Source organism: Enterococcus sp. AZ163, from assembly GCF_050498925.1.
In the GTDB taxonomy this organism is placed as follows: domain Bacteria; phylum Bacillota; class Bacilli; order Lactobacillales; family Enterococcaceae; genus Enterococcus_A; species Enterococcus_A ferrettii.
The window spans coordinates 2,240,343-2,298,013 of record NZ_JBIPAO010000001.1 but is presented as its reverse complement, the minus strand read 5'-3'; the positions used below and the strand labels follow the sequence as shown (position 1 = coordinate 2,298,013).

The following is a 57,671-nucleotide window of genomic DNA, read 5'->3' as shown; positions in this document are numbered from 1 at the left end:
TTTCATTCCTTCTTCATCCGTACGCAAATAAATTACTCCATGCTCATTGGAAACATCTGCACCTAAACTCTCAAAACCTTTTATGTGCAAATCAATTGGACGAGGGCCTAAAAAACAGCCGCCGGGCAAACCAACGACAGCCTCACCAAATTTACCTAATAATGCACCCATAAAATAGTATGAGGCGCGCAAAGAATTGATCTTTCCGCTAGGCATTGGAATTGATACGATCTTGCTTGGATCAATTTCCATTCGATTGTCTTCAAATTTTACTGTTGCACCCATGATTTCCAAAATCTCAATCAGTGAATGCACGTCTTGAATGTCTGGTACACCTTCCAACACGACAGGAGAATCCGCCATGATTGCTGCTGGAATTAAAGCAACGGCACTATTTTTTGCCCCGCTGATTGTTACTTCGCCTTTTAATGGCTTTCCGCCATGAATTACAATTTTTTTCATCTATATTCACCTATTAAGTTATTTACATTTTACATGTAGACCATCTTTCATTTTAGCACATAATAGTTAAGTAAAAAAGATAGTACTCATAAATTAACGGATGAATTACTAAAGGATTTATAAATAGTAGTATTATTCTCCGAAACAAACAGGTATTTTCCTTCATACGAAAGAGAACTTTAACTCATTTCTGTTAAAGTATGTCACAAAAAGATATTTTAACAGATCTTATGCTTTTAGAGTAAAAGAAAAACCTCAGATAAAATATCCGAGGTTTAATACTTAAGCAAAATTAAGCTTTGTTTGCAGAACCGAACCAGTCAATGTGTTCTTCAGCATCTTTAACGATTGCTGCAACACCTGGTGCCAATAATTTACGAGGGTCGAATCCTTTTCCTTCTTTATCTTTGCCAGCTTCGATATATTCACGAGTTGCTTTAGCAAATGATAATTGGAATTCAGTGTTAACATTCACTTTAGAAACACCCATTGAGATAGCTTTTTGGATTTGTTCTTGAGGAATACCAGAACCACCATGTAATACTAATGGTACATCAGAACCTACAGCATCAGCAATTGCTTGTAAATGATCGAATGCTAGGCCTTTCCAGTTTTCAGGGTATACACCGTGAATATTACCGATACCACATGCTAGGTAGTCGATACCAGTTCCAACCATTTGTACACATTCGTCAATGTCAGCTAATTCACCAGCACCGATGATTCCGTCTTCTTCTCCACCAATTGAACCAACTTCACATTCAACTGAAACACCTTTAGCATGAGCTTTTGCTACAACGTCTTTAGCCAATTTCAAGTTTTCTTCGAATGGCAAATGAGAACCATCGAACATAACTGAAGTGTAACCAACTTCAATACATTCTAAAGCAGCTTCGTAAGAACCGTGGTCTAAGTGAATTGCAACTGGAACAGTGATATTCATAGACTCTACTAAATCGCAAACAATATCTTTTGCAATTTTATAACCGCCCATGTATTTAGCAGCGCCCATTGAAGTTTGGATAAGAACGGGTGCTTTTTTAGCTTCAGCCGCGCGCAAGATTGCTTGCGTCCATTCTAAATTGTTTGTGTTGAATCCACCGACTGCGTATCCGCCTTCACGTGCAGCTTTTAAAAATTCAGCTCCTGATACTACTGGCATAAAAAATTCCTCCTAAGTAATCTTTTTGGCTAAGACATCGTCTTAACTAACGATCTAATTCTAACAAAGATTGCCCCATATTGCTACTACAATCCTTTCTTAAAAGCCTTTACATTCGATAAAACTTACGTCTTGGCACTTTTTTTAGTAAAAAAGACTGAAACAGCCCTAGCTATTTCAGTCAGATACTTACTTTTCTTCTTTGTTTTTTAATGAAGCCCCAACAAAGGCTTTAATTAATGGTTGCGGACGATTAGGACGAGAAATTAATTCTGGATGGAATTGACATCCTACAAAGAATTTTTTCTCTGGTAATTCTACGATTTCTACCAAACGATTGTCCGGGGATACCCCAGAGAATACCATTCCTTGATCTTCAAACAATTCACGGTAGCCGTTGTTGAATTCATAACGATGACGATGACGTTCTTGGATTACCTCAGTATTGTTATAAGCTTCTGCTGTTTTTGTACCCTTTTTCAATTTACATGGGTACAAGCCTAAACGCAAGGTTCCGCCCAAATTCTCTACGTTTTCTTGATCCGCCATCAAGTCAATAATATTATTGGGTGTATCAGGAGCTGTCTCAGCTGAGTTAGCATCCTGTAAATCCACTACGTTACGTGCAAACTCTACACAAGCCATTTGCATACCTAAGCATATACCCAAAAATGGGATATCATTTTCACGAGCATAGCGAATCGCTTCAATTTTCCCTTCAATTCCACGATCACCAAAACCACCAGGAACTAAAATTCCGTCTGCATCGCTTAGCTCTTCTGCTACATTTTCTTTTGACAATTCTTGCGATTTTACCCATTTAATTTCAATGTCAGAATCAAAAGAAAAACCAGAATGTTTCAATGCTTCAACTACCGAGATGTAGGCATCTGGCAGCTCAACATATTTGCCAACTAAAGCAATCTTAGTTTTCTTCTTAAGGTTAAGCACTTTTTCTTCTAATGAACGCCATTCTGACATGTCAGCTTCAGGGGCTTCTAATTTCAAATGATCCAATACGAATTGATCCATTCCTTGTGCTTGCAATGCCAAAGGAATGGAGTATAGAGTTTCGACATCACGAGACTCGATAACTGCTTCAGGTGCAACATCACAGAACTGAGCTAGTTTGTTTTTAGTTCCTTGAGAAACCGGCAGTTCAGTCCGGACAACTAAAATATTTGGTTGAATACCCAGTCCACGCAATTCCTTTACACTATGCTGCGTTGGCTTAGTTTTCATTTCACCAGCAGCCTTCAAGTAAGGAATCAGCGTAGTGTGGATATACATAACATTATCAGAACCAACATCTGCCTTCATTTGACGCAAAGCCTCTAAGAATGGTAGTGACTCGATATCCCCAACTGTTCCACCAACCTCAGTAATGATAATATCTGAATCAGTCATTTTTGCGGCTCTCATAATTTTAGATTTAATTTCGTTAGTAATATGAGGAATTACTTGGACTGTCGCCCCCAAGTATTCTCCTTTTCTTTCTTTACGAATAACCTCTGAATAGATTTTTCCTGTTGTCACATTGGAGTATTGATTCAAATTGATATCAATGAATCGTTCATAGTGTCCTAAATCTAAATCAGTTTCCGCACCATCATCTGTTACGAATACCTCTCCATGTTGATACGGACTCATCGTACCTGGATCTACGTTGATATAAGGATCAAATTTTTGAATCGTTACCTTTAATCCACGATTTTTCAATAAGCGTCCCAGTGAAGCTGCCACGATCCCTTTTCCAATAGAAGACACAACGCCGCCAGTTACAAAAATATACTTTGTCATAAATGAAAAAACTCCTTCATTATAGTTTGCAGGAAAAGCCTAGAAAATAAAGAAAAGCTCCCTATCCATATGAATAGGGAGCGGAATTTCACTAAACTTCTGACCCTTTTAAAAGGGTGCCCAAGCAGTATAATACCCACTATAGCTCGAAAAGTCAACACCTTAAAATGCCTAATAAAGAATTTCTTATTTAAACAAGCGATTCCAAAAGCTTGATTTCTCTTTTGGTTTTTCCTCTTTGGCAGTCTCGTGCAATTTTGGGTATTTCTTTTCAACATCAATAACTGGTATATCGACTGCATAGTCTGCCACTACTAGCAGACCTATTTTTGAGTCATCATCTGCTATTGCATCACTTACAACTGTAAAATCAATTTTCTCTTTCACAGCAATAGTTATGTACCGTTGCTGAAGTACAGTAGATACTGCTCCATTAATCAATATCCGTGCTGAAGGTTCCTTTTTGATTTCCATCAACAAACCTGCTTCATTCCCTTTGTCCTGCATTTCCCCAATTGTCATGCTCAATAAGCAACGTTCTCTAAAGGTCCCTAAATATTCTTTTTGTTCATCAGGATTAATTTTTGGGGTTCCATATCGTCCAGTATCCAAATGCTTCTGCAAATTATCCTCTGCCATCTTTTCACTTCCTCAAAATATGCTATTTATACTAAGTATATCAAAAAATTCTCTTCAATAGAAAAATGCTAACTGTTAAAGTAATAGACAAATTCGGATTGCCTAATCCAAGAGTATGTTAACTGGACTTAATCCACTTGTAATAAGGATGGGGTCTTTTTTACTTCATAGAAAAATTTGGAGTAAAAAGCCTGCATGCTATTTTAACAATGTACTTTGTTACCGACTATGCCCGACAGAAAATATTATCTAAATATTTAACGAGTAGAAAAAGGTTTTATCGGTATCACTTCAAAATCGGTCGAATCCACTTTTTAGGTAAACAGCGATTTTATGGCTTCTAACAACAGTTTTTTAATAGTTATAGAGATCCTTCATCTTTGAATTTAGAAATAGGAGGGATAAACAGGGGCAATAAAAGTAGTTAATTGGCATTTTGCTAAACCATTTCTCTTAGGTATATTATATTTTCTTCAATTATTTTTCCTTACTTTGCTTTTTTTATCTTTTATTTTCTTACCAATTGCATTTCAGTCCACTGATTTTCTTCTCAGAACTTTACAAACTTATTTATCTTGCGCTTTTCTTGCTCATTTATATTTTCTTTATCTATTTGACGACAGATTAAAGATTTTTTGCAATGACCTTAACCAATAAATTCGATGGTCTTCGCTATGTCTTATATCCCAATAGTTCCCATTAATTGTGATCACTCTGCCTGTCTGTAGAATCTAAGTTATCTAATTTTAATCTTTTATAGTAAAAGACCGAAGTCTTATAAGCGACTTCGGTCTTGCTTTTATTATTCTCCTAAAAACATTTTCTTAGGCATTTGTAAGTTAGCAGAAGTGTATGCACACATAAAGGCTGTTCCATTAGGATATTCTTCCGGTACCATTGATTCAAAGATATTCTTTAATGGTGTGTATTGATCTTCCCAAGTTTTCACTTGAATATCTCCTGCTTTGTCAATTAATTCCTGCTTTGTCACAGGAAAACGTACATCAAGTTGATTGAAAGCTTTTACAAAATAATGCATTCCGATATTTGGAAATCCCATTTTTTTACCCCCTTATTTGTCTTCTAAATAGCTGTACATGGTTGAATCACTGCCTGTTCCGTAAGTATCTGGAGAAGCCGCTCCTCGATGATTTCTCAACCATAGCAAGTCACCCATTAACGCCTGCTTTTGAATAGCATCGCATAAGCCTGGATACAAATCGGCTTTAAAGATATATGGAATGCCGACTGGTGCTTGAGCAATAATATCTCCTTCAGGGTTTACCACCATGCTACGACCAAATAAGGAATAACACTCGTCCATCTCGGAAGTATTAGCTGCTACTACATATACCTTATTAAAGTAAGCTCCTGCCCGATTGGTAATTTCATACTGATTCTCAAAAGGTGTCATATAAGTGGTTAGGCGCAAAACAACGTTTGCTCCTTTTGACGCTGCCTCTCGCCAGTTATCTTGATAATCGCCATCTGAGCATATAATCGAAGCAATTCGTGAACCCTTTGGCCCTTCAAAGACGCGAATTTCATCTCCTGGGCTAGAAGGTTCAACGGGATTCCAAGGTGTTACTTTACGATAAATATCAACAATTTCCCCTTTATCATTGATAGTAATCGCACAGTTTTTATAAAAGTTGCCGTCTTGCTCATCAACGCAGGCACCTACTGCCAGCCAAATTTGATATTCTTTGCAGACAGCTTTTAATTTTGCTAATTCTGGACCATCCAAGGTAACACAGCATAACGAGGCGTGCGGGCCCACACCATTCAAGGATGCCTCAGGAGTTACGATCATGTCAATCCCAGGGAATCCAGTAATCGCCCGATCAATCCATTCAATGATCTTATCTACATTCTGCATAACTTCTTCACGAGTTTTAGGTACCACCGCAAGTTTCATTTGAAAAAGTGCTACGCTTAGACATTCTGTTTCAATTTTTCCGTTAATTGGGAAACAATTTCCTACATTCATTGATTGTCCTCCTTTTATACTACAAGTTCTTTTGATGTCACAATTGTTTGCAATAGGCGCTTTGGAGATAAGTGGGTAAAAAACTGAAATTCATGAATCAAATGTGCTTGATCATAGTAACCTAATTGGTGAGCTACCTTTGCTAAAGTCAACTCATTGTCCGCATATATCGACTTAATTGCATTCTGAAATCGAATAATTCGACTATATAATTTGGGCGTAATCCCAATTTCTTTTCTGAATAGTCGTTGCGTATATCGTTGAGAATATCCTGTTTCTCGACAAATCTTTTCCATCGAAAAGGCTGTTGTTTCTGTGCATAATAAAACAGATAAATACTCCGCCAGTACTGAACGTTGATTCTCATCTAAAAAAAGATCGCGATGGCGAGCCAACAACAGTTTTTTCCTCTCATGAACCGTCTGAGTATCGTAAAGTTTCGTAAATAAGCTTTCTGTATGTGCAAACTGTTCACTAATTGGATAGATTTGATCTATCAAATAGCTTTGATCATTACCAAAGCATCGCAAACCAACATTTGTATAAGGTTTTATTCCAAAGTAGCAAGTATCTGTTTCAAAGGTTAACTTGCAGGTCTGTGTCGCTATCCCCATAAAATATCCTTTTACCTCTTTGCGATCTACCGAGAATAATAAGTTTACACAGGCATCTGGCAAATAAACCGTTTCCATTCTTTCTTTTACTTGAAAAGTATAGAATAACGCTTCTGTCTTCAGATGTTCTCTTGACCAAACAACAATCTCTTCGTGATAATCTTGCAAACGTTCATCATGAGGGAACAGTTGAAAAGGTGTCGCTTCAATCATTTTATTCTTCGTTTCCAATACTCTCATACTGTTCACCTCATAGTTTCTAATCAGATGCAGTTGGACAAGAATCCTTCGTCAAATAAATTGCCGTTTTTAACGCCAAAGGAAAACTTAGGAAAAGAGTGATGTAGCCTAAAACCAACAATACAGGATAATTGGTAAACCAAATTTGAAGAAGCATAGGATGGGGACCTACACCTACATAGGTACTTAAAAAGCTAATTGGTGTCACCATACAAAAAGCTAAAACTATAGTAGAAACTAGATGCTGAGAAAAATTTCTATTTTTTAATCCGATTTTCGCGGCTAGAGCATCACCCCAAGCTTTTCCTGGAATCAAATCTCCAATTACATAACTGACAAAGAAGCTGCTGACAAATCCGTGAAAAATTAACTCTGGCGTAAAAGCCTTATTTACATATTGGATATACAATCCTAGCACCAAGCATACTGCGACACCTACAAATATGTTAATGATTGTCCCAAATCGTTCCATCCTGATCATAGTTAGCCCTCCTAACTATTGAATGACAGTAAATAATTTAGAAATAATCCACCATCTAGTGCCGTCATCAATCAAATGAAAATGATCTTCTAATTTTAAAGAGCCGCGGAAACCACTTTCTCGAATGGTTACGTCTGCTATGTTTCCAACAATTACTTTGGAAACAACTTCTGCCTCGTATGGGTCTCCATTGCTTTCCATCGATGCCTGCGAACCAATATCTTCAATAAACGGCTGCGGATCACCAATTAATAATTGATCTCCTAAATAGCCAGTCATTCGTGCCTTTTCATGGAAAACTGATTGGAGTAATTCCGTGTCACCTGTAAAGGTTCCTTTGATATATGCATTTACCACTTTATCAACAGTGTTCATTCCATATCCTCCTTTATTTTCGCTTCGAAAAGTACATGCGCATGTCTTTCTTGTAATTAAATCTAACACATATTTTTAGTAATGAATTGTAAAAAATGTACCAACTTTACTTATCCCTATCATACCTTATTTCAAAGAATATTCTTGTCATTTTTATTAAACTATTTAAAGAGACTTATTTGGTTAACCTTCACTCACTATACTTTTGAACAATCTAGTTATTTATAAAACACCTAGAAACCGCTTACCTATTTTTCGGTGAAAATTATTCTGTAATATAAGCTTCACAAAGCAGAAACCTTAGATGTTACATTTTTTAACACGCAGCATCTGACTTATTGACTTTATGCAGAGTCACTCGGCTCGTTTAACAAAGAGAATGCAAAAAGACCTGCATGTCCAAATATGAACAACATGCAGGTCTCCATTCAACCTAATACCAATAAAAATTATTTACCGATAAATGGGTTATTTTTTAAGTTGTAGAAAGATTTGATTCCTTGGTATTCAGCGATATCGCCTAATTGGTCTTCAATACGTAGTAATTGGTTGTATTTTGCAATACGGTCAGTACGTGAAAGAGAACCAGTTTTGATTTGACCAGCATTAGTTGCAACTGCAATGTCAGAAATTGTTGAGTCTTCTGTTTCACCAGAACGGTGAGAGACAACCGCAGTATAGCTAGCTTTTTTAGCCATTTCAATTGCATCGAAAGTTTCTGTCAAAGTACCGATTTGATTAACTTTGATTAGGATTGAGTTAGATACACCTTTTTCGATACCTTCAGCTAATTTTTCAGTGTTTGTAACGAATAAATCGTCACCAACTAATTGAACTTTATCGCCTAAAGCATCAGTTAATTTCTTAGTACCTTCCCAGTCGTTTTCATCTAAACCGTCTTCGATTGAGATGATTGGGTATTTAGCAACTAATTCTTCATAGAATGCAATCATTTCATCAGTAGTTTTTTCGCCTTCGCCTGAGTCAGCTAAAACATAAACACCTTTTTCTTTATCAAAGAATTCTGAAGAAGCAGCATCCATAGCAAGAACGATATCTTTACCAGGTACATAGCCAGCTTTTTCAATAGCTTCAATAATTACTTCAAAACCTTCTTCGTTAGAACCAAGGTTAGGAGCAAATCCACCTTCGTCACCAACTGAAGTTGCCAAGCCTTTAGCTTTCAAAATAGAAGCCAATGCGTGGAATACTTCTGCACCGTAACGTAGAGCTTCTTTAAATGTAGGAGCTCCAACAGGCATGATCATGAATTCTTGGAAATCAATAGAGTTATCAGCATGTGATCCGCCATTGATGATATTCATCATAGGAGTAGGCAAAACTTTTGTATTGAATCCGCCAAGGTAGTTGTACAATGGGATTTCTAGGTAGTCAGCGGCAGCACGTGCAGCTGCAATAGAAACACCAAGAATCGCGTTCGCACCCAATTTACCTTTGTTAGGAGTGCCGTCTAATTCGATCATTGCATGGTCGATAGCTGCTTGGTCGCGTACATCATAGCCAATGATTGCTTCAGCAATAATGTTATTCACATTATCAACAGCTTTAGTAACACCTTTACCTAAGTAGCGAGATTTGTCGCCATCACGTAATTCAACTGCTTCATATTCACCAGTTGAAGCACCTGAAGGAACCATTCCACGGCCAAAAGCACCGCTTTCTGTGTAAACTTCTACTTCGATTGTTGGGTTACCACGAGAGTCTAAGACTTCGCGTGCGTAAACATCTGAAATAATTGACATGTTTTGTCTCTCCTTTAAGTTTGTTTTATTAATAGGGTATAAAACCCTCATAACCAATATTAGTAAAAAACGATTGTAGTTGCAATTAAAAGTGCCTTAATTGACGAAATTATTTTGCACCTTCAAGTAAAGCTAAGAAAGAATCAGCTTGTAAGCTAGCTCCGCCAACTAAAGCTCCATCAACATTTTCTTTAGCCATGTATTCAGCAATATTTTCAGGTTTTACAGAACCGCCGTATTGGATACGTACAGCTTCTGAAACTTCCTTACCAAAAATGCCTGCAACAGTTGAGCGAACAACTCCGCAAATTTCATCAGCAATTTGTGCATCAGCAGATTTACCAGTACCGATTGCCCAGATTGGTTCGTAAGCAATAACCATGCTTGATACTTGTTCAGCTGTTAAACCGTCCAAGCCAGCTTTGATTTGTCCTTCAATCCATTCAGCTGTTTTGCTTGCTTCATAAGTTTCCAAAGATTCACCACAGCAAAGAATTGGTGTCATACCATTAGCAAAAATAGCTTTTGCTTTTTTGTTGATTTCTTCATCTGTTTCATGGAAGTATTCACGACGCTCCGAATGGCCGATAATCACATATTCCACACCAAGATCAGCTAATGCAGCAGGTGAAGTTTCACCAGTGAATGCACCAGCATTTTCCCAGTAGCAGTTTTGTGCTGAGATTTTCAATTCAGTCCCTTTAGCAGCTTCAACTAATTCTTGCAGGAACAAAGCAGGTGATCCGATTACTGAATCTACTTGATCGTTTGCAGGAATTTTGTTTTTTACTGCTTCAGCAAAATCTTTAGCTTCAGAGGCAGTTAGATTCATTTTCCAGTTTCCAGCGATGATTGGTTTACGCATGTATTGCACTCCCTTTTCATTTTTAAATACTAATGTTATGTAAAGAATCTAGGGCAAAGCCCCAGTTCATTACATAACTAATTATTTGTCGTTGATTGCAGCAAGCCCAGGTAATTCCTTACCTTCTAATAATTCAAGACTTGCACCGCCACCAGTTGAGATGTGCGTGAACTTGTCAGCAAAACCTAATTGTTCAGCTGCAGCTGCAGAGTCTCCACCACCGATGATAGTAGTTGCATCTTCTAAATTAGCAATCGCTTCGCAAACACCGATAGTTCCGCGTGCAAAGTTGCTCATTTCGAATACGCCCATAGGTCCGTTCCATACAACTGTTTTAGCACCTTTTAACGTTTCAGCGAATAAAGCAATTGATTCAGGTCCAATGTCAAGACCCATTTGTCCTACTGGAACATCACCAGCATGTTCTTCAGTTGGTACATCATTAGAGAATTCAGCGGCTGTAATTGAGTCTACTGGTAAAACTAATTTGTCACCAGCTGCTTCAATTAATTCTTTCGCCAATTCAACTTTATCTGCTTCAACTAAAGAGTTACCAATTTCCATACCTTTAGCTTTATAGAACGTATAAGTCATTCCGCCGCCGATCAAGATTTTGTCAGCTTTAGGAATTAGATTTTTGATTACGCCAATTTTATCAGAAACTTTTGCTCCACCTAAAATTGCGATCATTGGACGTTTTGGTTCTTCGACCGCTTCGCCGATGAATTTAATTTCTTTTTCCATTAAGAAGCCAGCAACTGTAGGAATGCCAGTTGAAGCAATCCCAACGTTTGAAGCGTGGGCACGGTGAGCAGTACCAAATGCATCATTTACAAATACGTCGCCTAGAGAAGCCCAATATTTACCAAGTTCAGCATCATTGCCGCTTTCTTTTTTACCATCAATGTCTTCAAAACGAGTATTTTCGAAAACAACAACGTCGCCGTCTTTCATGTTGTTGATCGCAGCTTCCAAATCAGCGCCACGAGTTTCAGGTACAAAAGTTACTTCTTTACCCAAAAGTTCGCCTAAGCGTTTAGCAACTGGTGCTAAAGATTTGCCAGCTTTGTCTTCTTCCGTTTTCACACGTCCTAGGTGAGAGAACAAAATTGCTTTTCCACCGTTATCAATAACGTAGTTAATAGTAGGCAGCGCTGCTTTGATACGAGTATCATCACCGATCACGCCGTCTTTTAAAGGAACATTAAAGTCTACACGTACCAAGACTTTTTTATCTTTTAAATCAATATCTTTAACAGTCATTTTTGCCATGAAAAAAGACCTCCTAAATTTTTTTGACACTTCGTCTATTATATACCTCTTCGGTTGAAAAAGGTAACGATAACCTATTAAAAAAACGGAGAAGCGCGTTGCTTCCCCGCCTTTTTCAGACAATGTTTAAATCTTATAAGTTAGCAAAGTATGCTAAAGTACGTACTAATTGTGCAGTGTATGACATTTCATTGTCGTACCAAGCAACAGTTTTAACTAATTGTTTGTCGCCAACAGTCATAACTTTAGTTTGTGTAGCATCAAATAATGAACCATAAGTCATACCAACGATATCAGAAGAAACGATTTCGTCTGTGTTGTAACCATAAGATTCGTTTGCTGCTGCTTCCATAGCTGCATTGATTTCATCAGCAGTAACTTCTTTTTCAAGAACAGTTACTAATTCAGTTAATGAACCAGTTGCAACAGGAACACGTTGAGCAGCACCATCTAATTTACCATTCAACTCAGGAATTACTAAGCCGATAGCTTTAGCAGCACCAGTTGAGTTAGGAACGATGTTTGCAGCAGCTGCGCGTGCACGACGGAAGTCACCTTTAGGATGAGGTCCATCAAGAGTCATTTGGTCACCTGTGTAAGCATGGATAGTTGTCATAATTCCTTCAACAATACCAAATTTATCGTTCAAAGTTTTAGCCATAGGAGCTAAACAGTTAGTTGTACATGAAGCACCAGAGATAACTGTTTCTTTACCAGTTAAAATGTCATGGTTTGTGTTGTAAACGATTGTTGGAACGTCGCTTCCACCAGGAGCAGTAATGATAACGCGTTTAGCGCCACCTTTCAAGTGCAATTCAGCTTTTTCTTTAGAAGTGAAGAATCCAGTACTTTCAAGAACGATATCTACACCTAGATCGCCCCAAGGAATTTCTTCAGGGTTACGGTGAGAAGTAACTTTAACTTCTTTTCCGTTAACGTCAAAAGATCCTTCGTGAACTTCAACTGTTCCATCGAAACGGCCTTGTGTTGTATCATATTTTAACAAGTGAGCTAACATTTTAGCATCTGTTAAATCATTGATAGCAACTACTTCTAGTCCTTCTACATTTTGGATACGACGGAAAGCCAAGCGTCCAATACGTCCAAATCCGTTAATTCCAACTTTTACTGTCATTTAAAAATTCCTCCTTATGGAATTAGAAAAATATTTATTTTAAAAGGTTGCCCCTTTTAAAATCTCGTTTGCTGCGGCTTCATCGGTGATGAACCACGTTTGTTTTGGAGCATTTTTCATATAAGCCATAATTGCTTTGGCTTTAGATTTCCCTCCAGCAACTGCTAAAACAATTGGAATCTTCTGGACATCTTCAAGTGTTAACCCAATCCGGGAAGCTCGATAAATGATCTGTCCACTTTCATCAAAAAAGTAACCAAATGATTCCGCTACTGCTTTATGTTGTCTTAAAGAGACAATCTCTTCTTCCAGCATTTTTCGTCGGGCTGCCATATGCAGGGCTCGTCCAATACTGTGAACGACACAATTTGCCTGCTTAATTGTTGCGAGAACATCCATAATAGATGGTTCTTTCAACAAAGTGTGATACGCTTCCTGACTTAGCTGTTCTGGTACATACAACACTCGATGATTGCCTTTTGCATTAGCCGCCATAACCGCACTGATTGAGTTGGCTTGAATGGAAACTGACTCTCCAATCCCACCTCGCGCAGGTACGAATAAATTCTTACGGTTATTTGTTTCAAGTGGCGTAATATGTCGAGCAATCTCAGCCATTGTTGTACCACCCATAACGGCAATAACATTTCTACCATCAGGTAATTGACGATGCAAGGCTTCGTTGACAAGTTCTCCGAAATCTCCATTGACTTTCGGTTGTTCATCACTGTCACCAGAAACGATGAGACATCGATCAATGTTGAACATCGAGGCTAGCTGCTTCTCTAACTGGTCCATCCCAGTAAATTGGTCCATTAACAGATCCAACTGCTGTAAGATGTCTTTCCCTCTTTCCGTTAAGGACATTCCGCTTTTGTTGGTTTCAATTAAACGCTGATCTCTTAAAAAATCAGTCTCCCCACGCAACACACGTTCTGTTAAGCTTAACGACTCAGCAAGGTTTCTTCGCCCAATTGGTTGCATCCAGAAAATATTCTGTAATACCCGATATCTTCTTTTCACCGTATTCAACACATCAGGGGCAATAGCTTCAAGAACTCTGATTTCAGATAACAAAGGATCCCCTCCATTGGACTCCTTAAGTCCCTCATAGACTTTTAGCGACCCATGAATAGTAAAAAAAAGTAAGTTCTATACTTGATTTTTTCAATCTCAAACCTTACATTGCAAATTTTACCAGTTTTATGCCTAACAAGCAAGGGAAAAGCCAAGATTTTTTTCTTGGCTTAGTCAAATCGTTTTCGTTTAGATGAACTTGCGATTCCTAGTGCTTCTCGGTATTTAGCAACTGTTCTTCGGGACACTTTCTGTCCATTCGTTTTTAACATATCAGCAATTTTTTGGTCGGACAAAGGTTTATTTTTGTTCTCATCATCAATAAATTGTTTGATTAACTGCTTTACCTCATCAGCCGAAGTATCTTCGTCACTGATTTTATTCACAAAAAAGCCTCTTAGTTCAAATACACCGAAATCAGTTTCAATGTACTTTCCATTTACAGCTCTGCTAATAGTTGACTCATGTACTTCCAGTTCTTTGGCTATATCCTTCAACATCAATGGTTTAAGTGCACCCTTCTTCTCTAAAAAGAAAGGTTTCTGATATTTCACAATTAGTCTGCCTACTTCTAAAATGGTATCCTTACGCTGGCCAATAGTGCGCTTCAACCATTCATATTGCTGCAGCTTTTCTTTTAAATAGTCTTTGGTTTCAGAATCAGCTTGTTTTTCTAAACGAGTAAAATAATTCTCGTTAAAATTTAGTCGCAGCTGCCCTCTTTTATTGGAAAGAACGTCCAATTTATCCTCTTTACGTATTAATGTAAGATCAGGAATAATAAAGTCTGGAACACTTTCCCCAAAACCAGCACCAGGAAATGGGTTCAAAGACCGGATGTAGTCGATAATTTCCTGCACCTGAACCATCGTTAAATTATATTCCTTGCCCAACTGCTCAAAACGGTGGTTTGCGATTTTTTCAAAAGCTTCTTCTAATAGTAGGTAAGCCAAGTCTGGAGCATAATCATCTCGTTCGGTCTGAAGCATCAAACATTCTCTTAGGTCTCTAGAACCTACGCCAGGCGGGTCCAACTGCTGAAGCAGTGTCAGAGCATCTAAGAACTGGATATCGGTCGCTCCCATTTCTTGCTTAATTTCTTCTTCATCAACCTTCAAGTAGCCGTTTATATCTACATACTCAACTAACACCAGTATAATTCTCCGTAAAAAAGTATCACGATAGTTAAGATGCACTTGATTAATTAAATATTCAAACAGTGATTCGTACTGATCAGGAATTTGCCCAATAAAATCAGATTTGTCATAACGATCACCCATCATAGTCAGATCACTGCGGATTTTTGGTGCTACTACCTCAATTAATGGATTTTCTAAAGAAATCGTCTCAACGTAGTCCCGCAGCTCTTCGGTATTGAATTGTAGCATTTGAATAGCTTGTTGAAGCTTTTGCGTCATAGCCAGCTTCTGTGTCTGTTGTTGCGCTTGCGAATAACCTTGTTGAAACTTCATTGTAATTTCCCCTTGTTTTTTTTAGATAATGTGCTAAACTAATAATCGTTGCTGCGCCCTTAGTGTAGTGGATATCACGTAAGATTCCGGTTCTTGAGACGGGGGTTCGATTCCCTCAGGGCGCGTCTTTTAAGCAGTTTTAAGTATACATGAATTTACAAGTTTTGACAAAATGCTTTTGTTTAACAAGCAGCATATAATTGAATACTAATTTGGAGAGAGCTGGATAGCTCTTTTTTTATTCCTAAAATTATAAATCCGACTAAAAAAGAGCAGGCTCTAAGCCTACTCTTCATCATCGTCGTCATCATCAAAATCATCATCGTCGTCATCAATAACGCTTAGATCATCTTCGATTCCGCCAGGAACAACTTCTTCGTCGTCGGTGTTTTCATCGGCACCAATTTCTTGTAGATCAGAATTGTATGCTGCGATTTCATCATCGTCATCGTCGTCATCATCATCAATATCTTCTTCATCGTCATCGATCAAATCAGTATCTTCAGGATCGTCGTCGTTGTAATCAATTGCATCTTCATCACCATTAATGAAGGCGTTGACTCTTTTACGTTTCTTACGACGTGGTGTTTCTTCGTCTTCTTCATCTAATCCGTGATTTACTTCTTCATCGATTGAATCGATAGCGTACCATGAACGCAATCCCCAACGATTATCTCCAAGAGAAATGAAGCTTCCATCAATATTCAAATCTGTATAAAATTGGGCTAATGCATCACGAATCTCGCTGTCTGACTTGCCAAGGTATGTTTGGATTTGATTTACTAAATCTGAAAAATCCATTACCTCGCCGCGTTCTTCCAGGATTGCGTGTGCCACTTCAATCATTGACAATTCATCTTTAATTAAACCATCAAAAACACTAAGTTCCAAGTATGACACGTCCTTTCAAAGTCTACTCCTTATCATACAAAATCACTGACTAAAAAGCAAACCTTTCTTCATTTTAAGTAGTAAATTCTAAAATCAAATTGTAATCACCAACTTTTTCATTATGCATTGAAAGAGAGTAATCAATCGTTACAATTCCAGAAAAAGGTCGATCTTTTAGACTGACGTGCAATTTGTGTGTATCAGTCGTAATTGCGATCATGCCGTAGGGTGTCTTATAACTAGTTTCTATTTTTTCACGATACCCAAATTTCATTCGCAAACGCATCTCGCCTGAACGTATTAATTGTATGCGGGAATCGGGTGTGATCTTCATTGTTACTGGCACCTCACTGCCATCAGACTGTACTTCTTTATAACGTATGTACAATGTGCTCCCCATCTGAACAACCTGACCGAACAAATCAAAGACAAATTCTTCGACCTCATTGTTCTGTGTTACTTTCGTTTGCAATTTTATCTTAGCTGGAAATCCGCCTTTAATATTCACAGAGTCTCGCCCCTTTCACTTCTATTTTTCACGGTTTTATTTTTTTTGTCAACTACTTGCTTTATTTTGGTAGCTTACACTACGCGAAACGAACTTTTTTGTTTATACTTGTATCAGATACTGTTTGAAAGGAAGATTTGATGAAAACTGCCCTGATGTTCGATCAACAGATGATTTCCCACGAGAATCATTTCAGCCCTTTTGCCTTAACCGATGTTCTGACTACCTATTCTGGTGAGAATAATCAGCCGATTATCCATTTTTGGCAGCTTTCACAAACCCTCATCTTAGGAATGAAAGATAGTCGAGTATCGCATCTCGACCAGGGGCTAAAGAGCATCCGAGAAGCTGGCTATTACCCTTTGTTACGAAATTCTGGGGGATTAGGTGTTGTGAGCGATTCAGGTGTCTTGAATGTTTCCTTAATTCTCCCAAAACAAACGATCAACTCTTTGTCAATTGATGACGGCTATCAAACAATGCTTGATTGGTTAAATCGTACCGTTTATGGAAAATCTGCCAAGATTATAGCTGGAGAAGTTTCCGATTCTTATTGTCCTGGAAAATTTGATCTCTCAATAGAAAACAAAAAGATTGCAGGTATTGCACAGCGCAGGGTAAAAGAGGGTGTTGCAATTATGATGTATCTAAGTATTTCCGGTGATCAAATACAGCGAGGAGAATTAGTTCGATCGTTCTACCAAGCTGGGCTAGATGAATTTGGCACCTTAGGTTACCCTGCCGTTAATCCTTACAGTATGACCACTCTTGCCGATGTATTTAATGAAGAGTTAACTATCAGCGAAGTTAAACAGCAGTTACTAAAGGGTATTGATTTCAACAATGAAACCAATCGTCTTACAGCATTTTATCAAACGGATGAATATCAACAGCGATTAAAAAATATGCACCAAAGAAACCTTAACATTCAGGAGGATTTTCATGACGAGTTATAAAAATCAATTATTACCTATGGAAAAAGTTTTCCGTGATCCTGTCCATAATTACATTCATGTTCAGCATCAAGTTATTTTAGACTTAATCAATTCTCGTGAAGTACAAAGACTGCGACGAATCAAGCAGCTGGGAACCTCTTCCTATACTTTTCACGGAGCTGAACATAGTCGCTTTTCACATTCGTTAGGTGTCTATGAGATTACTCGCAGAATTTGCGATATTTTCAAACGGAATTATCCAATTGAAAAATTAGGCAAGGATGGTTGGGATGACTCTCATCGCATAGTTGCTCTATGTGCAGCCTTACTCCATGATATTGGACACGGCCCTTATTCTCACACCTTTGAACACATTTTTCATACAGATCACGAAGCCTTGACTGTTGCTATTATTACTTCCCCAGAAACGGAAGTTTTCCAAATTTTGAATAATGTGGAAGAAGGTTTCCCAGAGAAAGTTGCAAGTGTCATTACCAAAACCTATAGTAATCCACAGGTAGTTCAAATGATTTCCAGCCAAATTGATGCTGATCGGATGGATTATTTACTGCGAGACGCTTATTATACAGGTACGGAGTATGGAACCTTCGATCTAACCCGTATTCTACGAGTGATTCGTCCTTATGAGGGGGGAATTGCTTTTTCAATGAATGGAATGCATGCGGTTGAAGATTATATTGTCAGTCGCTATCAAATGTATGTACAGGTCTATTTTCATAGCGTTTCGCGAGGTATGGAAGTCATTTTAGAGCATTTGCTGGATCGTGCCCATGAATTAAGTCAGAATACTCCTGAGATTTTCGCTTATCATTCGCAATTATTGCTTCCCTTTTTGAATCAATCTTTTACACTAGAGGATTATTTGAAACTTGATGATGGAGTTTTGAATACTTACTTTGCTCAGTGGAGTGATGAGAAGGATGTCATTTTGAGTGATTTAGCCCAGCGCTTTTTAAATAGAAAACCTTTGAAATCCGTAGCTATTGACACACCTGATAATCCACTGTTAAGTAAAATGCGCGAACTCGTTGAAAAAGTGGGTTTTAATGCAAGATACTACACAGCGATTAATTCCAGTTATGACTTACCTTACGATTTTTACCGACCTGAGCTTGACCACCATCGTACACAAATAGAAATCATGCAGTCTGATGGTACATTAGTAGAATTATCTCAGGCCAGCCATTTGGTGGCTGCCTTAGCAGGTCAAGGCCAGGGGGATGCGCGTTTTTATTATCCTAAGGAAATGACTCAGGTTAGTCCTAATAACGCTAATCTTTTTGATGATGATTATACCGAGTTCGCTAGTTACATTCATAATGGCAAATTATTAAATATGAAAAAACGCTAGTACAATTTTTGGTACTAGCGCTTTTCTATTTAGTCAGATGATCTAAAGCAATCTCATTTAAAAAATGCGTGACCTGTGAAGCGTAGGCCGCGTGAAAGAAAAAGTCATGAGTAGCTAGTTCTTCAACTGTCATTTTACCACGAACGATTACTGAAAAAAGATTAGCAAACGAACTGATATCTGCTTCTGAAGCCGCTTGTATACCTAAAATTTCATTAGTGTCTTCATGAACAAAAATGACAGTATAAATCTTCGCAGAGCCTTCATTGTGCAATGAGTAAACACCACTAGACTTGTTAATACTATACGTAATAAACCGTTCGTTACGTGTTTGAGCGCCACTACGAACAATCGTCAGACCAAAGGCTGTAAAAACATTTGTTTTTGTACTTTCGAATTTCAAGATGCTTTTTCCACTGATGTCATGAGCTGCAACCATAGCCGTTCGAACTGAGTTATTAATCAACGGCATATAAAATTTCTCACTTATTGGCATTAAAGGTAAGCGGAGAAGATCACCTAGTACATAAATTGAATTTCCAGCCTGAAAGCGTTCGTTTACTAAACTACTGCCATCAATGTCGAGAGCAATCGTTTCCTCAAGGATTTTATGATTAGGTTCAAGATTAGGTGCCTTGATGATCATGTCATACTCAAAAATCCCTTGGTTCGTACACATGCAAGCAGCCCCCGTGTTCCCTTGGATGGCTTCAACATCTATCCCTGTGTAGAACTTAATATTATTCTTACTCATCTTGTTAACAATAGCTTCTGTGATCACTTCATCAACTGCCAATTCTAATAAGTGATCAAATTCTTCTAAAATAGTAATTTGAAGCTCTGGTTTATACTGTCGAAGTGCGGAAGCCAATTCAATACCTATAATTCCGCCTCCTAGAATAGCAACTGAAAGAATATCTTCTTGCAGCTTCTCTAATGTATGTTGTGCGTCCTTAAGTGTTTTGGTTTGATAGACAAGATTTGCTCCTTGCTCAACTGCTAACGGACGTTGAATAGAGCCAATCGCAATAACTAAGTGATCATAAGCAATCGTCTTAGTATATTCATGTTGCTGAATAATAACTTGTTTTGATATAGGGTTGATCCGTAAACATTCACTTTCTAAATGGACATCTATTTGCTGCAACTTTAAGGTTTCTTCATCGTATAGAATGGCTTCCTTCAATGAATCTATTTGCCCTTTTAACAATTGGTTCAAACCATTTGGAACATAACCTAAATACTTTTCTTTTTCATAAATAGTAATCTCTTGCTGTTTATCCAATTTCCGGATCTCTAGAGCAGCCTGTACCCCAGCAAAGGAGCCTCCAATAATTACAATCATAGCGTATATTCCCCTGTCCCATTTGCTAATTCATTTAGAATTTCTTTTATAGCGTTGATATCGTACTCACTACCTATCTCAGAAATCGTGTAGTACCTTTCCACCTTACAATCTTGTTCCATTCTATGGTCACTGATGACCAGATGATAGTATTTTCCAGGAATGTAATCTTCAAATTCGACTGGATAATTACTAGTTAACGCTTCAACGAGGAGTAATTGATTTGCTCGATTGCTTATGCGATTGAAAGAAAAGGATAGACCCACATTGACTTCCCTAACGTTTCTACGGGAGATAAGCAATAATATGTCCATATAGACCCCAAATAAAACGTATTCAGGAATTAGTATTTTGCGATATTTTTTTGCGAATTTTTGAACTCGTCGAACCATTTCTTCAGCATGCGGTTGATAAAAATCCATTTCAGGAATTCCTTCTCCAGCACTAGCAGCATGTTCATAGTATTCCTCAAACCACCCAGAAAACTTAAATACATTAAAATGAATACGAAAAAGAAACATGGTAATCTCTAACCATAATCCCGGATTTTTCTTTTGATAAAAAAAATCATGTTCATTTAAATAGTCAAAAATAATGTCATTCATTTTAATAACTGGTGTCTGCTCTTGGAAATTCTTTTCATAGATATGGTAGCTGACATCATCAGTCGCAGAAAAAATATTGATGTTGCATAAAAAAAAGTAAAAACTTTTTAACTCGAATGTTTCTATCGTAATCGCATAACGTTCTGAATAAATTGACAAGGACGCTTTTACTAATTTTAAAACATCCGCTGAAATAGTTGCCTCTTCTGCTCTAGTAAGATGGAGTTGAAACTGCTCTTGCTTTTTGCGCCTTTTGCCAAAAATTTCCAGATATAAAGCAATTTTCTGTCGAATATCTTCTGAAAATTTCTTTTTAAAAGTAGACTCTAAGTGTTCAATAACTATTTCACGCATGGAAAGATCAATCTCAGAGATTACACGGGATTCTGTGTACCACAATAATTGGAAATAAAAATAGCGAATTTGAAGTTCATCTCCTTGTATTTCTCCATTTTCCAAAGTTAATTTAAACTCTTTTAATGCTTCATTTAACTCTTTGATTTTTCTAAAAAAGGAAGCCCGGCTGATTTGGAATTTCTGAGTAAAATAAGTAATTTCTTTCTTAAACCCATTTAAATGTTCTACTAGCAATTGATATTTAATCGAATCCCTCAATCGATCAATCATTAATTCATGAAGGGTGAATTCAGGAGCAAGCTTTATAAATAACTCTGGTCCATCAAAAATAATCCTTATTTTTCCGTCCTGCGCTTCAAGTGAGGCATTAATTTCATCTAAATATTTATGCAAGGTTGGTAAAGAAATTTTAAACTCTTGCATCAATTCTTCTTTTGTTCCAATTCCTCCATTACGATAAAGCTGACGAATAATTCGTATCTGCAAGTCAGATGATCGATCAAGTAGATGATGGATATTCATTTTCTTCACCTCCTAAAACAAGGATAAATGAGAAAAGAAGAAATTACAATTTTGAGATTTTTTAAAAACAGATGATAACTTATTACAACTTTAATCTCCCCAACAACAGTTATACATGCATATAAAAACTCGATGCATGTCTTGGGTAGCATCAAGTTTTATTTTATTGTGCAGGTTCACTTACCAAAGCCCATTCAATTTCAGTTTGATAGGGTTCCTCCGTTTTTACTTGGCCTTTAGGAATAGTTAAACTCACGTCTTCTGCTTTCCACTGCAAAGTAGAAATTTCTTTACCTGATTCGGTCATATTATATGCACCAAAAATTGTTTGTCCCTGGGTTTCACCGGAGAGAACAATTTCTTTGGCAAACATTGTTTTTTCAGCAATTTCAGGCGACATTTTACTATTTCTAGCAATACCTCTTGGAATAATTAATTCTGCTCCTTTAATTTCATGGCCGTTCGTCGAGCGAAATGGCTTGATTTGCTGAACCTTTAGTTGCCAACCACTTTCTTCAAGACGTGCATCCGAAACCTGTACCCACTGTTTATCTAATAGGTTTCCTGTAGTGGAAAGTGCGGGTAACGCCTGGTAGGTTTTGGTGTCAAATTGTAGCGGTACACTACCAAATCGAAAGTCATTAGGAATATAGTCTATCCGTAATTCCCCAGTTTTTGCAGTTCCTTCATTTTCTTGTCCATTCTCTGGTCGAGAGCCTGGTTGTGGATCATCAGGATTAACAACCTCCGGAGGTCGATTGGCGTCAATACGAATCTCAACCTCCTGTGACAATCCTGATTCAATCTGAGCGTGTTCAGGAGCAACCGTTAAGACTACTGTATAGATTCCTGGCCTATTTTCCAATTCTGAGAAGTCATACTTGATATGCTCTGTTAATAAGATCTGTTCAAAATCTTGCAGACGATAACTAATAGCTTGAATAGAGTCTTTCACTAATTGCTCGAAGTCATTGTGATTAAGTTCTTCAATCTCAAAATAAGAAAGCTTTACGTCATTCCCCATTAACAAATGACCAACATCATGAACGATCAACTGACTCTCAACCACTAGTTGATTCCCCGCATCGTCTCTTAACAAGACAGATATGTCATATTCTCCAAATTGGTGCATATATTGCTGTAGTTGAGCAATTAGTTCAACAAATTCGCTATGGATGGCCGTACCGGGATTCAAATCACTTCGATTTGCAGTAAAGTGTTCAACTCCTGGCAGTTCATCTCCCACCACAGCATGAACTTTTACTGCTTCACCTTCTGGAGCGGTAGTATCCAATACTGTTACCTGATTGGTGTCAGATTTTCCGTCCTTAAAAGCATACGCATGGATAATATTTCCAGCAGTAAAAGTGGGGGATTCTTCGGAAATAGTGAATTCAAAATTCCCAGTTTCATCTGCCTGAACCGTATATGGAAGAGTCATCTCATCCAACGTTTCTCCTGCTTCCACCTCCACTGGGCTCTCTACTAAATTCTTATCAGCAGGAAAGCTTATCTGGCCGTTTGAAACAATTGTTTCGCTCATCCGAACAAATGCATTTGGATTAGTTTGCCCTTTAATAACTTTTGAATTTTCATCACTAGGATTATCAACCGGCTGATTAGAAATTACTGCATCTACATCAGGAATAAATTCGAATAATAAACGTTGAAATCCTGTAGTCTGTCCCGTATCAAAATTTTCTAAAAATTCCTGACGAATTGCCGAGTTAACCGAACGACCTTGAAGGTTACTTCGATCCACATTATTCGTTCGATAAGGAATTTGCATATCAAACATTGGAAACCAATCATAACTCGGTTCTCCTTGTTTACCTCGTTCCCAGGCTTTAACCCGTTGCACGTCCACCTCGAATACACCATTATTGCCACCCATATTAATTAATGCTCGATTATTTGCTGGAATAGATAAGAATTCCAGATCTACACTTTTTGCATCACTAAATATAAATTCTGAGTTTGTACCAAAGTTTAATAAGTAATGTGCTCGACTACCAACACCGTCAGCTCTAAGATTGAATGTCCCTAAGCGCCCCACCTTAAATTTAGCATAATTTCCAGTACTAAAAATGTTAGTAGCAGCTGAACCACGATTTGTTGAGACAATGTCAACGACCCCACCTTCTAGACCACGGTTTGGGTCTTCTTCCTTAACCTCAAAAGTTACTGGATTTGATGAACTACCTCTGTCTAAGTCAACCATTGTTCCGGTTAAGCCATCAGCCTGAATGGTTAATTCTGCCGCCGCACCAATCAAAAACTGACTTTGATCACCAGCACTTATTGCTTTTGCTGCTGCATTACCCTGCAAATTCATATTTACCTTAGATTGCGGCTTCAAATCAAAAAGACTATAATTCCCTGTAGAAATTACGGAATTTGTTCCTTGGATATTTTTAATATCGAAATTAATTTCTGCTCGTTCTCCTAGGTTAAAGGTACTGGAATTTCCAATGCTGATAATATCTCTCAAACCAGAATGACTGTCTTTGTAAACGCTCATTTTACTTTCTTCGTCCATAATAAACTCATTATTACTTGACATGTTTAAAATACCGTATTGATCTCGTTCACTTCTATCTGAGTGGTAACGATAAGAATAATTAACAGTCGAATGTTTCTTCATATGAAAAGTCCCATTTAAATCAATACCGTAGCCACTTGCCTCACCTGCTACCGTACTAGATTCATGTTTTGCCTCTAAAATAACATCCGCATGTTCGCCAATAACAACATTCCCACCATTCGAAACTGCTATATTTCCTGAATTTTGAGTACTTCCCAAAAAAGTAGAACCATTTAACATTTCGAAATTTTTTATTTGTAAATTTGCTTGCCCACTGTAGTTCGTCGTGTGTTTTTCATTATCAACAGGTGAGACGTAAGAAGTTACTATATCGTTGACTACGTCTCCTGAAAATTTCACATCCGTACTAACTGCGTAAAGCATTTGACTACCGATGTTAGAATAGTTATGAAAAACTTGAGTTGATCCATTTCCAGCAGTTCGGGCAGTTAATGGACCATAATAATTTCTCGAGTAAGCAGTTAAATTCTGGACTGCCATATGCCAAGTTCCTCCACCAAGCCTAAATGATGTTCCTCGAAAATCAATGGTATGCCCATTCCCTTCAATCACAACTTCTCTATTTCCATTATTAGAATTTTGCAGAGGATTATGATTGTTACTAGTACTAAAATCGACCACAAAATCATTCATTATATTAAAGACAACGATATTAGGGTTGTCCCAGGCAGCTTGAAAGTCTTCTTTATTGTAAATTAGTTTAATTTGTTCACGGGAATAATTTCTTAGATCTTTTTCGCCAGTTTGGAAGTTTGACAACTCTGATTTACTAGAAGGGCTTGGGTATTGATACGTAGCAAAGTATTCGTCTAAAGCATTAACTTGATCTGTTTCTACTTCTTCATTAACAGCTTCAAATGGTACAGGTGCTTTTCGTTCTTTCAGCGGACTCATTTCGAGTTCATTCACTACTTTTTCATCTTCACTTATTACTGGTTCCTCATCAACTAAAGCATCTTGTGTCTGTTTTCTAATAGTTAATGGATGTGAAAATAACGGCAGCTCACCACTTTTTTCCATTTGTAAATCAAAAGTCGTTCCTTCATCTATTTTAGGATGCAAACGAAACTGCAACTCGCCTGAAATATTTTCTTTATTTAAACCAGTGAATACAATTTCCTGATCTTGCTGAACTACTTCTAGTTCTGATGAAGCTCCTTGATATATAATACCTTCAGGCACCACCATGCGATAACTGCTCTCTTTGGGCAATGCTTCGACTGCTTGATCAGTGACTACTAAAGAAAATTCATCAACTACCCAGGAATCTGCTTTTCCTGCTAACGTAATAGTTAATGTATCTATAGTCTCGCCTATTCCTTTTAAAGGCAAAAAAAGAAAAGCAGGTAAGAGCAGGATAAAAGTAAAAAAAAGTGCACTTTTATGTTTCAATTTTTTTCCTCCTCTTTTCTTTTTCCAGTAGTAATAGACTAAGTAAAAGTAATAGTCCTCCCCAATGCCAATGATTCCGAGCAAAATTTGTTTGTGGATAAAAAGAGGCAGTTTTATCACTTTTTTGATTTTGTGTTTGTGTTGTTCTGTTATACTCTGTTTTTTGTTCCTTTAAACTAGATTCACCTTGCGGTCCCACTGGTTGATTAGGCTGTGGTGGTTCAAGATCAGCCCAACCTTCCAATCGAATAGCTCCTTGCGTTTCTGCAGCATGTGTCTGAGAAACACTTACAGAAAAAAAGCAAGCAAAGAGACAAAATATTAAAATTTTTACTGTTTTCATTGCTTGACCTTCCTTTTAAAACGAACAATTTTCTAAGCAGTATGTTTTCGTTTACGAATTAATAGAACCAGTAAAATCAGAATTAGAATTGCTAAAGCAAGGATGACATATAACAACCAGTTGGTTGGCTGCTCAGGGTCATTGAGAGCTTCTTCATTTAATTTCTGAGCATCATTTGCAGTTATTGTAAAATCTTCGTTCCACTCCCACCTTTGACTGGTCCATTTAGGGTCATCACTTGTGGCAGTTAATCGCATCGTATAGTTACCTGGTTTTAACGGTTGCTCGTTGAGAAAAACGGGATAAGCAAAATTTGAGTTAGGTGCCATAATCATTCCGTCAGACTGATTTTCATACAACACATCGAATTTTTCTTTTTCAGTGATCTTTGCTGTAACGGATAAACTTCCTACAATAGCTGGACGATCATTTTGCAAGTTGGCATTAATTACTTTGCGATAATTGTTTAATCCGGTAGTAACAGTCAGTAAATTCATATTGGGTTCTTCAATTTCTTGTTGAACAGTCATTTTAATGGCCATGGCATAACTATATTTATTATTGATGACAATGCCTTTTTCGTCACTGTCAGTGCTTTGACCTTCCTTTTCAAAATACCATGAACCTAGCAAGACACCTGATTCTACGTCTTGCGGAATATTGATAGTAGCACGCACCAGTTTTTCCGATTGGGGAGCAATTTCAGTTTTAGTATCTGAAGCGGCTACTTCAACCAATTCCGAAACAGAGTGCTTTAAACTACGATCAAGCTCCACCGGTTGCATCGTATAGTTAATTTCTCCATTACTATTGGTAGAGGCTGTAAATATTTTGGAAACGACAACGATGGGCTCGTTAGTGGGGTTTACTAATTTTGCTTCAATTGTTCGTTCTTCGCCTGGTGCTACAGACAAATCATAAAATGAGCTGGTGCTGTCTACCTCGTTTCCCGGGCTCACCTTTTGTACACTGTAACCCACACCTTTATTAGGGCTTTCTTCTGCATAAACATTTGTTGGCAAAATGATAGCTCCTATCAAAGCAAACAGCAAAGCAACAAACCCTACACTATTTTTTTTACCCATCGTTATCACATCCTTTTATTTTATTATTGTTCTGGCATTGCAGAAAGTGTCCAATTTACAGTTGATGTGAAGTTACCAGTTTTGGCGGCTCCTTTACCAATCGTCAGTTTTTCTTGACTAGCATCCCAAACATAAGTAGATGTGGCCTTACCATTATTTTCTTCCGCACTAAAGATGGATACTGCTCCACTGCCATCCTCAGCTGCAACTGGGATTTCAAATTCTGTATCACTATGTGTTAACGTATCTGTAGCGTCTGCTCCGAGCATGCTATTACGTGCAGTACCAATTGGTAATGTCAAAGTTGCAGCAAGTTTTCTTTCTGCTGCTGCTGAAGTATCTTCAAACTCGGTACGACTTACACTTACATTCCATCCATGGATATCACTACGGTTATCAGTGATTTGTAAATAGTGTATACCGGTTAGTGTTGAGTCATATTCTCCACCCATCATGTCTACCTTATGGGTACCGAAATCAAAACGTGCTGGATATACATCCAATGAGAGTGGTCCTAAATTTTCTGTATCTTCGTTATCTGGTTCATCTACGGGAACTTGAGGATCAAGTGGTTTTTCTGGATCTAGCGGATCAACAATTTCTGGCTTCTCATTGTTTTCCGTAAATTCAATTGAAGCCGTTCCGTTTTCTGTATTGATTACTTCTTCAGCAAAAGAGGTTACGCTGCCTGCAGCTACTATGCTCCCTAGTAACACTGTACTGATCAATAATTTTGTTTTCTTCATGTTTATTCTCCTCCAATTAATAAACTGCATCAGCAGTTAATGTCCAAAGTATCGTATTTTTATAATTTCCTTGTTTGGCCTGCTTGGCTGGAATTGTTAAGGCGACGTCATTGGACCGCCATTTTAAGATAGATGTTCCTTTTCCAGCAACTGGACTATTTGGATAAAATATCTTTTCTTCTTCTAAACCAATTTCCACAGCTTTACCTGTCAATGTTGGATCAATCTTTGTTGTATCATGGTTCAGAGTGTTTCGTGCTTCACCAGTCGGAATATGTATCAGTGACCCTTCCAAAACATTATTCTCACTAGTCAAATAGCCTATTTGCCTGACACTGACTACCCAACCAACTACATGCGCATCTCGATTATCGGTTACTTGGATATATTGGTCCGAATTTTCTGCACCCACCCCCTGGTAAATGTGAGCCGTTTGATACATTTCCTGTTGCCCAAAGTCAAAGGTCTCTGGTGCAACATCGAGCGACAACGGTCCTATGTTTCCAGTCACCATGTGATCTTTCTCAAATTCACTTGATGGATAGAGTGGGTTGGTCGGATTATCTGGATCTTTAGGTTCGATAGGGTTTGTATTCTCTACTAATTCCAAATAACCTGTTGTCTTGCTAATGGATTGTATTTCAGCATATCCAAGACTTACACCAAAGTTTCCAATTAGCAAGATACTAACGCATATACTTGCTAACATTCTTTTCACATATTATCCTCCTTTATGCATATTTCTTTGATATATTATTAGAATAGCAAGTAATACTTTTTTTAAGTCTCACTATTTTTAGAGTTTAATATGATCTAGAAAATTCTTGAGATTCTAAAGCTATTTGCCACAAAAAAAAGTTGTTAAGTGATGATAAAGCTCACTTAACAACTTTTTTTATTTTGTTAGCCATTTTTTTACAGCCCACTGATGACTACCCCGCTTTAGAAGATCAAGCCCTTTTTCAGGAGTAGTCCAGATACTGCGACTTTCTTTTTCTAATGGTTCTCCCACCTTTTTCCATTCACTAGCGACAAAAAAATAGCCTGGATTATAAAAGTAAGTATCTCGATGTCTAGAATAAAAGAATTCACAAGCTTCGCCTAAATAATCTGACAAGACAACCTGGAAACCCAGCTCCTCTAACATCTCCCGGTCAATGGCTTCTTCCTTGGTTTCATCACCTTCTATCTCTCCACCAGGTAAAAAATAAGCACCATTAGGAGCCTGGACGAGGGCAATTTCATTCTTCTGATTATAGATAATAGCGTAGGCTGCATAACGAGCCTGATACTCCTTTTCAGCTTCCTTTACACCGAAAATTGGGGTCATTGTTTTCGCTCCTTAGATTGATTTAAAATTAGTTTACATTAAAAAAATCTCATAAACAACACTTAAGCAAAAACAAGGCATCTTTGCCAATTTATGTTATGATAAATTTAACTTATTAGGAAAGGTTGGATTTTTTTATGAAAATGGCTCACACTTGCGTTCGCGTGAAAGATCTAGACGCGTCTGTTAAATTTTACCAAGAAGCGTTTGGTTTTGAGGAAAGTCGTCGTCGTGATTTCCCTGAAGCTGAATTCACTTTACTCTACCTAACCCTACCAGGAGATGATTATGAGTTGGAGTTAACTTACAACTACAACCATGAGTCTTACGATCTTGGAAATGGTTATGGGCATATTGCGATTAGCTCCGATGACATTCAAAGCTTGCATGAAAAACATCAACTAGCAGGTTTTAATGTAACTGATATGAAGGGGTTGCCTGGCACAGAACCCTCATATTATTTTATTACTGATCCCGACGGTTATAAAATTGAAGTAATTCGAGGGTAACAAAAAAGGAAGTGACTCCAGAATGGTTCACTTCCTTTTTCTTATCCCACAATAACCGTCTCTTCCGGGTATTTGTAAGTGCCATGTGTCTTATCTTGAGCCAGCCGCATAGAAATAGAGAAGCCAACAGTCAGAATCCCGACACGCCCAACATACATCAGAAAAATGATCAGCAGTTTGCCGAACAATGTTAAATCAGGTGTTAAGCCCATTGTCAGACCAACTGTTGCAAAAGCTGAAATTACTTCAAACGCAATGTACTCAATCCCTGAGGTTTCTGGAATCCCTTCAGTAATTGATAAAATCATTGTCGAAGCAACACATAAAGACAGGGTGATGAAAAACAGGGACATTGCTCGGAAAACAGTTGCGGAACGAATTGTTCTGCCACCCAATTCTGCATGCTGTCGTCCCTTGAGCATAGATATTGTTTGAATAATCAATACTGCTAAAGTGGTTGTTTTCAATCCACCTGCGGTTGAACCTGAGGTCCCGCCAATAAACATTAAAATGATCGTTAGTAAAAGTCCGGCCTGGCTCATTCCCAAATAATTAATTGAGAAATAGCCTGCAGTACGAGGTGTCACCGCCATAAAAATTGTATTGGCAAAGCGCTCCATCCCGTTACTTCCCGCTGCCACAGAAGACGCATTATGTTCAGTAAGATAAAACAGCAATGTACCACCGACTAATAAAATAAAGGTCATACCCAGTGCAATTTTGCTGTGTAAGCTTAACTTTCTTCGCTTTGGAAAGCTAATTACATCTTTCCAAACATAAAAGCCTAATCCTCCAGCAATAATTAAACTAGAAATAACCAATAATACATATGAATTTGATTGAAAACTAACTAAGCTGTCTCCAAATAGATCGAATCCTGCATTACAAAAAGCCGATACAGAATGAAACACTGCATACCAAATTCCCGAAAGCCAGCCATATTCTGGAATAAAATTGATGGCTAATAATACTGCACCCACAAACTGAATGATGGCAGCCAGCCGCAAAATGTGCACCATCAGATTCATAACCCCAGACATTGCTTCCAGATTCAATGCTTCTTGAAGCACAATTCGAGTCTTTAAACCAACTTTCCTACGAAAAACCGTAAAGAACAGAATTGGCATCATCATAAAACCAAGACCACCCAATTCAATCATCGTTAAAATGACCACTTGACCAAAGAAATTCCAATGGTCGATCGTAGTTAACGTAGTGAGTCCAGTCACACAAGTTGCTGAAGTTGCTGTAAATAGCGCATCAATAAAGTTGGTTGCTTCACCAGAATTACTGCTAATGGGTAATGATAATAATAAAGCCCCTGCTAAAATTATCAGCATAAACCCTACTGCCAAAAATTGTAATGGATGCAGTCTAAATTTTGTCAATTTATTTTTTATTTCCATGATTTCTTCCTAAAAAAGGGCACCACTAGGTGGCACCCATATTTTTTACCTTAATCATGCGAGTCACTTCCGCACGTTCGTTTTCTTCTAATTTCATCTTAATAAAGTAGATGGTCTCTTCCAATTGAGGAATAGTCATATACTCTAAAGCATTCACTCGTCGACGCGTCTTCTCGATCTCCTTTGCCATTAACTGACAAGTTTTTTCAATCTCGGTCAACTCCAAAAGCTTCGGCAAAATGCCTGTAAAACGATCAATTGACTGATCCAATTCTTCATTTGAATTCAAAAATCCATACTCCAAAGGATCTTCAGATAAATTAGTGTCATGTTGGAAATTCATCACTGGCACCTTTACGCTCATGACGTCTTTTTCAATCACATCCAAATCAACTTTTTCCTTTGGTACAGCTAATAGTTCGTCAATATATTTATCGTTAAGCATGGCATCTGCTAGAACAAAGGCACCCATTGCTGATTGCAGCTCCTCTTCAACCTCCGAGCGAAGAATATCATTCTTCTTAATCAGTAAAATAAATCGGCGCATCAATTCATCTTGTTTGTCTTTTAAGAGTTTGTGTCCCCTAGCAGCTGTTGTCAACTGTTTTTTTAAACGAGTAAGCTCCATTCGAGTTGGATTAACATTTAATTTTGCCATGAATCAGATCAGACTCCTTTTGATAAATGTTCATCCAGCATATCGTCTTTGATTCGCTTCAATTCCGTTCGTGGAAGCATCGACAATAGTTCCCAGCCTAAGTCCAAGGTTTCGAAAATAGTCCGGTTGGTATAAAAGCCTTGATTAACATATTCATTTTCAAAACGATCTGCAAACTTGGCATATATTTTATCCACATCAGACAAAGCAGAATCCCCTAAAACGACCGCCAGTTCTTTTGCCTGTTTTCCTTGCGCATACGCAGAGAACAGTTGGTTCATTGTTGGTGCATGGTCATTACGAGTTTTTCCTTCACCCGTACCTTTATCCTTAAGACGGGATAACGAAGGCAATACATCAATTGGTGGTTGAATCCCACTTTTATCTAAGCTGCGAGACAAAATAATTTGTCCTTCAGTGATGTATCCTGTCAAATCGGGAATTGGATGAGTGATATCTCCTTCCGGCATGGTAAGAATCGGAATTTGAGTAACAGAGCCTTTTAATCCGCGAATTCTTCCCGCACGTTCATACAAAGTAGCCAGATTTGTATACAAGTATCCTGGATAACCACGACGACCTGGAACTTCGCGACGAGCAGCAGAAATTTCACGTAAGGCTTCACAATAGTTAGTCATATCAGTCATAATAACTAACACATGCATGCCTTTTTCATAAGCCAAATATTCTGCAGCCGTTAAAGCCATTCGCGGAGTTGCAATTCGTTCAATTGCAGGATCATTAGCCAAATTCATGAAAACAACTGAGCGATCAATCGCTCCAGTTTGTCGGAAATCTTCCATAAAAAACTCAGCTTCTTCAAAAGTAATACCGATTCCTGCAAAGACAACTGCAAAGTCATCGTCGGAGTTTAGTACGTTAGCTTGACGAGCAATTTGGGCTGCCAATTCTTTATGAGGCAAACCAGAGCCAGAGAACACTGGTAATTTTTGTCCCCGGACTAAAGTATTCAAATGATCAATTGCTGAAATTCCAGTTTGAATAAACTCATCTGGATAGTCTCTAGAAACTGGGTTGATTACTTCACCGTTAATATCAACCTTTTTCTCAGCCAAAATTTCTGGTCCATTGTCTTTAGGACGTCCTAAACCATCAAACACTCGACCAATCATATCTTCAGAAACACCAAGCTCTAATGGATGCCCCAAAAAACGTGCTGTAGAATCTCTTAAATTGATTCCGCTAGTACCTTCAAAGATTTGTACCAATGCTTTATCTTCGTTAACTTCCAAAACTTGACCACGACGAATTTCACCGTTGCTCATGCGAACTTCCAATAGTTCTTCGTACTTAATACCTTGTACTTTATCCACTGCCATCAAAGGACCGACCACTTCACTGATCGTACGATACTCCTTAATCATTGGTCATTCCTCCTTCAGCAATGATTGATTGAATTTCAACTGTAATATCTTGATTAATTTGATCCAAAATCTCTAATTCAGCTTCTGCAATGTACTTGCTTCGCGCAATTCTATCTCGTAGAGTAACTGTTCCGTCAATAATTTCTTTCAGGTAAGCTCCAAGCTCCAAAGCTCGCTGTCCTTCTTTATTGAAGGTCAAGATATTATTCAGCATTTTGAATTGCTTTTCTCTTGAAGTGAAGGTATCCACATCATCAAAAGCATTTTGCTGCAAATAGTCTTCACGAATTTGTTTGGCAACCTCAAGAGTTAAACGATCTTTTTCCGATAAGGAATCAATCCCGACTAAACGTACAATCTCGCTTAACTGTGATTCTTCTTGTAAAATGCGCATGCCATCAGATACCATTGCTGACCAGTCACCTTGCATTGCATTATCCAAATATTTTCCTACCTCAGAAGAATACAATGAATAGCTGGCAATCCAATCGACTGATGGAAAATGGCGTTGCTGCGCCAAGGTGGCACTAAGACCCCAGTACACTTTAACCACACGTAAAGTATTTTGCGTTACTGGTTCAGAAGTATCCCCACCGGATGGTGATACCGCACTAATAGCTGTAATTGATCCTTCACGACTTCCTGCACCTAAAGTTAGCACCCGGCCTGCTCGTTCATAATACTCAGCTAATCGACTACCTAAATAGGCTGGATAACCTTCATCCCCTGGCATTTCCTCCAAACGTCCGCTCATTTCCCGTAAAGCTTCTGCCCAACGTGAAGTAGAATCAGCCATAATCGCAATGTTGTAGCCCATATCACGGAAGTACTCCGCAATCGTAATCCCTGTATAAATAGAAGCCTCACGAGCTGCTACTGGCATATTAGAAGTGTTTGCAATCAGAATAGTCCGTTCCATCAAGGATTCTCCCGTTTTGGGGTCAATCAGTTCTGGGAATTCATTCAAAACATCTGTCATTTCGTTGCCGCGTTCACCACATCCTACATACACAACAAGATCAACGTCGGCCCATTTAGCGATTTGATGCTGCACAACTGTCTTGCCAGCTCCAAAAGGTCCCGGCACAGCTGCTGCTCCCCCTTTTACTACTGGGAAAAAGGTATCAATAACCCGTTGACCAGTAATCATCGGGGCTTCTGGATTTAATTTTTCTTTTACTGGACGACCACGACGAACTGGCCATTTTTGCAGCATAGTAAACTCTTTGTCACCTTCACCTGTTTCTAAAACATAAAGCGTTTCATCAATTGTAAATTCACCTGAAGCGACTTTTTTAACTTTTCCGCTGACACCAACAGGGACCATAATTTTATGATTGATCAATTTAGTTTCTTGAACAGTCCCAATAATGTCACCAGCTGCAACTTCTTTACCGACCTCAACGACTGCCTCAAACCACCATTTTTTTTCATGATTCAATGGTGGAAGCTGTACGCCACGAGCTAAAAAATTGCTGTTAGTTATCTCTTTGAAAGTATCCAATGGTCGTTGAATACCATCAAACATTTGCGAAACAATCCCTGGTGCTAACTCAACGGATAAAGCTTCTCCAGTCGTTTTTACTGGTTCACCAGGTCCAATCCCGGCTGTTTCTTCGTATACCTGAATCGAAGCAACATCACCGCGCATCTCAATAATTTCACCGATAACCCCCAAATCACCGACATAACAAATATCTTGAATGGCAGCTTCAGCCATGTTTTCGGCCATAACTAGGGGTCCGGAAACTTTGATAATTTTTCCTTCTTGCAAATTGATTGCTCCTTTATAAAATATTCTGTCCAACTGCTCGTTCTACCTGATCTTGAATCATTTGCTTGCCAATACCCAACGTCCCTTGATGATTAGGAATAAGGACAATTGCCGGAATGAGCGCTTCTTCGTATCGCTTAATTGTATCTGGAACAAGCTGTGCGTATTGCTCGGTAATGTAGATAACGCCGTACTTTTCACGAGCCATTTCTTCAATGATTCGACGAATTTCGTTCGCCTGCTTCGTTACTCGAACATCGAAATTAAAGAGTTTAAAAGGAAGGACAGAATCCTTATCTCCGATCGCACCAATTTTATGCGTCATAAGTCTCTCTCATCCTCTCTCTTAGGTGTTCTTCAGAAATCCCAACGCGCTTTCCTACTATAACCAAACGTAAATTTTTGATCTCAACTTCTTTAGCATTCAACAAAGCTAATAGCGGTAATGGACCAAAGGCCTGCACCTGTGCCAGATCGAAGCGTCGGGTTAAATAATTATCGCGAATTTTCTCTAATTGAGCCAAGTCAATTGTTCCATCTTGAACCAAAGGCGCAATAACTTCCGTATAGTCTGTCGTAAGTAGAAACTCTGTAAAACGCCCCATAGATTCTTCGATTACATCCAGCAAATCCTCTTTAGGAATGCTTCCTTGGCTTGAAAGAACCGTAGACATAAAGCCTTTACTGCGCTTTTGCTTAATTCCACGACCCATCATAACAATATTAGTAAAATCAATAAAGCTGATGATTTCATTCAACAAATCCGTCGAATTCAATTCTTCTCCTAGCGAACGCATGCACCGTAGATAATCCCGATCAAAAATAATATCAATCCCCTGCAGGCTGTTAGATTCAGTAAAATGCTCTTTAACTTCTTGCACACTTGCTAAAATAGCTGCCGGCATTTCACTGGCTGTACCAGTCTTTACAGCACTTTTGATCTGATCTAATGAATAAAAGCCATCATAAATATATAAATCATCAAAATTTTCATCTAATAGCTCGGCTTTAGTCATCGCCTTCAGATTATGGAAGGTAAAACGCATCGTATACGCCCAAACAATTTTTGGTTCAGGTGCAATAACTACTAATTCTTCAATCAGTTTATGTTGCTCATTAGCCAAACCTGCCTCAAAGTTATCTTCGAAATTATCATTGATGTATTCAGCATAAACTGTTGTTTTCAACAATTCGCCTACTTCTTGAATATTTTTAGCTTGAATCATACGTTCCATTAACTCAGTAGGAATCAATTCCATCTCTTTTAAACGAATCAGCGGATTTAACTCATGATAACTATATGGTTTCATCTAAATCCCCCTATGCGAAAAATTCCTGTGCCAGTTCATAACTCATCTCAGACTGAATATCCTGCACTAGAGTGCGGAACAAGAAGTTATATTGCACGCCATGATCATTAATGACAAATCCAGCTTGATTTTTCAGTAAATCATCACTTACAACCAGCTGAAAGGGCAAGACTTTATTCTGTTCAGCAATCCATTCCTTAGAAAAAGCAGCCTGCGATTTCTCGCCGCAGATAAATAGTACCTTTCCGTCAAGTCCGGTTAAGTTAACTAGTGCTTGCTGCCCAAATGTCTGCTGTTTTTCTACGTCCCATTGCTCCATTGATTCAATTGCATCTTCAAATAGAAGCTCCAAAAAGGTTTGCTTCTGATTCAAGATAGCCTGTTTTGTTTCGACTTGTTGACGATTCGCCTGTTGCTTATATTTTTGATTCAACGTCTTCAAACTTTTTTCCAGACGTTTCTCATGATCCATTTTTATTTCTGTTAAACTCGCTTGATACTCTTGTTCAATTCGTTGCTGTTCATTTGCTTTTAGCGTTTGTCGTTCAGCCGCAGCTTGCTCATCCAGTTGCTGAATGATTTTTTCAATTGCATCCATAGTCAACGACTCCTTATACTTGACCAACAAGTAAGAATGAAATAACGAAGCCTAAGATGGCATAGGTTTCAACCATCGCAGCAAAAATGATCCCTTTTGTTGCATGCTCAGGTTTTTTTGCTAAGATCTGAATACCAGCAGCAGCAACTTTTCCTTGGGCAATTCCTGAAAATAAACCCGTGAAAGCAATTGGTAATGAAGCGCCTAAGTAGCCTAAGCCGTCAATCATTGATAGATCACCTGACGACATATTAGTAAAGATCAAGAAAGCAATAACGAAGCCGTACAGCCCTTGGGTACCAGGCAGCAATTGCAAAATCAAGGCTTGACCAAATTTATCAGGTTGACTGGTGGTTAAAGCTGCAGCCGCTTCCCCCGTCATCCCAACACCCTTTGAAGAACCGATTCCTGAAAAGATTGTTGCTGTTGCCATTCCTAGAATTGCAAAAATAATACCGCCATTATTGTTGATTAAGTAATCGATCATCGTAAAAAATCCTCCAATTATTTTTCTTTTTGTTCAATGTTTACATACTTCTCTTCTGTTTTCAAAGGTGCAAACGGGCGTCCGCCCCCTTGATAAAACTTGCCAAAAAATTCGACATATTGCAAACGGGCTCCATGCACGTAAGCAGACAATAAGGATAAGAATATATTCAATCCATGCAGTGCAAGCATCAATAGAATACCAACTGAGAATCGAGCGATCGGTGGCATAAAGCCAACCAGCATATTAAAAGCTGCTGCGATACTTCCACCAGATATCCCTAAAGCCATCAGACGCGTATAACTAACTAAATCACCAATGTATCCGGTTATACCATAGAGATTGTAAGCACCTCTAGCTAAACCTTTTACTTTCGAAGCAGATCGCATCATAGGAACAAAAACAATCGCCAAGGCACTTAAGACAGCAATTACTACACCCGTAGTCATCAAGCCTTGATTTCCTAGTAGCATTTGACCACCAGCAGCCATGATAATTCCAATAAAAATACCCTGCCAAGCAAATCCATCTGAAATCGCGCTGAGGTAATCCTTGGCTTTAATATTCTCAGCAGCAGCTAATCCTAAGCCAACAAAGATTTGAATCACTCCGAAGACAATTGATAAAATCAAAATTGTGATAACATCCTCGCCAGTGGACAAAATCGGCTTATAAGGCAATGCAAAGCCGAAATATGAATTATAAACTAAACCCCAGAGAATCGTCGGAATCGATAAGATTTGGAAGAACTGCATAAAGCGGGTCATTCCACGGGGCAATATTTTTGTTTTTAGCACAATCGTCGTAACCAAAAACATCAAAGCGCCATATCCAGCATCTGCTACCATCATGCCAAAGAAAACGAAGTAAAAAGGAACAAACCATGGGGTCGGATCTATCTCGTGATACGTCGGCAAACTATACATTTCTGTTAACATTTCAAAAGGCTGAACCAGTTTATTATTTTTTAACTTAATGGGAATTTCCGTCGCAATTTCGTCTACTGTTGGTTCTTCCAGCTCCAAATAAATATTTTCCTGTCCAACTAATTCAGCAATAAACTGCTGAAAATTCTTACTAGAATCCTCAGACACCCAGCCTTGTAAAACAAACAACTGATGAGTTTGAATGTAAGAATCCTGTACCATTAGCCGATTTTTTCGAGCCAACAACGTTTCCTCTGCCCATTCCAGCTGCTCAATATTTAATCGTTTTTGACCAATTCGCTTAGCCATTTTCTTTTGATCGTCATATAGGTTGTGCAATTCTTTAGAAATAGCTTGCAGGCGGACCTTAGGTAATTCCTTATAAGGATATTGATAACGAACAATCCCATAACTATGGATTCGTTCACTGATAAGCGAGTGGTCCGCATTCAAGTAGATCAAGCTGAAACAAATTTCCGATTCTCCACGATACAGCTCTTCTAAATAAATTGCCTCCTGCTGCTGCATCGATGCTTTGAAATCCTCCCAAACAACTTCATCAATCGCTCCCAGCAAAACATTCGTCAAGCTGGATTTGTAGTCACTTGGAATGACATCTAAATACTGCCAACGAGAGAGTTTACTTTCCTCATCCGTCAGCTCACGAATTTTTTCTAAGTTCCGGTTAAAACGATCCTCTAAAATTCGGATCTCACGTAGCTCTCTATCCAACTCTGCTTCATCGAACTTCTCTTCCAATTGCTGTAAAGTCAAAATTTTTCGTTTTAAATGGAATCCTTTATCCTTACTGCTGCCATGATGATCAATAAAACGGATGGCGTTGGTCAGTTCTTCAATCCTAAAATTAATTGCTTGAACCTTATCTTGATGACTCTCGGGTTGGTAATCGCCGAAAAAAGCTTCAACCCATTGATTATTTTCCGTTGCTTGAAAAACATCACGGACTTCTACTTCTTGAAATCCTTGAACAGCCTTCAAAATTTCATCGCTTCGACTGGCCTCGGCAATCAAGGTCAGTTTTTTCATTTTACTGACTGCCATACTGTGCAATCACCCTCTCGATAATTTTTTGCATGGCGTTTTTTTTCAAGCGCTCATAGTTTGCCTGCATTTGCTCTTTTGCTGCTGCAGCATCCTTTTTCAAGGCTGCATTCTCTTGCTCCAACTGTACACGTAAAAAGTCTTCACGTTCAGTAATGATTTTGGCAGATTCACTTTGAAGCTCTTTTTTCTTTTCTTGAACAATCTGGCCTTTTTCGCTTTCTTTACGCTGCAGCCTTTCTTGCAAGTCTTGCTTCAATTGTTCGTTCTTCGTTTCAGCTTCTTTAATTCGCTGCAAAGCCTCTAACATTCAAGCTCCTCCTTTAATTCAAAACAAAAAATGGGCGCAAACATCCAAAGCGTTCTTCTCACCCCTTGAAGAACAGATCCTTGAAGCTTGCGCCCAACCATTTTAAAAAAATATACAATTTTAAGTATACCAGAAATTCAGATTGAGTAAAAGTCAGTTCCAAAAAGAAAGTCGATTTCTTGCTTTACACTTAGGGTTATGTTAAGAATTAATTATTACAAAAAAGGAGTTGCATATATGATCAAACCGATCGTTGGTATTGCTGCCAATAAACATTATTTAAGTAATCAAGATTTTTTTAATCAACCATTTACATATAGTCCACAGGGCTTTGTTGACGGGATTCATCAGGCAGGCGGTTTACCTCTTCTATTGCCAATTGGAAGTCCAGAATTCGCCGCTGACTATGTTGAAAAAATTGATAAGCTGTTACTTCCAGGCGGACAGGATGTAAGTCCTTGTTTATATGAGCAAGAACCTCGTCCAAAGTTAGGTGTCACCAGTATTGAACGGGATAGCTTTGAAACCGCCTTAATTAAAGAAGCCATTAAACAAGGCAAACCTATTTTTGCAATTTGTCGCGGTTTTCAATTAGTGAACGTTGCTTTAGGTGGTACGTTGTATCAGGATCTTTCAGAATACACTGACTGGCAGGTGAAGCATGATATGTATCCAACTCCTCCTGCCTTTGCTTTACACTCCATCACAGTCAAAGGAGATTCTTTTCTGGCAACGCTCTTTGGTGAAAAGGCTCAAGTAAATTCCTACCATCATCAAGCAATTGATCGTTTAGCTGAAAGCCTAGTTCCAATTGCTTGGTCGGAGGATCAAATTATTGAAGCAGTGGAAAGTCGCGAAGCAAACACTAAAATTTTAGGTGTTCAATGGCATCCGGAACTAACACATACCACTGATCCAAAAGAGCAAGGTTTGTTTGATTACTTTGTTCAATCTTTTGAATAAACAGAGGCCGCCAGCTGATTAACCAGCTGGCGTCTTCCTTTTTAAGACCGAGAAAAAGATACAACTTTTGTCCCATTCTATTTCCTCTTCACTATGGGAAAATCTTTTTATAACTATTGTTATGAGATAAAAGGAGGAAATGGATTGAAGGTTATTGAAGCAGTAAATGTAAAAAAAACATATGGTTCGGGAGAATCAGCGTTCCATGCTTTAAAAGGGGTTAGTTTTAGTGTAGAGAAAGGTGAGTCGGTCGCGATTGTCGGAAAAAGTGGGTCTGGAAAATCTACCTTAATGCATATTTTAGCATTATTGGATCATCCAACTTCGGGAGATATTTTCTTAGTTAATCAAGATCCTAACAAAATGAAAAAGTCTGCTCTTAATACAATGCGGAATCAAACCTATGGATTTGTCTTTCAGCAATTCTTTATGAATCCCAAGGACACAGTGCTAGCGAATGTATTGCTCCCTTTAAAAATTGCTGGTATAAATACTCGGCAACGAAAGCAAATGGCAATGGATGCTTTGAAAGCTGTTGATTTGGCGGATAAATGTAATAATAAGGCGAATGATCTGTCTGGTGGACAAAAGCAGCGCGTTTGTATTGCTCGTGCTTTGGTTAACCAGCCTGAAATCATCTTTGCAGATGAACCTACTGGGAATTTAGATTCGACGACAGGGGAAAAGATTGAGGAATTACTATTCAATTTAAACCGAGACAAAAATATCACCTTGATTATTGTCACCCATGATTCGGAACTAGCAACAAGGTGCGATCGCCAAATTCATATTAAAGATGGCCTAATCGTCGGGGAGGCCTCTTAACATGAAATTATTTGATATTATCCAATCAGCAAGCTCAAACTTATGGCGCAATAAAGGGCGAACGATTCTTACAATCGTCGCCATTTTCATTGGTGCCTTTACCATTTCCCTCACTAGTGGTGTAAATGCCGGAGTTAATGACTACATTGATAAACAAATTGATGGTGTTGGTGGTGAAGATCAGCTGATGATATCACCTAGTCCTCAATCGATGGGAATGTCCAATAATGAACCACAGGAATACGATCCAGAGGGAACTAGCAATAGTGATGGCGATTATATGACCGATAAAGATATGGAAATAATTCGTGGCATGTCGAACATTAGTAAAGTCGAACCCTTTCATTTTCTAGCAACTGATTACGTGGAAGGCCCCAACGGTAATAAATTGATTTTTTCAGCTGCCAGCCAATCAGACATTCATATTGATTTAGAGGCTGGTCGACAGGTCAGTGGGAATGCCAACGATTATGAAATTAATTTGGCCCCTGAATTTGTTAAAGCTTTAGGCTTTTCTTCAGCTAAGGATGCTTTGAACAAAAAAGTGACACTTGCTGTTAGCAGTCAAGCAACTGGAAAACAGCAATTGATTGAAGCAACGATTGTCGGTGTACGAAACGTTAGCTTGGTCCAACAAGGACAATCCATCACTAGTAAAGCTTTATCTGACAAGATTGTTGCGACTAACGAAGACGGTTTACCAGATTCAATGAAAAATAACTACACCATGTCTTTTGCAACCATGAAGAAAAACCTGTCTGAAAAACAAATAACAGCTCTAAAAGATCAGCTAGAGGATAAAGGGTATGGATCAATGACTGTTGAAGATGAGATTGGAATGATCCGTCAAGTTGTTAATGCTATTACTGGTGTTCTCACTATGTTCGGTGCAATCGCCTTGCTGGCAGCAAGCTTTGGAATTATTAACACCTTGTATATGTCTGTCCAAGATCGAACCCGAGAAATCGGCTTGATGAAAGCCATGGGAATGAGCGGCTTCAAAGTATTTTTAACCTTTAGTATTGAAGCTTTGCTAATTGGTTTTTGGGGTGGCCTATTAGGCATCGGTGGCGCTGTAACCGCAGGACATTTCCTAAATGAGTTGGCTGTCAGTACTTTTCTAGATGGCTTAACTGGCTTTACTTTGATTCAATTTTCCGTACCAAGTATGGTAATTATTATTTTAGTGATTATGCTGATTGCCTTTCTGGCTGGGACTTTCCCAGCAAATAGAGCAGCACGCTTAGATCCAATCAATGCTTTGCGTTATGAATAAAAAGAATAGGCTGTCAGCAAAATTGCTGACAGCCTTAATTGCGATTTAAAAATCAAAATTGTCTGGATCTCCACCGAGACGTTCATCAATGTTCATTTCATCAATTTGTTTCATTTCTTCATCAGTTAGTTCGAAATCAAAAACATTGAAGTTTTGTTGAATGCGATCTTCATGAACCGATTTTGGAATAACAACAATATCATTTTGCAAATGCCAGCGGATAATTACTTGTGCCGCTGATTTGTCGTGTTTTTTACCAATTGATACAAGGGTTTCATTTTCTAAAATTTTTCCTTGTCCTAGTGGTGACCATGCTTCAATCGCAATACCCTCTTGTGCTAAGTATTTCCGAAGAGGAACTTGTGTTAAGGTTGGATGCAATTCAATCTGGTCAACCATTGGTTTGATCTTGGCAGTTTTCATTAATTCCTCAATATGGTGTTGATGGAAATTAGAAACACCGATAGCTTTTGCCCGGCCACTCTCATAAATTTCTTCCATCGCCCGCCAAGAATCGCTGAACTTGCCTTCAACTGGCCAGTGGATCAAATACAAATCAACATAGTCTAAGCCCAAGCGTTCTAAGCTGTCATTGAAAGCTTGGTGAGCCGATTCATAGCCTTGATCGCTGTTCCAAAGCTTAGTAGTAATGAATAAGTCTTTGCGGTCAACACCAGATTCTTTAATTCCTTTACCAACGCCTACTTCATTTTTATAAATAGCGGCTGTATCGATCAAATGGTACCCAGCTTCAATTGCCCATTTTACAGCATCAGTTGCTACATTATCTTCTACACGCCACACACCTAAACCTAAACGAGGCATTTCAGTACCGTTAGCAAGTTGCTTCATTTTATCCATGTTCATTCCTCCTCTTTCTCTTCTCATTCTGGAACTGTTTAGCTCATAGGTCAACTATTTTGTTTATTATTTTCGACGTTCATTACGCATAATTGACAGGGATTGCTTCAAGGCGCTGAAGGTCCCACCTTCACTGTAGACCAAGACATTCGATTTATACAATTGGGCTGAGAATAATGTTAATACAACGGTAGTCACTAACAAAATTCCTAGCGACACTATAGCTCCAGAAAATTGAACAGTATTCGTTGCTAATCTTAATGGCATGCAATAAGAAGAAATGAATGGAATATAGGAAGCAATTTTAATAATTATATTATTTGGACTTGCAGCTCCCAAAACCAATCCAAGTATATAGCCAATCATAGACAAGTACATAACTGGCTGAATTGCTTTTGCTGTATCTTCAGCTTTATTCACTAATGATCCGCATAGTGCGGACAATACAGCATAAATAAATATGCCCACAAGCATAAAACCGACAATCACAAGAATATTTTTACCTAATAAACTTTTGATAGATACATTACTCAAGAAAGACTCGACCATGGGAGTATTTTTAAATTGCTGATACGCTACAACTAATGCTATCCCGTATATAGCTAATTGAGTAAACGCAACAAGTAAAATACCTAACAGCTTTCCGTAATAATGCGTCTTGGCTTTCATACTCGAAAGCAACACTTCCATGATACGAGTTCCCTTTTCAGAAGCAATTTCCTGCGAAATAATCGATGAGTAGGTCATAATAAAGACAAACATGATAATTGTTGTCAGGAAGCTCAAAATCATTTGAACACCTGCATCCCCTTCATCATTCTTCATCTGACCGTTCTCAAAGCTAACTTTAGCAGCTTTAAACTTAGCGGGTTCTACCACTTTTTGTACCTGTTCAGTTGTTAGAGAAAGATTCGAAGCTCGTACACCTGATTGGATTTGATTCAAGACTTGTTGAATTCCCAGTTCAGTAGAGGACCCTAGTGACGAAGTACTATACAATTTTCCAGAAACATTTCCATCATTTAAATCCAGCTGTAAATAGGCATCAATTTTCTCGTCTTCCAATTGTTTTTGTGCTTCTTTTTCGTTATCAATTGAAGAAAATGTATACTCCCCAGAATCACCTTGTTCAAATTGCTGAGCCACTGCTGGTTGATTGGCTACCACGCCAATCTTATTGATATCTGTCATATCGCCAAAGAAATATTGGGCCAAAAAGAAAATGCCCATCACAAGAAAAGGTGCCAAAATCATAATAACAAAGGCGGCTGACTTCACATTTTTCTTATACACGTCTTTGACGATAATTCCTAATTTACTCATTTGGTTCACCTGCTTTCCATTTGAAAATCTCTTCCAGAGTAGGTGGTTGCTGATTAAACATCGGGATATAACCATCTTTAGTTGCCAATGTAAATATTTTTTCGCCAACTGTCGGATTAGCCAAAGTTAAGTCGAAGCTACCATCTTCGCGTTGATGAATATCTCTGATTCCATCAAAGCTACTTAGCTGTTCTTCTGTTAATGGTGAGGACAGATAGAGCTTCGTCCGTCCGAACGAAGCGCGGATGTCACTAACTTTACCATTTAGCACCGTTCTCCCGTCCCGCAACATAATTAGATGGTCACATATTTTCTCAACATTATCCATGTTGTGACTAGAAAAAATGACACAAGAACCTTTTTTCTTTAATTCTAGAATACCATTTTTCAACAACTCAGCATTAACTGGATCGAGTCCACTAAATGGTTCATCTAAGATAACCAGCTTTGGCTCATGAATTAAGGTAGCAATCAACTGAACCTTTTGCTGATTTCCTTTCGACAACGATTTTACTTTATCGGACTTTTTCCCTTTTACTTGAAATTTTTCCATCCATTCGTCGATTTTTGGTGCGATTTCTTTCCGGCTTTTACCACGTAGTGAGGCAAAGAATAATAACTGTTCTTCGATTGTGACTTTGGGATACAGTCCCCGTTCTTCAGGTAAATACCCAATAATATCGTAATCTTTTTCTTTAATTGGCTGTCCATTCCATAGCACGGTCCCGGTATCATTTGTTAAGAAATCCAAAATCAGACGGAAAGTTGTCGTTTTTCCTGCTCCATTTTGACCAATTAGCCCCAAAATTTTCCCATCTTCAATCGTGAAAGATAAGTCCTCAAGAGCTTTATAGTTTCCAAAGCTCTTACTTAAATTACTTACGGTTAACATTTCTTCACTCCTCTAATTTTCTTTTAATTAACTTTTTTTTCGATAATACAGATAGGCAATTAAATACGCTGCAAAGAAAAGAAACAGCAAACTAACTGCTATCTGCGTCATAAGCGGATGTACAAAGCTTCCAACGACACTCAGAATGATAATACTCACGATTAAAGTATAGGTTCCTAATCGATATGCTTGGTTGATAATCTCTTGATTTCGTTCATCCATGACTACAATCCGCTGTTTACGCAAAAGCTTTGGATCGTTCATCGTTCGTCGATTTTTCATAATATACAAAACGAGAATCAACGTCAGTGAACTAAACATACCAGTCAAAAAATCAACCGTATGGCCACTTACTTTGATCTCCAGCCAATTGGTACCGACATATAAAAATAGTGTACACAGAATAACAAAAACAATAGCTGCTAGATACCAAAAATTTTTTTGGCGTAAACGATTCATGTATTGCTTATCTGCTTTGGATAAAGTTTCCATCTATTTATTCTCCTTATCTACTGATTCAAATACCGCTTCATAATAAATTGGTTTCTAACGATATAGACTACTAAAACCAACGTTAGTGAACTAAACAGGCCAGAAAAGAAATCTATGAAGTTACGATTAATTGTTAATCCTAACCAATTAGTTGCGCTATAGTAAAACATCGTACAAAAAAATATGAAAAAAATTACTTGTAAACAACGATGATTTTTACTTTGCAAATGGCTCGCATTTTGTTGGTTTACTTTTGGTACCTTACTCATTCTTCATCCTCCTCATCAAAAATGAAAATTTCTTCGATCGTTGACTCGAAAAATTGCGCGATTTTATGAGCTAAGAGCAAGGAAGCATTATACCGTCCACTTTCCAAGGAAATAATCGTTTGGCGAGTTACCTCGAGATGATCAGCTAGTTCACTTTGGGTCATTTTATGTGCTTTACGCAATTGCTGAATTCGATTTTGCAAATGATCCCCTCCAATGTATAGTTCCCTTTACATTCATTAACAAAAATATAGCACGCTTTACATGTCGTGTAAAGCGTGCTATACATTTTTTTCTTCATGTAATTGTTGATAAACATTTTCAGCTACATTTTTTGGTATACCAATACCTTGCAGTTCTTCTACCGAGGCTGCTTGAATATTTTTAAGTGACTTAAATTCTTTCAACAGCAGTTTCTTTCGCTTAGGACCTAATCCTTCAATTTTATCCAGTTTAGAAGCAAAACTATTTTTGCTGCGCAACTGTCGATGAAAGGTAATCGCAAAACGGTGGACTTCATCCTGAATACGCTGCAGCAGGAAAAATTCCTGAGAATTCCGTTCTAACGGAATACGTGATAAATCCGGTCCAAACAGCAGCTCGCTGGTTTTGTGCTTGTCATCTTTTGCCAATCCAGCAATCGGAATGTCCAAGCCTAACTGATTATCTAAAACGTCCCTTGCAGCATCTACTTGCCCCTTTCCACCATCAATAACGATTAAATCAGGAAACGGCAGATTTTCTTTCAGAACTCGAGAATAACGACGGTAAATAACCTCTCGCATTGAAGCATAATCATCCGGTCCCTTGACTGTTTTGATTTTATACTTGCGATATTCTTTCTTAGCTGGTTTCCCATCAATAAATACTACCATAGCAGAAACCGGATCGGTCCCCATGATATTGGAATTGTCGAAGGCTTCAATTCGAATCGGTTCGGGAATATTCATGGCATTGCCTAAGCGTTCGACAGCACCGATTGTTCGAGCTTCGTTTCGTTCAATTAAATTAAACTTCTCATTTAAGGCTACATGCGCATTCTTATCCGCTAGCTTTACCAATTTCTTTTTCTCGCCTCGTTGAGGCTGTAAAACCTTGGTTTTCAGCATTGCTTCCACACTTGACTTATCAATAGCATCAGGAATTAGAACTTCCTTAGGGATAAAGTGTTCATTTTCTTGGTAAAACTGTCCAATATAGGTCAAGAAATCCTCTTCAGCCTGATTGTAAAATGGAAACATCGAGACATCTCGTTCAATCAGTTTTCCTTGCCGTACAAAGAAAACCTGTACACACATCCAGCCCTTATCAGTAGCATAGCCAAATATATCGCGATCCACCAAATCAGCATTGGTCATCTTCTGCTTAGTCATAACGGTTTCAATCGCTTTAATTTGATCTCGGTATTCCGCGGCTTTTTCAAATTCCATATTTTCGGCGGCATCTGCCATTTTCTTTTCCAAAACTTCTTGAACTTCCATATGCCCACCATTTAAAAAACGCTTGATTTCATTTACCATGATTTTATAACGCACTTGAGGAATATCAAATACACAAGGTGCCAAGCATTGCCCCATATGATAGTATAGGCAGACTTCCTTAGGCAGAACTTTGCATTTTCTCAATGGAAACAAACGGTCCAATAAGCGTTTCGTTTCATTGGCTGCTCGAACATCCGGATAAGGTCCAAAATACAAGGCTTTGTCTTTCAAAACCTTTCGAGTAATCAATAAACGTGGGAATTTTTCATTGGTAATCTTAATAAAAGGATAGGTTTTATCATCCTTCAGCATAATATTATATTTGGGGTCGTTTTTCTTAATCAGGTTGATTTCTAATAGCAGGGCTTCAATATTGGATTCGGTAACAATATATTCGAAGTCTTCAATCTCACTTACCAGTCGTTCGGTTTTGGTGTCGTGACTTCCTGTAAAATAAGAACGTACACGGTTTTTTAAAACCTTCGCTTTGCCGACGTAGATGATTGTCCCATTTTTGTCCTTCATTAGGTAACAGCCTGGTTGATCAGGAAGCAAGGCCAACTTATTTTTTATTCGTTCATTCATTCTAAGTTTCCCTTCCAAATAGTTTCAAAACAGACAAAAAGCTGGACAATAATGCCCAGCTCCGTTGCTTACATATGAGCGCTAATTAATTCTTGTAATTGATCTTTCGTATGAACACCGATTACTTTATCTACCACTTGACCGTCTTTTTTCAACACAAGTGTTGGGATGCTCATGATACCAAATGATGCTGGTGTTTCTGGATTTTCGTCAACATCCATTTTTACAATTTTTAATTGGTCTTCATCATATTCTTCGCTTAATTGTTCTAAAATTGGTGCTTGCATCCGACAAGGACCACACCAAGTTGCCCAAAAGTCAATCAGGACCAGGCCGTTGTCAGTTTCTTCATTAAATGTTGTATCAGTTACTACTTGTGACATGATATCCCTCCTCAAATTTGTATTCACATTATAGCATGCAATTTGCCCCTATGCTATTGTTCTGCTTACAGTTGTAAACATTACTTAAAAGTTACCACCGTTGCGCCATCTCCGCCTTCGCTGGCCGGCGCAAATTCAAAGCTTTTGACATTGCGGTGATTTTTTAAGTAATCTGTAATTCCTTTTCGTAATGCGCCAGTACCTTTACCATGGATAATTCGAACTTGTGCATAATTTGCTAATAAAGCAGCGTCAATATATTGATCCACTTCCGCCAGAGCAGCTTCATATCGCATGCCTCGTACATCCAATTCGGTTTTCACCCGTGAGCCTGCTCCTCGTTGAACCCCTGTTATAACTCTTTGCTGTGGTTCCTCAATCGGTGTTGTTAATGTCATATCATCTTCAGAAATTGTCATCTTCAAAATACCGATCTGTACCTGCCAATCATTGTTGCCCATTCTCTTTAACAAAGTTCCTCGTTGGCCATAGGCTTCGACTAATACTTCGTCGCCTTCTTTAAATTGCTTCTTGGCCTTCGCCTTTTGCAAAACTTTATTTTTCTTCAACTGTTCATCTTGTTTCAGATCCTCCAGCTGAGTTCGAGCATCAATCAACTGATGTTCTTTTACATTTCCCTGACCAGACAGCTGCAGTTGCCGAATATCCTTGATAATCTTCTCAGCATCTTCTTGAGCTTGTTGAACCAATTCATTGGCCTGTTTCCGAGCCTTTTCCATTTCCTTTTCACGTTCATCAAAGAAATAGCTGTAGGCATTCTTCAAGTCGCGGTACAAGATTTCAGACTCCTCTACATAATGGCGAACTTCATGATACTCCGTTTCTGTCATTTTACGCTGATTTTCTAGATCAGCGATCATGTCGTTCAAGTCTTGACTTTCATCATCAATAATCTGTTTAGCACTTTCGATAATTCCTGCATCCAGACCTAAACGACGAGAAATCTCAAAAGCATTACTACGGCCTGGAACACCAATCAGTAAACGATAGGTTGGACTTAAAGTATCTACATCGAATTCCATGCTGGCATTGATCGTATTAGGACGGTTATAGCCGTAAATTTTCAATTCAGGATAATGGGTCGTTGCCATTACATAAGACGACTTAGCACCGACTGCATCCAATATCGCTATTGCCAAAGCAGCACCTTCTTGAGGGTCGGTGCCAGCTCCCAACTCATCGAACAGAACCAAACTGCGTTCATTAATCTTCTCCAAGATCGAAACAATTGTTGTCATATGAGAAGAGAAAGTAGATAAGCTTTGTTCAATCGACTGCTCATCACCAATGTCCGCAAAGACCTCTTCGAAGATCCCCATCCGGCTTTCTTCGCCAACTGGCAATGGTAACCCAGCTTGCCCCATTAGCTGCAAAAGTCCTAACGTTTTCAAGGTGACTGTCTTACCACCCGTATTGGGACCTGTAATAACGATTGCCTGATAGTTTTTACCGATCGTGATGTCATTCGCCACTGCCGTATTTGGATCCAATAATGGATGTCTTGCTTGTTTAAAGAATACATGGTTTTCTTCACTAAGCTCTGGAACGACTGCCTTGAGCTCCTTGGCCAAGCGGGCCTTAGCATTCATCAAATCAAAACGACCTAAAACATAGGCGTTATGAATGATTTCACGACGATAAGGAACTAGTTCAGCAGAGAGTTCAGATAAAATCCGTTCAATCTCTGTACGTTCAGAAATTTGCTGCTGACGCAGACGGTTATTCAATTCTACCACTTGCTTGGGTTCAATGAATAATGTTTGACCTGAAGCGCTTTGGTCATGAACTACTCCGCCGAAGGTTCCACGGTATTCTTGTTTTACCGGAATAACATAGCGGTCATTACGCATTGTAATAATTGCGTCGCTTAGATATTTAGCATTCTTACCACGAACCAAGCCATCCAACTGTTCTCGGATGTTTTGTTCACTGCGACGGATTTGACTGCGAATCGTCCGTAATTCAGGTGATGCTTCGTCTCTAATCCGCCCATCTTCTTCAACTGAACGTCGGAGACGACCACTTAATTCCGGCAAGGTCACTAATTGATCCGCCCAGAAATATAAACGAGCGAAATCCAATTCACTATCTTGTAAATCTTCAATAAAACGCGTCATTTCACTAGTTGTTGATAGTATTCGTGCTACCTCGGCCAATTCCAAGCCATTAAGATTTGCACCAATTTCAATTCGTTTCATATGAGGACTGATGTTCATCAGTTTAGGGACCGGCAGGCCACCCCGCAGACGCAGTACCTTCATTCCATCCTCTGATTCTTCCAACCAGGCACGAATGGTATGACTATCACTAGAAGGCACTAACTGATTTAATTCATCAGTTCCTTGTGCGGTTGCCAAGTACTGAGCAACCTTCATTTTTACATCATCAAATCCTAAGGTTGTTAGAATTCGTTCATTCATTGCATTCACCTTCTACAATAAGAAATAAACCGAAACCCTAAAGTTCCGGTTTTTAAATTTGTCCAATAATTCTCGTTACCCACAAATTATCAAAGGCACCACTTAAAAATAGCGAATAATCAATGATAAAACGTGCAAGAAAACTTCCCGAAATAGCATTTTGGACCAATGCCATCGGTACGAAGCTTGCCAGCTTCAGCAGAAGAAAGACAGCAACATAGGCTAGCACTAACGAAACCACTCCAGCAACTATTCCATCATATTGCGGCATCAACACTTGATACAACAAGTTTCGGCAAAAGATCGAGAACAAATGTGTAATCAGCCAGCCGATAAACAGGATCATCACAAAGGCAAAGCCGGCATAAAAGGCTTGATCTAGATTAAATCCCTGTTCGATAGAATAGTAAACCATATTGGACTCGCTGGTAACCGAAGGATAGGGAACGAATAATTCCAGTTTCTCTCCCACTCCCTTGTAGAATACCAAAGCCGCGATAAATGAAAGCACGTATCCTACTGTGAAAAATAGTTGATACGCTGTTCCTCTACGGTAACCGGTATAAAAAGAAAGAATAAAAACAATTAAGATAAATAGCGTTAGCATGGTTTTCCTCACTTATTAGCAGCACGTTTTTGAATTTCACGCTTGCGATTTTCGTTTACAACTTGTTGCGCTTCTACATGATTGCGGATTTGCGCATTATTCTGTCCATTTTTTTGCATAATTGACTTTGCTTCTGCTTCAATCGCTTCGATCTTTTTTATTTTATTTTCAAGCTCCACTGACCGAGCAGCCCGGCGCTTCAAATCAGCCTGATGCTTCTTTAGCTGCAGCAGTTCCTCTTGCTTCTTGACTTGATCGGATACCGCATTGATTGCTAATAAGATCGCAGCCTTCTCCGCTGTAATCTCCGGTGACAAGTTTTTTATTTCATTCAACTGTTCATTTACCAATGCTAAAACCATGTCCATGTGTTGCTTGGATTCCTGACCAATGATAGTATATGTCTGTCCAGCTACGGTTGCTTTGTATCTATTTTGAGCCATGCGGATTTTCCCTCCTCGCAATATTGTCGAAAAAACACTAGTTTATTATATGCTATAAGAGGGCGTTTTTACAACTTTCATCAAAGAAAAGTCTGCGAAATTAAAGAAAAGAGAAAACTTTATGCGCTTAAATGTATTGAAATTATCGAGAAGTAAGTTGTTAGAGCTCGAAGAATACTACTGCAATGATCTGACTAAAAAAAACATCCCTTATACTGAATTCACGGCTAAAAAAAACGGAATTAGCATTACCGCTTATACTTCTGGTACAGTAACCTTTCAGGGAAATAACGCTAATGTTGAGGCTAGTAAATGGGGAACTATTGAAAGCTCAACTCGAAAAGCAGCAGGTTCTTCAACTGCCACACTACCTGATGGTTTTGCTCAATTATCAGTTATTGGTAGTGATGAAGTGGGGAATGGCAGCTATTTCGGTCCTTTATGTGTCTGTGCTGCCTCCGCAGATAGAGAAAAATTACCTGAGTTAAGGCATCTCGGTGTAAAAGACTCCAAGATGCTGACTGATTTGCAAATCCGTGAAATGGCCGTAAAAATAAAGGATTTGATTCCTTATAAATTATTGGTTCTAATGCCTAAAAAATACAACGAGATCCAACCTAAATACAACGCGGTTCGGATGAAGGTCGCTCTGCACAATCAAGCAATCGCCTTGTTATTAGAGCAAATATTTCCTCAAAAACCGGATGCTATTCTAATTGATCAATTTACTCCACCAGCGAACTATAAAAAGCACGTAAAAGGCGAGAAACGCCAAATAGACGAGCAAATCTACTTTATAACTAAGGGTGAACACTATCATTTGGCTGTAGCAGCTGCCTCCATTATTAGTCGAGCTAGGTTCCTAGAAGGACTGGATGAAGCATCTGAAGAGGTAGGAATCGTGATTCCCTCAGGTGCGGGGAAACCCTCTGATCAGGCCGCAGCTATTTTACTTAAACGAGGTGGCAGCGAATTGTTGACAAACTATGCGAAACTGCATTTTGCCAATACAGAAAAAGCGCAAAATTTATTAAAATAATAGAAGAAAAAAGAGCATCAAAGACACTAAATAGTCTTTTGATACTCTTTTATACTGTCTTACATGTAATAGTTTCTTCTTAATTTCGTTTGAGTAATATCAGAGATTGTTTGAGCTCCTGCTAATTGCATAACCATTTCCAGTTCTCTTTGGAAAAATTCAAAAACTTGCTGAACGCCAGTTGCACCACCTAAAGCGAGACCATATATTGCTGGTCGTCCAATTGCCACCAGATCTGCGCCAGAGGCGATGGCTTTAAAGACATGCTGACCACGGCGGACCCCACTGTCGAAAATAATCGGTACACGTTTGTTCACCGCTTTTGACACATACTGCAAGGAATCAAAAGTTGCAGGGCCGCCATCTAACTGTCGACCACCATGATTGGATACCCATATACCATTAGCACCCGCATCTAATGCCCGCTCAACATCCTCTTCTGACTGGATTCCTTTTACAAAGACTGGCAGCGAAGAATTTTTCGCAATAAAGGTCACGTCTTTTGGACTAAGCTTTTGCTTAGATGAACCATAAACAGCATCCATCGTTTGACCGACACCTGATTGGTATGCTCGTACGATTGGCATTGGCAACGGGAAAGTAAAGCCATTTCGTTTATCCGTTTCTCGGTTACCACCAACTGTTGCATCAGCAGTTAAGATAATCGCTTTTGCTCCACTTTCCTTAGCTTTAGATAATATGTCGATATTGACGCCATCATCCTTGCTCATATACAGTTGGAACCACTGACAGGCTTCGGGACCGGCAGCTTGCCGAATTTGTTCAATCGTGCGAGAGGCGTACGAACTGATTGAGAAAATTGAGCCATAATCAGCTACCCCTTTTGCAGTTGCTTCTTCTCCTTGCATGTTAGCCAAACCATGGGCAGCGATTGGTGCCATAATGATGGGCGCCCGCAGCTTTTCATCCATAAAGGTAACTTCCGTTGTTGGCAACTCTATATCCTTCAACACATGAGGGATTATCAACTGATGTTCAAAAGCCCTCTCATTTTCACGATAAGTAAAAATATCACCTGCACCACTACTTATGTAGCCATATCCACCTTTGGGAATTACTTCTTTTGCCTGTTCTTCTAAATCATGAGTGTTGATAAAGTCGATTGGCCCCTCAGCATTACTTGTCTGATAATTTATTGTCATTTTAATCATCCTTTCACTATAACGCTTACAAAGCCATCCTACTCTTTCTTGTAATCCTAAACAACTAATCTGTTTCAGTAATTATTGACAAAAAGTAATCGAAATCATCTATAAAACTGCTTAAGTTTAAGAAAGTATTAAACCAGAAAAAATACAATTCTCGCATAATCTTATTTATTTCACAATTCAATTCATTTTTCTCATTAATCAGGTGGAGCTAAAACAACTCTTTTAGCACTTTCGTAGTATTCGCAAAAAAATAAAATGAGAACGAACAACTTTTACTCTTAGAAATAACAGAGTATTTCATAATCTGATTAATTATCTATCCTCTTTATTGAGCATATCATCAATGGTGTAATGAAAAAACGACGAGGAGATGGATGAAGTATGTTGAAGAAAGCATTAATTGGAGGATTCACAGTAGCTACATTAACCTTAATATTAGGTGCGTGTGGTTCAGGAAGCACCGATAATAGTCAGAGCAGTTCAAGTATGAGTAGCTCGAGCATGTCTAGTTCAAGCATGAGCAGTTCAGAAACAAGTGATTCAACAAGCGGGTCAATGAACAGTGGCAATGAGAGTATGGGCATGTCCAGCGTAGGACAAATCGTCGGCAGTTATGATAGCTCTGATGGTAAAGTAATGGGTGCTACTAAGCCTGGCGAAAAAGTAAAATTTGAAGTTCCTGCTAAAGATGGCGATGAATACCTTCACCTAGCATTTATGCATGCTGCTTCTGGTGATAAAGGTTGGTATTTTGCACCTGAATCTGAAGATGGTATTGCTCTTTCTAAATCAATGTTTGATGGGAACAGCTCTGTAGATATCACTGATAAAATGGGCTTGTTCGCTGCTCCAAATGAAACAACTTCTGAAGCAGTAACTGCTGATGATGGTGATTTGAAATATGCAGACACTAGCGAATTTATGAAAGCAACTGTTACTATGGAAAATGATATGTATGTAGTAACTATCGAAAATATGTCTTCTGGTGACCATGAAACTCCATTCTCATCAGGTGTATGGGAAATTACCGATACTAAAGGTAAAGGCTTTGATCACACCGCTTCTAAAGAACTTTCTGCTTTAGCAACTATGGGTCACAGAGAAGACCTTTACAAGATGGTAGAAAAAGAAGCAAAATAAATTTTAATTAATGTCGCTATTTTTGCTTTAACTAAAAAGTAAATTCCCTATAGCGGACCGCATGAGAATTTAACAGTCTCATGCGGTTTTTTTGTGTTTTCTTCTATATTAGTCAAGCATTAGCTGTAAAAGAACTTGCCAATTCTATTAGATGAATTTATAGTGAAGAAAAAGATTGCAAAGGAGACAAAATGAAACTGGGAATAATTTACTATACACATGGCGGTCATACGCATGAAATGGCTGAATGTATTGCGGAAGGAATACAATCTAAAGATGTGGAAGTTCGTTTATTTTCACTTAACGAACAGTTGGATGAAAACTATTTAAATGAGTGTGCAGGTATCATCTTCGGTACTCCAACTTATGTAGCAACCTCCCATTGGCGGGTCATTGAATGGCTGACTAAAGACCGTACCATTAAGCTAGGTGGAAAGCTAGGTGGTTGTTTTGCCACTGCTCATTATGCCCAAGGCGGCAGCGATTCAGCTATCATGTCCTTAGTGGGAATTTTGGTGACTAAAGGAATGCTGGTCTATTCAGGTGGCTCAGCGTTAGGCAAACCCTTTATTCACCATGGACCCGTTGCACTAGATGCTGTTGGAAACCATTTTGAAGAATCCAAAGAATTGTTTAAAACTTTCGGGCAACGATTTGCTGATAAAGCGCTGGAATTATTTTAGTTAGCCAACAAAAAAATGAGATCAGAATACCTAGCTAGCATTTTGATCTCATTTACTTTTATTTTTTTGTTTGATTGCGTTTTGCTTCCTTAATAATTTTTAACGCCCTTTTGCGCGTTTTAATATTGGGACTTCTTAAACGTCGGTATGCACTAGATACATCTGATTTTTCCATAAAAATAGGCCTCCTTTCAAACTATATCCGTTGAATCTTATTGAATGCTTTGCCAATAGTCTTCTGATCCAAGTTTTTTCCAATTATAACTATTTCATTCACCTTATCTTTAGCCTTGCGATTTGTCGGATTAAACTGAATCACCTGATTCACTCCTTGAATCTCCGTCAAATAATCGTTTTCAGCTAATTGTACAAATCCTTTAATTCGAAAGATATTATCAGGATTATTCAGTAGCAACCAATCAATCCACCTTACTAAAAGTTTTTCAGGAATTTCGGCCTGCCCTTGTAATTTCAAGGCTTCAAAATTATGCCTCAACTCCTGATGATGGTGTTCCTTGTGAGCATGGTGTGCGTGCTCCTCCGTCTTATCTGATTGCAACTGTTGATGAAAACGAGCAATTCCTAAAACCTGTGCAGCAAGCAGCGACTCCTTCATTGACAGAGAAAACGTATGAAAATCAGTTAGTGGATTCATCGTTTCTATTTCCTGAACAACTTTAGGGATTTTTGAAGCATCGGTTTCTGATTTTTCCGAAATGAAGATCCGATCAGCAATTGCTAGCTGCTTAAGTGCCTCTGGATAGAGAAAATTTCGTTCGAATTGATCACTATCGACCACTGTAATTACACTGTCCAAATAGAAATGGGAGCAGATCCCCGGCGTTGCCACAATCGTTTGCATGATTGGTTGAGGATCAGAAATGCCACTGGTTTCAATGATAATCTGTTTAATCGGATAACCTTGATCAACAAACACCTCGAGAACAGCTGACAAGGCATTAATCAAATCCGTTCGCAAACTGCAGCA

Annotated in this window: 58 protein-coding genes, 1 tRNA gene and 1 other annotated feature (2 of these 60 cut by a window edge); of the genes, 10 read left to right on the top strand and 49 right to left on the bottom strand. The window is 38.5% G+C overall.

Annotation, left to right across the window (positions count from 1 at the left end):
• From IGI46_RS10885 to rpoN, 15 genes are all read right to left on the bottom strand, one after another.
• Positions 1-462: the 5' portion of a UDP-N-acetylglucosamine 1-carboxyvinyltransferase gene (locus IGI46_RS10885; protein WP_207703463.1), read on the bottom strand. The gene continues 807 nt to the left of window position 1, outside the view; 462 of the gene's 1,269 nt are visible here — the first part of the coding sequence; the start codon lies at positions 460-462; the stop codon falls past the left edge of the window.
• A gap of 292 nt (positions 463-754) precedes the next feature.
• Positions 755-1,624 (bottom strand): class II fructose-bisphosphate aldolase, encoded by an 870-nt coding sequence (locus IGI46_RS10880; RefSeq protein WP_207703462.1) that lies wholly within the window; start codon positions 1,622-1,624, stop codon positions 755-757.
• 189 nt (positions 1,625-1,813) lie between these two features.
• Positions 1,814-3,424, bottom strand: coding sequence for a CTP synthase (locus IGI46_RS10875; RefSeq protein ID WP_429963184.1), 1,611 nt, complete (start codon positions 3,422-3,424; stop codon positions 1,814-1,816).
• Between the two features lie 186 nt (positions 3,425-3,610).
• Positions 3,611-4,063 (bottom strand): YueI family protein, encoded by a 453-nt coding sequence (locus IGI46_RS10870; protein WP_207703460.1) that lies wholly within the window; start codon positions 4,061-4,063, stop codon positions 3,611-3,613.
• An 802-nt stretch (positions 4,064-4,865) separates the two neighbouring features.
• The gene (locus IGI46_RS10865; protein ID WP_207703459.1) at positions 4,866-5,123 is read right to left on the bottom strand and encodes a hypothetical protein; all 258 of its coding nucleotides are present in this window, start codon (positions 5,121-5,123) and stop codon (positions 4,866-4,868) included.
• Between the two features lie 12 nt (positions 5,124-5,135).
• A complete protein-coding gene (locus IGI46_RS10860) occupies positions 5,136-6,053 on the bottom strand; it encodes a nitrilase-related carbon-nitrogen hydrolase (RefSeq protein WP_429963183.1) in 918 nt (305 codons plus the stop codon).
• Between the two features lie 14 nt (positions 6,054-6,067).
• Positions 6,068-6,907 (bottom strand): helix-turn-helix domain-containing protein, encoded by an 840-nt coding sequence (locus IGI46_RS10855; RefSeq protein WP_429963182.1) that lies wholly within the window; start codon positions 6,905-6,907, stop codon positions 6,068-6,070.
• Positions 6,908-6,926: 19 nt separating this feature from the next.
• On the bottom strand, positions 6,927-7,388 hold the full coding sequence (locus IGI46_RS10850) for a hypothetical protein (RefSeq protein ID WP_429963181.1): 462 nt from the start codon (positions 7,386-7,388) through the stop codon (positions 6,927-6,929).
• A gap of 15 nt (positions 7,389-7,403) precedes the next feature.
• On the bottom strand, positions 7,404-7,763 hold the full coding sequence (locus tag IGI46_RS10845; RefSeq protein ID WP_429963180.1) for a nuclear transport factor 2 family protein: 360 nt from the start codon (positions 7,761-7,763) through the stop codon (positions 7,404-7,406).
• Between the two features lie 449 nt (positions 7,764-8,212).
• The gene (gene eno / locus IGI46_RS10840; protein WP_207703454.1) at positions 8,213-9,526 is read right to left on the bottom strand and encodes a phosphopyruvate hydratase; all 1,314 of its coding nucleotides are present in this window, start codon (positions 9,524-9,526) and stop codon (positions 8,213-8,215) included.
• A 109-nt stretch (positions 9,527-9,635) separates the two neighbouring features.
• Complete coding sequence (tpiA, locus tag IGI46_RS10835) at positions 9,636-10,391, bottom strand: triose-phosphate isomerase (RefSeq protein ID WP_429963179.1); 756 nt, start codon at positions 10,389-10,391, stop codon at positions 9,636-9,638.
• Between the two features lie 81 nt (positions 10,392-10,472).
• Positions 10,473-11,663, bottom strand: a complete 1,191-nt coding sequence (locus IGI46_RS10830; protein WP_207703452.1) for a phosphoglycerate kinase — start codon at positions 11,661-11,663, stop codon at positions 10,473-10,475.
• A 133-nt stretch (positions 11,664-11,796) separates the two neighbouring features.
• The gene (gene gap, locus IGI46_RS10825) at positions 11,797-12,798 is read right to left on the bottom strand and encodes a type I glyceraldehyde-3-phosphate dehydrogenase (protein WP_207703451.1); all 1,002 of its coding nucleotides are present in this window, start codon (positions 12,796-12,798) and stop codon (positions 11,797-11,799) included.
• A gap of 39 nt (positions 12,799-12,837) precedes the next feature.
• Positions 12,838-13,875 carry a sugar-binding transcriptional regulator gene (locus tag IGI46_RS10820; protein WP_429973425.1) on the bottom strand — a complete coding sequence of 346 codons (1,038 nt, stop codon included), beginning with the start codon at positions 13,873-13,875 and terminating at the stop codon, positions 12,838-12,840.
• Between the two features lie 170 nt (positions 13,876-14,045).
• Positions 14,046-15,347 carry an RNA polymerase factor sigma-54 gene (rpoN, locus tag IGI46_RS10815; RefSeq protein WP_429973424.1) on the bottom strand — a complete coding sequence of 434 codons (1,302 nt, stop codon included), beginning with the start codon at positions 15,345-15,347 and terminating at the stop codon, positions 14,046-14,048.
• A gap of 53 nt (positions 15,348-15,400) precedes the next feature.
• Here rpoN and IGI46_RS10810 point away from each other — a divergent pair.
• Positions 15,401-15,472, top strand: a tRNA-Arg gene (locus IGI46_RS10810).
• 160 nt (positions 15,473-15,632) lie between these two features.
• Here IGI46_RS10810 and rpoE read toward each other — a convergent pair.
• Both rpoE and IGI46_RS10800 read right to left on the bottom strand, forming a co-directional pair.
• Positions 15,633-16,238 (bottom strand): DNA-directed RNA polymerase subunit delta, encoded by a 606-nt coding sequence (gene rpoE / locus IGI46_RS10805; RefSeq protein WP_429963178.1) that lies wholly within the window; start codon positions 16,236-16,238, stop codon positions 15,633-15,635.
• A gap of 73 nt (positions 16,239-16,311) precedes the next feature.
• On the bottom strand, positions 16,312-16,746 hold the full coding sequence (locus IGI46_RS10800) for a DUF1934 family protein (RefSeq protein WP_207703447.1): 435 nt from the start codon (positions 16,744-16,746) through the stop codon (positions 16,312-16,314).
• 140 nt (positions 16,747-16,886) lie between these two features.
• On the opposite strand from IGI46_RS10800, the gene IGI46_RS10795 reads away from it, so the two are divergent.
• Together IGI46_RS10795 and IGI46_RS10790 are read left to right on the top strand one after the other, a co-directional pair.
• Positions 16,887-17,702 carry a lipoate--protein ligase family protein gene (locus IGI46_RS10795; RefSeq protein ID WP_429963177.1) on the top strand — a complete coding sequence of 272 codons (816 nt, stop codon included), beginning with the start codon at positions 16,887-16,889 and terminating at the stop codon, positions 17,700-17,702.
• On the top strand, positions 17,689-19,053 hold the full coding sequence (locus IGI46_RS10790) for an HD domain-containing protein (RefSeq protein ID WP_429963176.1): 1,365 nt from the start codon (positions 17,689-17,691) through the stop codon (positions 19,051-19,053). Before IGI46_RS10795 ends, IGI46_RS10790 begins: the two co-directional genes overlap by 14 nt.
• A gap of 25 nt (positions 19,054-19,078) precedes the next feature.
• Here IGI46_RS10790 and IGI46_RS10785 read toward each other — a convergent pair whose 3' ends face one another.
• From IGI46_RS10785 to IGI46_RS10750, 8 genes are all read right to left on the bottom strand, one after another.
• Positions 19,079-20,398: an FAD-dependent oxidoreductase gene (locus tag IGI46_RS10785; protein ID WP_429963175.1), complete on the bottom strand. Its 1,320-nt coding sequence runs from the start codon at positions 20,396-20,398 to the stop codon at positions 19,079-19,081.
• Positions 20,395-21,882, bottom strand: coding sequence for a helix-turn-helix domain-containing protein (locus tag IGI46_RS10780; RefSeq protein ID WP_429963174.1), 1,488 nt, complete (start codon positions 21,880-21,882; stop codon positions 20,395-20,397). The genes IGI46_RS10785 and IGI46_RS10780 overlap by 4 nt, the downstream gene beginning before the upstream one ends.
• 163 nt (positions 21,883-22,045) lie before the next feature.
• Positions 22,046-25,879: a WxL domain-containing protein gene (locus tag IGI46_RS10775; protein ID WP_429973423.1), complete on the bottom strand. Its 3,834-nt coding sequence runs from the start codon at positions 25,877-25,879 to the stop codon at positions 22,046-22,048.
• Positions 25,869-26,222 (bottom strand): hypothetical protein, encoded by a 354-nt coding sequence (locus tag IGI46_RS10770; protein WP_429963172.1) that lies wholly within the window; start codon positions 26,220-26,222, stop codon positions 25,869-25,871. The genes IGI46_RS10775 and IGI46_RS10770 overlap by 11 nt, the downstream gene beginning before the upstream one ends.
• Before the next feature lie 32 nt (positions 26,223-26,254).
• Positions 26,255-27,307: a DUF916 and DUF3324 domain-containing protein gene (locus tag IGI46_RS10765; protein WP_429963171.1), complete on the bottom strand. Its 1,053-nt coding sequence runs from the start codon at positions 27,305-27,307 to the stop codon at positions 26,255-26,257.
• 23 nt (positions 27,308-27,330) lie between these two features.
• Positions 27,331-28,053 carry a WxL domain-containing protein gene (locus IGI46_RS10760; RefSeq protein ID WP_429963170.1) on the bottom strand — a complete coding sequence of 241 codons (723 nt, stop codon included), beginning with the start codon at positions 28,051-28,053 and terminating at the stop codon, positions 27,331-27,333.
• A 16-nt stretch (positions 28,054-28,069) separates the two neighbouring features.
• On the bottom strand, positions 28,070-28,762 hold the full coding sequence (locus IGI46_RS10755; RefSeq protein WP_429964953.1) for a WxL domain-containing protein: 693 nt from the start codon (positions 28,760-28,762) through the stop codon (positions 28,070-28,072).
• Between the two features lie 186 nt (positions 28,763-28,948).
• Positions 28,949-29,383 (bottom strand): NUDIX hydrolase, encoded by a 435-nt coding sequence (locus IGI46_RS10750; RefSeq protein WP_429963169.1) that lies wholly within the window; start codon positions 29,381-29,383, stop codon positions 28,949-28,951.
• A gap of 137 nt (positions 29,384-29,520) precedes the next feature.
• Between IGI46_RS10750 and gloA the strand changes: the two genes are divergently transcribed.
• Positions 29,521-29,892, top strand: a complete 372-nt coding sequence (gene gloA / locus IGI46_RS10745) for a lactoylglutathione lyase (protein ID WP_207703436.1) — start codon at positions 29,521-29,523, stop codon at positions 29,890-29,892.
• 41 nt (positions 29,893-29,933) lie between these two features.
• Here the strand turns inward: gloA and IGI46_RS10740 are convergent, their stop codons facing one another.
• Genes IGI46_RS10740 through IGI46_RS10695 form a run of 10 tightly spaced genes read right to left on the bottom strand, consistent with a single transcriptional unit; the run spans position 29,934 to position 39,808 of the window.
• Positions 29,934-31,298: a TrkH family potassium uptake protein gene (locus IGI46_RS10740; protein ID WP_429963168.1), complete on the bottom strand. Its 1,365-nt coding sequence runs from the start codon at positions 31,296-31,298 to the stop codon at positions 29,934-29,936.
• A 25-nt stretch (positions 31,299-31,323) separates the two neighbouring features.
• Positions 31,324-31,956, bottom strand: coding sequence for a V-type ATP synthase subunit D (locus IGI46_RS10735; RefSeq protein WP_207703434.1), 633 nt, complete (start codon positions 31,954-31,956; stop codon positions 31,324-31,326).
• An 8-nt stretch (positions 31,957-31,964) separates the two neighbouring features.
• Positions 31,965-33,341, bottom strand: coding sequence for a V-type ATP synthase subunit B (locus IGI46_RS10730; protein WP_010755955.1), 1,377 nt, complete (start codon positions 33,339-33,341; stop codon positions 31,965-31,967).
• Positions 33,334-35,115, bottom strand: coding sequence for a V-type ATP synthase subunit A (locus IGI46_RS10725; protein ID WP_429963167.1), 1,782 nt, complete (start codon positions 35,113-35,115; stop codon positions 33,334-33,336). The genes IGI46_RS10730 and IGI46_RS10725 overlap by 8 nt, the downstream gene beginning before the upstream one ends.
• Positions 35,116-35,128: 13 nt before the next feature.
• Positions 35,129-35,440 carry a V-type ATP synthase subunit F gene (locus IGI46_RS10720; RefSeq protein ID WP_207703432.1) on the bottom strand — a complete coding sequence of 104 codons (312 nt, stop codon included), beginning with the start codon at positions 35,438-35,440 and terminating at the stop codon, positions 35,129-35,131.
• A complete protein-coding gene (locus IGI46_RS10715; protein ID WP_429973422.1) occupies positions 35,430-36,425 on the bottom strand; it encodes a V-type ATPase subunit in 996 nt (331 codons plus the stop codon). Before IGI46_RS10715 ends, IGI46_RS10720 begins: the two co-directional genes overlap by 11 nt.
• Positions 36,426-36,435: 10 nt before the next feature.
• Positions 36,436-37,023, bottom strand: coding sequence for a hypothetical protein (locus IGI46_RS10710; protein WP_429973421.1), 588 nt, complete (start codon positions 37,021-37,023; stop codon positions 36,436-36,438).
• Positions 37,024-37,036: 13 nt separating this feature from the next.
• Positions 37,037-37,510 carry a V-type ATP synthase subunit K gene (locus IGI46_RS10705; protein ID WP_429963164.1) on the bottom strand — a complete coding sequence of 158 codons (474 nt, stop codon included), beginning with the start codon at positions 37,508-37,510 and terminating at the stop codon, positions 37,037-37,039.
• A 17-nt stretch (positions 37,511-37,527) separates the two neighbouring features.
• The gene (locus IGI46_RS10700) at positions 37,528-39,498 is read right to left on the bottom strand and encodes a V-type ATP synthase subunit I (RefSeq protein ID WP_429973420.1); all 1,971 of its coding nucleotides are present in this window, start codon (positions 39,496-39,498) and stop codon (positions 37,528-37,530) included.
• Positions 39,485-39,808: a hypothetical protein gene (locus tag IGI46_RS10695; protein ID WP_429963162.1), complete on the bottom strand. Its 324-nt coding sequence runs from the start codon at positions 39,806-39,808 to the stop codon at positions 39,485-39,487. Before IGI46_RS10695 ends, IGI46_RS10700 begins: the two co-directional genes overlap by 14 nt.
• Before the next feature lie 52 nt (positions 39,809-39,860).
• Positions 39,861-39,907 (bottom strand) — a sequence feature (sodium ion sensor (DUF1646 type); this cis-regulatory element may regulate processes involved in with the transportation of sodium ions).
• A 138-nt stretch (positions 39,908-40,045) separates the two neighbouring features.
• On the opposite strand from IGI46_RS10695, the gene IGI46_RS10690 reads away from it, so the two are divergent.
• The 3 genes from IGI46_RS10690 to IGI46_RS10680 all read left to right on the top strand — a co-directional run bounded on the left by IGI46_RS10690 (position 40,046) and on the right by IGI46_RS10680 (position 42,872).
• Positions 40,046-40,771, top strand: a complete 726-nt coding sequence (locus IGI46_RS10690) for a gamma-glutamyl-gamma-aminobutyrate hydrolase family protein (protein ID WP_429963161.1) — start codon at positions 40,046-40,048, stop codon at positions 40,769-40,771.
• Between the two features lie 144 nt (positions 40,772-40,915).
• Entirely contained in the window at positions 40,916-41,596 is a 681-nt protein-coding gene (locus IGI46_RS10685; protein WP_429963160.1) for an ABC transporter ATP-binding protein, read from the top strand.
• 1 nt (position 41,597) lies between these two features.
• Positions 41,598-42,872 carry an ABC transporter permease gene (locus IGI46_RS10680; RefSeq protein ID WP_429963159.1) on the top strand — a complete coding sequence of 425 codons (1,275 nt, stop codon included), beginning with the start codon at positions 41,598-41,600 and terminating at the stop codon, positions 42,870-42,872.
• A 45-nt stretch (positions 42,873-42,917) separates the two neighbouring features.
• Here the strand turns inward: IGI46_RS10680 and IGI46_RS10675 are convergent, their stop codons facing one another.
• From IGI46_RS10675 to zapA, 11 genes are all read right to left on the bottom strand, one after another.
• Positions 42,918-43,739 carry an aldo/keto reductase gene (locus IGI46_RS10675; protein WP_429963158.1) on the bottom strand — a complete coding sequence of 274 codons (822 nt, stop codon included), beginning with the start codon at positions 43,737-43,739 and terminating at the stop codon, positions 42,918-42,920.
• A 60-nt stretch (positions 43,740-43,799) separates the two neighbouring features.
• Complete coding sequence (locus IGI46_RS10670; protein WP_429963157.1) at positions 43,800-45,056, bottom strand: ABC transporter permease; 1,257 nt, start codon at positions 45,054-45,056, stop codon at positions 43,800-43,802.
• Entirely contained in the window at positions 45,049-45,948 is a 900-nt protein-coding gene (locus IGI46_RS10665) for an ABC transporter ATP-binding protein (protein ID WP_429963156.1), read from the bottom strand. The genes IGI46_RS10670 and IGI46_RS10665 overlap by 8 nt, the downstream gene beginning before the upstream one ends.
• A 27-nt stretch (positions 45,949-45,975) precedes the next feature.
• A complete protein-coding gene (locus IGI46_RS10660) occupies positions 45,976-46,440 on the bottom strand; it encodes a DUF6442 family protein (protein ID WP_429963155.1) in 465 nt (154 codons plus the stop codon).
• A gap of 17 nt (positions 46,441-46,457) precedes the next feature.
• A complete protein-coding gene (locus IGI46_RS10655; RefSeq protein ID WP_429963154.1) occupies positions 46,458-46,709 on the bottom strand; it encodes a hypothetical protein in 252 nt (83 codons plus the stop codon).
• Positions 46,706-46,912 carry a helix-turn-helix transcriptional regulator gene (locus IGI46_RS10650; protein WP_429963153.1) on the bottom strand — a complete coding sequence of 69 codons (207 nt, stop codon included), beginning with the start codon at positions 46,910-46,912 and terminating at the stop codon, positions 46,706-46,708. The genes IGI46_RS10655 and IGI46_RS10650 overlap by 4 nt, the downstream gene beginning before the upstream one ends.
• A 78-nt stretch (positions 46,913-46,990) precedes the next feature.
• Complete coding sequence (uvrC, locus tag IGI46_RS10645; protein WP_429963152.1) at positions 46,991-48,775, bottom strand: excinuclease ABC subunit UvrC; 1,785 nt, start codon at positions 48,773-48,775, stop codon at positions 46,991-46,993.
• Positions 48,776-48,843: 68 nt separating this feature from the next.
• Positions 48,844-49,158: a thioredoxin gene (gene trxA, locus IGI46_RS10640; protein WP_207703416.1), complete on the bottom strand. Its 315-nt coding sequence runs from the start codon at positions 49,156-49,158 to the stop codon at positions 48,844-48,846.
• Positions 49,159-49,238: 80 nt separating this feature from the next.
• Positions 49,239-51,599, bottom strand: a complete 2,361-nt coding sequence (locus tag IGI46_RS10635) for an endonuclease MutS2 (RefSeq protein ID WP_429973419.1) — start codon at positions 51,597-51,599, stop codon at positions 49,239-49,241.
• Positions 51,600-51,651: 52 nt separating this feature from the next.
• Entirely contained in the window at positions 51,652-52,206 is a 555-nt protein-coding gene (locus tag IGI46_RS10630; RefSeq protein ID WP_207703414.1) for a CvpA family protein, read from the bottom strand.
• 8 nt (positions 52,207-52,214) lie between these two features.
• Entirely contained in the window at positions 52,215-52,649 is a 435-nt protein-coding gene (zapA, locus tag IGI46_RS10625; protein WP_010755934.1) for a cell division protein ZapA, read from the bottom strand.
• 121 nt (positions 52,650-52,770) lie between these two features.
• On the opposite strand from zapA, the gene rnhC reads away from it, so the two are divergent.
• A complete protein-coding gene (gene rnhC / locus IGI46_RS10620; protein WP_429963150.1) occupies positions 52,771-53,688 on the top strand; it encodes a ribonuclease HIII in 918 nt (305 codons plus the stop codon).
• Between the two features lie 59 nt (positions 53,689-53,747).
• Here the strand turns inward: rnhC and IGI46_RS10615 are convergent, their stop codons facing one another.
• Positions 53,748-54,851, bottom strand: coding sequence for an alpha-hydroxy-acid oxidizing protein (locus tag IGI46_RS10615; protein ID WP_207703413.1), 1,104 nt, complete (start codon positions 54,849-54,851; stop codon positions 53,748-53,750).
• A 390-nt stretch (positions 54,852-55,241) separates the two neighbouring features.
• Here IGI46_RS10615 and IGI46_RS10610 point away from each other — a divergent pair, with 390 nt between their 5' ends.
• A complete protein-coding gene (locus tag IGI46_RS10610; RefSeq protein WP_207703412.1) occupies positions 55,242-56,000 on the top strand; it encodes a hypothetical protein in 759 nt (252 codons plus the stop codon).
• Between the two features lie 191 nt (positions 56,001-56,191).
• Positions 56,192-56,683 carry a flavodoxin family protein gene (locus IGI46_RS10605; protein WP_207703411.1) on the top strand — a complete coding sequence of 164 codons (492 nt, stop codon included), beginning with the start codon at positions 56,192-56,194 and terminating at the stop codon, positions 56,681-56,683.
• 58 nt (positions 56,684-56,741) lie between these two features.
• Here the strand turns inward: IGI46_RS10605 and IGI46_RS10600 are convergent, their stop codons facing one another.
• Positions 56,742-56,858, bottom strand: a complete 117-nt coding sequence (locus IGI46_RS10600) for a putative metal homeostasis protein (RefSeq protein WP_207703410.1) — start codon at positions 56,856-56,858, stop codon at positions 56,742-56,744.
• 21 nt (positions 56,859-56,879) lie between these two features.
• Positions 56,880-57,671, bottom strand: partial view of a CobW family GTP-binding protein gene (locus IGI46_RS10595; protein ID WP_207703409.1) — the 3' portion only. Its footprint extends 198 nt past the window's final position; only the last 792 of its 990 coding nucleotides appear in the window; its start codon lies off the right edge, out of view; the stop codon is at positions 56,880-56,882.

Bases quoted from the DNA above. Each gene is read 5' to 3' on its own strand.
- IGI46_RS10880 (WP_207703462.1), bottom strand. From the start codon at position 1,624: ATGCCAGTAGTATCAGGAGCTGAATTTTTAAAAGCTGCACGTGAAGGC.
- IGI46_RS10875 (WP_429963184.1), bottom strand. From the start codon at position 3,424: ATGACAAAGTATATTTTTGTAACTGGCGGCGTTGTGTCTTCTATTGGA.
- IGI46_RS10870 (WP_207703460.1), bottom strand. From the start codon at position 4,063: ATGGCAGAGGATAATTTGCAGAAGCATTTGGATACTGGACGATATGGA.
- IGI46_RS10865 (WP_207703459.1), bottom strand. From the start codon at position 5,123: ATGGGATTTCCAAATATCGGAATGCATTATTTTGTAAAAGCTTTCAAT.
- IGI46_RS10860 (WP_429963183.1), bottom strand. From the start codon at position 6,053: ATGAATGTAGGAAATTGTTTCCCAATTAACGGAAAAATTGAAACAGAA.
- IGI46_RS10855 (WP_429963182.1), bottom strand. From the start codon at position 6,907: ATGAGAGTATTGGAAACGAAGAATAAAATGATTGAAGCGACACCTTTT.
- IGI46_RS10850 (WP_429963181.1), bottom strand. From the start codon at position 7,388: ATGATCAGGATGGAACGATTTGGGACAATCATTAACATATTTGTAGGT.
- IGI46_RS10845 (WP_429963180.1), bottom strand. From the start codon at position 7,763: ATGAACACTGTTGATAAAGTGGTAAATGCATATATCAAAGGAACCTTT.
- eno (WP_207703454.1), bottom strand. From the start codon at position 9,526: ATGTCAATTATTTCAGATGTTTACGCACGCGAAGTCTTAGACTCTCGT.
- tpiA (WP_429963179.1), bottom strand. From the start codon at position 10,391: ATGCGTAAACCAATCATCGCTGGAAACTGGAAAATGAATCTAACTGCC.
- IGI46_RS10830 (WP_207703452.1), bottom strand. From the start codon at position 11,663: ATGGCAAAAATGACTGTTAAAGATATTGATTTAAAAGATAAAAAAGTC.
- gap (WP_207703451.1), bottom strand. From the start codon at position 12,798: ATGACAGTAAAAGTTGGAATTAACGGATTTGGACGTATTGGACGCTTG.
- rpoN (WP_429973424.1), bottom strand. From the start codon at position 15,347: ATGAAGTTTCAACAAGGTTATTCGCAAGCGCAACAACAGACACAGAAG.
- IGI46_RS10795 (WP_429963177.1), top strand. From the start codon at position 16,887: ATGAAAACTGCCCTGATGTTCGATCAACAGATGATTTCCCACGAGAAT.
- IGI46_RS10790 (WP_429963176.1), top strand. From the start codon at position 17,689: ATGACGAGTTATAAAAATCAATTATTACCTATGGAAAAAGTTTTCCGT.
- IGI46_RS10785 (WP_429963175.1), bottom strand. From the start codon at position 20,398: ATGATTGTAATTATTGGAGGCTCCTTTGCTGGGGTACAGGCTGCTCTA.
- IGI46_RS10780 (WP_429963174.1), bottom strand. From the start codon at position 21,882: ATGAATATCCATCATCTACTTGATCGATCATCTGACTTGCAGATACGA.
- IGI46_RS10770 (WP_429963172.1), bottom strand. From the start codon at position 26,222: ATGAAAACAGTAAAAATTTTAATATTTTGTCTCTTTGCTTGCTTTTTT.
- IGI46_RS10765 (WP_429963171.1), bottom strand. From the start codon at position 27,307: ATGGGTAAAAAAAATAGTGTAGGGTTTGTTGCTTTGCTGTTTGCTTTG.
- IGI46_RS10760 (WP_429963170.1), bottom strand. From the start codon at position 28,053: ATGAAGAAAACAAAATTATTGATCAGTACAGTGTTACTAGGGAGCATA.
- IGI46_RS10755 (WP_429964953.1), bottom strand. From the start codon at position 28,762: ATGTTAGCAAGTATATGCGTTAGTATCTTGCTAATTGGAAACTTTGGT.
- IGI46_RS10750 (WP_429963169.1), bottom strand. From the start codon at position 29,383: ATGACCCCAATTTTCGGTGTAAAGGAAGCTGAAAAGGAGTATCAGGCT.
- gloA (WP_207703436.1), top strand. From the start codon at position 29,521: ATGAAAATGGCTCACACTTGCGTTCGCGTGAAAGATCTAGACGCGTCT.
- IGI46_RS10740 (WP_429963168.1), bottom strand. From the start codon at position 31,298: ATGGAAATAAAAAATAAATTGACAAAATTTAGACTGCATCCATTACAA.
- IGI46_RS10735 (WP_207703434.1), bottom strand. From the start codon at position 31,956: ATGGCAAAATTAAATGTTAATCCAACTCGAATGGAGCTTACTCGTTTA.
- IGI46_RS10730 (WP_010755955.1), bottom strand. From the start codon at position 33,341: ATGATTAAGGAGTATCGTACGATCAGTGAAGTGGTCGGTCCTTTGATG.
- IGI46_RS10720 (WP_207703432.1), bottom strand. From the start codon at position 35,440: ATGACGCATAAAATTGGTGCGATCGGAGATAAGGATTCTGTCCTTCCT.
- IGI46_RS10715 (WP_429973422.1), bottom strand. From the start codon at position 36,425: ATGAAACCATATAGTTATCATGAGTTAAATCCGCTGATTCGTTTAAAA.
- IGI46_RS10710 (WP_429973421.1), bottom strand. From the start codon at position 37,023: ATGGATGCAATTGAAAAAATCATTCAGCAACTGGATGAGCAAGCTGCG.
- IGI46_RS10705 (WP_429963164.1), bottom strand. From the start codon at position 37,510: ATGATCGATTACTTAATCAACAATAATGGCGGTATTATTTTTGCAATT.
- IGI46_RS10700 (WP_429973420.1), bottom strand. From the start codon at position 39,498: ATGGCAGTCAGTAAAATGAAAAAACTGACCTTGATTGCCGAGGCCAGT.
- IGI46_RS10695 (WP_429963162.1), bottom strand. From the start codon at position 39,808: ATGTTAGAGGCTTTGCAGCGAATTAAAGAAGCTGAAACGAAGAACGAA.
- IGI46_RS10690 (WP_429963161.1), top strand. From the start codon at position 40,046: ATGATCAAACCGATCGTTGGTATTGCTGCCAATAAACATTATTTAAGT.
- IGI46_RS10680 (WP_429963159.1), top strand. From the start codon at position 41,598: ATGAAATTATTTGATATTATCCAATCAGCAAGCTCAAACTTATGGCGC.
- IGI46_RS10675 (WP_429963158.1), bottom strand. From the start codon at position 43,739: ATGAACATGGATAAAATGAAGCAACTTGCTAACGGTACTGAAATGCCT.
- IGI46_RS10670 (WP_429963157.1), bottom strand. From the start codon at position 45,056: ATGAGTAAATTAGGAATTATCGTCAAAGACGTGTATAAGAAAAATGTG.
- IGI46_RS10665 (WP_429963156.1), bottom strand. From the start codon at position 45,948: ATGTTAACCGTAAGTAATTTAAGTAAGAGCTTTGGAAACTATAAAGCT.
- IGI46_RS10660 (WP_429963155.1), bottom strand. From the start codon at position 46,440: ATGGAAACTTTATCCAAAGCAGATAAGCAATACATGAATCGTTTACGC.
- IGI46_RS10655 (WP_429963154.1), bottom strand. From the start codon at position 46,709: ATGAGTAAGGTACCAAAAGTAAACCAACAAAATGCGAGCCATTTGCAA.
- uvrC (WP_429963152.1), bottom strand. From the start codon at position 48,775: ATGAATGAACGAATAAAAAATAAGTTGGCCTTGCTTCCTGATCAACCA.
- trxA (WP_207703416.1), bottom strand. From the start codon at position 49,158: ATGTCACAAGTAGTAACTGATACAACATTTAATGAAGAAACTGACAAC.
- IGI46_RS10635 (WP_429973419.1), bottom strand. From the start codon at position 51,599: ATGAATGAACGAATTCTAACAACCTTAGGATTTGATGATGTAAAAATG.
- IGI46_RS10630 (WP_207703414.1), bottom strand. From the start codon at position 52,206: ATGCTAACGCTATTTATCTTAATTGTTTTTATTCTTTCTTTTTATACC.
- zapA (WP_010755934.1), bottom strand. From the start codon at position 52,649: ATGGCTCAAAATAGATACAAAGCAACCGTAGCTGGACAGACATATACT.
- rnhC (WP_429963150.1), top strand. From the start codon at position 52,771: ATGCGCTTAAATGTATTGAAATTATCGAGAAGTAAGTTGTTAGAGCTC.
- IGI46_RS10615 (WP_207703413.1), bottom strand. From the start codon at position 54,851: ATGACAATAAATTATCAGACAAGTAATGCTGAGGGGCCAATCGACTTT.
- IGI46_RS10610 (WP_207703412.1), top strand. From the start codon at position 55,242: ATGTTGAAGAAAGCATTAATTGGAGGATTCACAGTAGCTACATTAACC.
- IGI46_RS10605 (WP_207703411.1), top strand. From the start codon at position 56,192: ATGAAACTGGGAATAATTTACTATACACATGGCGGTCATACGCATGAA.
- IGI46_RS10600 (WP_207703410.1), bottom strand. From the start codon at position 56,858: ATGGAAAAATCAGATGTATCTAGTGCATACCGACGTTTAAGAAGTCCC.